The following is a 57671-nucleotide window of genomic DNA, read 5'->3' as shown; positions in this document are numbered from 1 at the left end:
TATATACGCGGCAATACTGGTGGCTATTTGCGCATCAAGCGGAAGTATTCTTTCCTTATTTCCCTTACCCAGCACTTTAACACGCTGTTGCTGAATATCTACCTGGCTTTCTTTAATATGAATGAGTTCACTCAGCCGCATACCGGTAGTATAAAGCAGTTCAAGAATCAGTCTTTCCGTACGACCTTCCCAGCCTTCTTTAAATGCAACATGGTTAAAAAGGTTTTCTGTATGTTTCTGCTCTACAAAAACCGGTAACCGCTTTGCTATTTTAGGCGATATAACGGTGGTCATTGGCGTAGTTTGGAGCAAACCGGTTCTTAAATGATATTTAAAAAAAGCCTTAAGCGTTGATATTTTCCGGTTTACGGTTTTACCGGTACGCTGGTTTTCCATCAGCGCAGCCAGCCAGGAGCGGATATGAACAGTGGATATATCCTGTAAAGGACTGAACGGGTATTCATTTTCCTCAAGAAAAGTAAAAAACTGTTCCAGGTCTTTCCTATAGGCAATAACCGTATGCTGCGAATACCTCTTTTCAAAACGGAGGTAGTCTGTGAAGGATTGTATCTGCGGGATGTGAAGTGGATCAAACATAAAAAGGTAGCTATAAAGTTACATACTCTACAGCTACCTGTTTAAAGTTATTTATAAAAAGACGACCTTACTTGGGTTCAATCTTTCCAATAGCGATATTCTGCTTGTAGACTGCTTTCAACACCTCTCCCCTGCGCCTGATAGAAGGCTTGGTGAAGGACTGGCGGCCTCTTAATTGCAGTAAGATTTTAGCTTTTTCAAACTTCTTCTTGTACTTTTTAAGCGCCTTGTCTATATTTTCGCAATCTTTGGAATCAATAATCAGCATAATGTAATATACCTCCTTTATCAGTTTTAAGGAGCGCGAAGATAATACAAGAAAACTAAAATCCAAAGCAAATTCAAAAATTCAGCAGGGTACATTAATTTGCGCTTATGTTTACAGGTATCATTGAATCGGTTGGCAGTGTTATTGCGGTACTGCATGAGGGCACCAATATGCAATTCTGGATTACATCGTCCCTGAGTGCCGGGCTTAAGCCCGACCAGAGTATTGCTCATAACGGCGTTTGCCTCACGGTTGAAGCCGTTAAGGATAATACTCACCAGGTTACCGCCGTGCAGGAAACCCTGCAAAAGACCCATATCGGCGAATGGAAGGCCGGCGACTATATCAATCTTGAACAATGCCTGACGCTGAACAGCCGCTTAGACGGGCATATTGTGCAGGGGCATGCAGATACAACCGCTACCTGCATAGCAAAAGAAGCGTTGAACGGAAGCTGGAAATACCATTTCCGTTTCCCCGAAAAATTTGCTCCCCTGATCATTGAAAAAGGCTCCGTTTGCGTAAATGGTATTAGTCTTACCGCTTTTGATGTAACTCAAAACAGCTTTGCCGTAGCCATCATACCTTATACTTATGAGCATACCAATATGCAGCAATTAAATAAAGGAGATACCGTAAACATTGAATTTGATATGATAGGGAAATATGTGGTGAGGGGGATGGAGCTGGGAAGGGGATAGAAGTAACTCATAAAACTACTCGTTATACAAACTCCTTTTTAATAACCTATTGTTGTATTGCTGGATATTGGCGCGGATTGTTCTTTCCAATGCTTCTTTTTCACCTCTATATTCCGGGTCATCTGCCAGGTTCCGTTTTAATTCGGGGTCTCCGGAATAAGAATAGAGGTATTCAACTTTTTCCAGCGGCTCATTGTATCCTAATACAAATCTATCTGTAATAACCTGGTGGATAGAATTCATTCTATTCACAACATAACGGTTCGTAAAAGTGGGATCCAATAAACTTCTGCCAAAACCTGTATATTGCCCACTATAGTTGAGCTTATCGAGTACTGTTGGAATAATATCTACCTGCCCTGCAATAATGGAATCAACCTTTCCAACAGGATTGGCAGGATCAAAAATAAAAATAGGAATTGCTGAGGAGAAAACCGGAGACCAAATTGCCCCATCATCTGGACCTAGCCAATGATCTGCACTGAAAACAAATAACGTATTTTTAAACCACGAAGTATTTTTGCATGAATCAAAAAACTGCCTGAAAGCATAATCCACATAGCTTATACTATGCTGGGCCGGCGATTGACCGGGATAATTAAATTTTAACTTATACTTTTCAGGAATGGTAAACGGAGGATGAGAAGATATTGTAAAGAATACCGAAAAAAAGGGAGTACTCCTTTTATTCAATTCCCTGATCCCAAATTGAAGAAAGGGCTCATCAAAAATACCCCAGTTGCCATCATAGTACCTGTCATCGTTAAACGCCTTTCTTCCATAGTAATGATCAATGCCAATCATTTTACAAAACTTCCCAAATCCAAAATGATCTTCACCGGCCCCCATAAAAAAGTTGGTATTATATCCCTTCTTTTTAAAAATATCTCCAATCGTTTCCATTTTGGTATTGGCATAAGTGGAATAGTAAAACGGCTCATCAATAAAGGGAGGTAATCCAGCTAAAATGGAAACAATACCCTGGTTGGAAGTGGCGCCGTTGGCAAACGCGTTCGGGTAATATGTACTACTGCTCATTAATGAATCAAAAAAAGGTGTAATTGCCCTGTATGGATTACCCGGCTGAAAATAATCGCGTGAAAAACTTTCAAGAATAAAAATAATTACATTTTTTTTGATCATCTTATTTGCTTCTCCCCCCATCACTCGATCTGTTGTTAATATTGCTGAAATCTGTTGGGGAGTGAAATAATCTTTCTTTTGCAGTTGATTTTGTGTTCTCACTATAGAATACAAAAAGTTATGAATGCTATTTTGGGCCAGGGGAAGGTTTGCGGGACTAACCTTTAACAAAGGAGTTGCGGGTATCAGCAGGCCATTATGCCATCCTCTCACCATAATAAAAAGAAAAGAAACGGTAAGCAGGCCAGAAACAAATTCTTGTTTGATATTAAGCTGATTTGTTATCAGAAATGTTTTAAAAAAGGATTTCAGCAAAAGCGCAAGCAGTATCGCAACTATCAAAAACAAAATAAAAAGCGGCCAATAAATACTTATTATACTACGTGCAGAACTTAGTGAGCCCGTAAAAACCGAAAGTAATCCTGTCGTACTTCTTTCTTTATTAAACTTAAAATAGCCAATATCAATAATGTTAAGCGCAAATCCCAGCGAGTTTATAACAATGGCCCACCAGTAAGCTATCTTCAAAAAAATAACGCGTTTTCTTCCTGGCTGCAATATTGCCCCCATCATTAAAAATATAACGATAAAATTGATAAGGATAATACTGGCGATATCTGTTTGGAAACTAAATATAAGTATATCCCAAAGATCACGCTTAACATTAAGTAAAGAAAACAGGGAACTGTTCCAAAAGAAGAAGATAACCTTTAACAAAAAATAGAAAGGCAAAAGTGCTGCAATAAAAACAAGGAATTTAAAAAAAATAAAAACATTTCGTACGCTTAACATAATTCTAAATTAATTAGCAAAGGTTTGTATGGCAATTTAAGCTGCAACCGGGAACAATGATTAGTTAATATGATAAAATCATTTTGGTACTTTTAATCTTAGAAATTTTACCTCTAAAAGATGGAAACTAACCCAACTTATTAATACAGTAATAGCAAAAGCCAGCAGTGCAATATAATAAGATGATGAAAAATACTTTGACATTACTATCCATACAGGCAAATGAAATACATATAACCCATAGGAATATTTTCCTAAAAATGTAAAGCAGCCCGCGCTCAATATTTTGTTTAAAAGCCCTGGTTTACTTAAAGCGGCAAACATAACCGAAAACCACAATAATGCATTTAAAGTATAACCAATTGTGCTTACCATACTTTCTGTAAAATGCCACCTTAGATTATAATAGAACATAAAAAAAACAATAAGCATCAGTACTGCCCAGCCTGTATATTTTATATAGCTATTCAAAAAATAAGTTTCCAAATTTGAATAGCACATATACAAAAAGGCGCCCAATGCAAATGTATCCATCCGGGAAAAGAATAATACATAGCGGTACAAGCCGGAAATATCCAACAATAAAAATGTGCTTATCCGAAAAATAAGAGCTGCTGCAATTAACCCCAGCAAAGTAAATATAAAAACCTGGGTTTTTGTATATAACCATTTAACAACAATTGGCCAAAGCAGGTAATACTGCATTTCACAGGATAGTGACCAGAAATGAACCAATGTAATATTTTTAGGCCATCCGTAAAAAGCATCAATAAAATTAACAGCAAATAACCAATACGCCCACTGATAGTAATTCAGTTCTGTGAAAGAATATGTTATTAATGAAGGCAGGGCAACAGGCATTACCCAAAAAAATAAAATCAATACCACATAATACAGGGGAATAATCCTTAAAATCCTTTTTTTATAGAACTGCCTGAAATAATCTTTATGCTTTAAAGACTCAATCAATTTTCCGGTAATTAAAAACCCCGAAAGCAAAAAAAACAGGTCAACGCCTACCCAGCCAAATGAAAAAAAGGGCAAGTAATGATATAAGATTACCAATATTATAGCCAATCCCCTGAATCCATCTAAAACTATCAAATGCCGGTCTAACTTTTGGAGCGACAACGGAAGCAACCTTTCATTCTGCATATATTATTTGTAGGTATAAACAAAAATCAATTAATTTTTTACTGTCGTAAACACCCAAATTAAAGATCAATTTAATACAGTTCTTCTTTAAGGATTTGATACTTTTTTTATCAGACAGTATCACTGGTTTCTTAAATCCGTGCCTGTTTTGGGTTCTTTAAGTTTAATGGCAAGTTGATTATAATGCGTATTCATTACAATCAGGCTATTGCCTTTGTTTATTTCGATTCCATAATAACAAAATGGTTATTTTGATACATAACTATAAAATCGGTGTAATCTGGAAAGGATAATTTACAGAAATCCGGATTTTTATTCAATGTTGTTTTAGACAAAAAAAGAAAAATCTTTGCTCTGTTACCCGAATATCGTATTGTGTTGAATTTCTGTTTCTCGGTATCAAAAACGGCCGGGTGCTTTATATCCATAGCGATATCTGCATTGCCCTCAAAAAAAAACAAAACAGGTTTATCATCAACATATAACGGAGCTTTTCTGTCAAGCTCGATTAATTTACTGTAGGTATCTTCATCCATCCGATCCTGTGTTTCAAAATTATCATAATTTCTATAAAAATAATTTACACTTGTGTAACGGTTCCCCGTCCATTTATTCTTTAAATAGATAAAAGCACCCAGGAAATAAGTTACAAAAAAGAAGATTAACAGCAAGGATGCACCTTTACCGAGCCGGTTTAGGATCATTGTTAAGAACGCCGGGATAAATAAAAAACCAAGAAGTTTGAAATGCCTTGTACTCTTATCAATATTGGTATCAAATGCATAAGCCACAATAAAAAAAACAGAAACTCCGGCGTAAAACGTAATCAGAATATATTTATAAGACACAGGATATTCATTACTGATGTAGAGCTTATAGATACATGTCAAAACCAGGAAAACCATTATTGAGAACATTACGGAAGCAAAAATAAATGCTGGAAATGAGGGATTTACTTCGGTTCCAAAAACCAGCTTCTGAAGTTTCAGTATGGCGCTTTGAACAGATAGGATACTTGACAACGGAGACGATAAAGGAATTAATAAATCTGAAAGTTCCATGTGAAAAGTATCGAGCAGGGTTGGCCTGATCCCCTTATCCAGATAAAAAATATAAATGCATCCCGCTCCTGCAATCAATGGGATAAATAGCTTAGGCGGCTTATTGTTTCTGCAAGATTCTTCCGTTATATAAACGCCAAACAAAAAGCGCTGCAAAGGCCATTCAAAAATTTTATAAACGATAGCTGCAGAACAGTATATAATAAGTGTAGTTTTTGCAGTGAAGCATAGCAAAAATAAAAGTAGTATCACCAGTAAATTGCTAAAAGTGTATTTCTCAAGTTTAAGAAGGTAATACAAGAACCACGGAAATACGCCAAAGGATAAAATTTCACCGCCCTGGTATATTATAAAAGAATTGTAGAAGGTATCGGATATGATTATAATCAAAAGAGATAAAACGATGGTAGCTGAAGGAAACTTAAAATATTTGTACAGCCTATAAAAACCAAAAAGTCCTGATAGGGAGAAAATAAAAGTAGTTAAGATGCTGGCAACTCCCAACCTCCACCCAAACAAATAATTCAACGTTCCCGGAAATATCCATTGACCCGGAGACCACCATGCTACAAAATGTTGTTGCATAGCCCCAACATTGCCTGGAGAAACATTCTGCAATACGTTGAAAGTTCCGGTTTGTACCGTACCCTTATATGCTAAAAATCCATAAATGCTGTCAATACTTATAACGTGCGGCGAGAAGCATAAATAAATGGATATGAACAGCAATAAAACAATTCCGGTTGCAGCATAAACCCATATCGCCTTATTACTCATTTTTATCTTCAAGCAGTTTTATTTCAATATTGGTTATCTTAACAAAATATCTCAACTAAATATGAAAAAAATTGGATTATTCTTAATTATTATTTTGACTGCTAACATTTTTCTACTCTTTTCCAATAATGAAAATAAAGGGTCCATTGAATTTGATTACAACTATATAAAGATAAATAAATATATGGGAATCCGGGTAAACCCCGATGCTTTCACATTTATAGGAGTTGCTATTAATCCCGGCTATTTATTTCAACCTGACTATCTCCGTCAGTCCAGACCGGCATATGCGCTAATAGGGTCAGTGGTTGGTTATTCCATATATTATGCTACCTATCCTCTGCATGCAGTTTTCAAAAGGCAAATGAAAAAAAGCCTGGACCGGCGTTAGATGGACTTAGAGGCATAGCAATCCTATCGGTAATTTTATTTCATAATTTTGAATACACAAATGCATTTTCTCTCGGATGGTTAGGTGTAGATCTTTTTTTTGATATCTCTGGTTTTTTGATAACCACCATTCTTCTGCAAACGATCAACAATCGGTATTATTTCAGGAATTTTTATATAAAACGGATATTAAGAATCTTCCCGCTTTTTTATGTAAGTCTAATTTTAATTCTTTACCTGTTGCCTCTTTTATGGAGCGAATATTCCGATAAAATTTTCTACTATAAGCACTACCAATTGTGGTTTTGGACCTTTCTTCAAAATTGGCTATTAGGACTCAACTTTCCGAATGAAAATACATCCCCCCTAATTCAACATTTCTGGTCTTTAGCAGTAGAAGAACAATTTTACCTGATATGGCCATTGTTAATATTTTGGATCAAAAATCCCAAAACCTTATGCCTGCTTATTATAACTCTATTGTTAGGGGTAAATATACTCAGGGCCTCATTGCTGCTTTTACATCTTAATACTATCCCATTTGGGACAATTTTTCCTTTTACCAGGATTGATGGTATTTGCTCAGGTAGTTTACTTGCACTCATTTTATATCTCAAACTTAAAATAAAAATCAAGCATTTTATAATAATAGCTTCAATCATTCTATCTCTGAATTTTCTATTTTACATTATCTACCCCCATTACATGCTGAATTTGATTTATTTTTCCTGCATTGGGTATACGAGTTTTTCATTACTTTTTTCTATAATAATCTATCTGTTATTAAATAAAAACAGCTATTTTATTAATATTTTTTTAGAGAACAGAATAATAAAACTCGTTGGAAAAGTATCATTCGGACTATATATCATCCACTATCCTGTTTATGTACTAATGGGCTACCGTTTACAAGAATGGGCAAGGCTAAGCGGGATGCCGAACCATTTAATACCGGCAATAACGTCTGTTATAACCACTATCATAGGAATAATATTAAGTATTTTTAGTTATTATTGTTTCGAAATACATTTTCTGAGGTTAAAGAAAAAATTTTCTTGATTCTTCATGCTGCTAATGCTTTTTCTTCATGTTTTCATTACCATTTCCTGCCTTTGGGCGGGATATTTATATTATCGGCTAATTAACGGAGCATCAAAATCAGGCAAACACTTTATAATACATGCCATCAACGGACTGATCATCTTAACCCTTTTAACGCAGTTAAGCGCACTATTCATTCCTATCGGTAACTTCTTTTCCCTATTGATACTCATGCCGCTTACGCTGTCGGCAGTTTATATGCGAAAAACCTTTGCAGGCTTATTAAGGAATCTTTTTTCTAATATTGCCCGTTTGCCGGTTGAAGGGAAGATTTGTGTCGCATGTCTATGGCTGATAATACTCATGCTTAATACCGGTCCCCTGATAATGGACGATACTGAAAGCTATCATATTCAAATGGTGCAATGGATAGAATCGTACGGATCGGTGCCGGGCATTGCCAACCTGCATGAAAGATATGGGTTCAACTCTTCCTGGTTTAGCAGTATTGCAGTTTTTCATTTTTCCTTCAGGGATCTTAATACTTTCACTGCATTAAATGGTGTGTTGTCATTATGGTTTTGCCTGTATTTTGCAGAAATGGGGTTTTATCGCTATAAAAAGGAGAATGCTTCGCTTTGTTTTGGTGCTTTGGTTACAATCCTCTTTTCTTTTGCCTCGTGGCCTGTAATAAGAGGAAATGCAGCAACTGCCAACTATGATTATATCACAATGCTTGTTATTATTGTATTATGCATAGAAACTTATTTATGTAAAGTCAACGACAAAGATTTCAGCTTACAAGCCGAATGGCTGATTTGGCCTGTTTATCTTTTTACGGTTCGAATCTTTAATTATCCCCTGCTGCTATTAAGTATTTTTGCAATAATTCACCTGCTGAAAAACAAAAAATGGTATGCTCTAGGCTGTCTTACGATTATCGCTCTTTTGCTAATACTTCCATTTATAGCCAGAAATATTATTGTTTCGGGATACCCTTTTTATCCTTCACCTTTCCTGGACTATTTTAATGTTGACTGGAAAACACCCCCGGAAGTATTGAAACATTTGCTACGATTCATTAAATACTACAATCGTGTCAGCAACGGGATTTTAGATATTGAAACAACAGCTTCACTAAATGGACTAAACTGGATACCTTTTTGGTTTAAATACATGTCGGCATACAACCAATTGATTTTTTTACCGGGAATTGCCGGTATTATAATATATGGTATATCCATTTGGAGGAACAATAATAAAAAACGACTTTCTTATTCCCGGATATTAACCCTCTCTTTAATCCTTTCCCTGATTTCATGGTTTTGCATAGCACCGGATCCAAGGTTTATTTATGGATTCCTGATTACCGGCATTTTTTTCCTGTTCAACTCCATCAACAGCTTATTGAATGCCCGCGCAATTAATAAAATGACCCATGCAGCAACAATTATACTTATGCTTTGTACAGTACCGTACATTGTATATAAACAGGTGGAAAATAAATCTTTTAAAAACTGGATAGTACCTGCCTCTTTACCCCGCCCTCCGGTAAAAGAGAAACAAATTGGAGAAATAATCGTTAGAATACCTGAAAAAATAAACGGAAACTGGAATCCCCGCTGCTATGGCACATCACTTCCTTGCCTGTATTTCATATACCCGGGTCTGGAACCCAGAGGCAAAACAATTCGTGAGGGTTTCCGGATTAATAAATTGAAGCAATGAGTATATTACATTTTAATAGTGCATTTTGAAAAAATTAAGTATCATAATTCCCTGCTTTAATGAGCAATCCTTTATTGAACAAATTATTGATAAAGTAAGGCACGTTTCATTGGACTTTTCAATGGAAAAAGAGATCATTGTAGTTGACGATGCTTCAACAGACGGAACGGTTCAGATTGTGAAAGCATACATACAAAAACATGAGTCAGTTAAATTAATCCTCCATACTAAAAACAAAGGCAAAGGCGCAGCGGTGCAAAGTGCTTTAATGGAAATAACAGGAGATATAGTAATCATTCAGGATGCGGACCTTGAATATGATCCCGCTGACTATAACAAAATGTTATCTCCCATATTTTCAGGACGCGCAGATGTGGTATATGGTTCAAGATTTATGGGCAGTGGCCCTCACCGCGTGCTTTTCTTCTGGCATACCATTGGCAACAAACTGCTCACTTTTTTTTCCAATGTTTTCACGGGAGTGAACCTCACTGACATGGAAACCGGTTATAAAATGTTTAAGACCGAAATAATAAAAAGCATTCAGATAACGGAAAAAAGGTTCGGGATTGAACCGGAGATCACCGCCAAAATATGCAGAATAAAAGATATTCGAATATATGAAGTGGGCGTTGCCTATTATGGCCGTAAATATAATGAAGGAAAAAAAATAAGTTGGCAGGATGGCTTCATCGCCATATGGTGTATATTAAAGTATAATTTATTGTGGCGGAAATGAATGCACAATTTCTATATGATAAAGACCCGCTGGGATCGAAAACATTAGAGACTATTGCCAAAGCCTCAAATTTCAACCAATGGATGTATTCGGAAATCAAACCTTTTCTAAAAGGAGAGATTTTAGAAATTGGCAGTGGAATCGGAAATATTTCACAATACGCAATTGCAGATGGCTTTAAGATCACCCTTTCCGATTTCAATGCCGGATATTATCAATGGTTGAAGGAAAAGTTTTTGAATTTTCCGGCCGTACAAAATATCGTACAAATAGATCTGCTGCATCCCGATTTTCAAAAAAAATATTCGTTCCTATATGAAAAATTTGATTCTGTTTTCCTGTTAAACGTTATAGAGCATATTGAAGATGATATTACCGCGGTAAAAAATTGTAAATTTTTAATGAAGCGAAACGGGCACCTGATCTTGCTGGCACCGGCCTATAAATGGCTCTACTGCAGATTCGACAGGGAACTGGGACATTACCGCAGGTACACACTCCATTCAATGGAACAAATCCTAAGATGCAACGGCTTGTATATTCACAGTGGGAACTATTTTAACGCAGCAGGGATACTAGGCTGGCTATTTTCTGGAAAGATGATGAGCAAAAGGATGATCGGCAATGATGAGATGTCGGTTTTTAACCACATTGTACCAATTGCAAGAATAATAGATAAGTTAACAGTAAAGAAAATCGGATTATCTGTAATTACAAAAAGCATAAAACAATAAGCCAGCCATGATCATAACCATAATTGCCTGGATATACATTACCGGCATTTGTTACGGCTGGGGTCACCTGCTTTTTAGATCTGCGGAGATGATCACTTCCGGCTATCGCCATAAAAATATCCCTTTTAGCATTGTTTGCTTTACAGGACTTGCCGCCATAGCGGGTATTGCCGGCGTGATTTCCTTATTTTTACCATTGGGAATATGGCAGCTACAGCTATTTTTTATACTGCCATGCATACCTGCTTTTTACACAATCGTAAAAAAAAGCACATCATTCAACCCATTCCTTTCCTTGCATCCACTCATTATAATACTATTGATTAGCAGCTTTATAATGGTGTTGATAATGAGCACCTGGACCATTAGCCACCCAGACAGTATGGAATATCATATCCAGGCTATACAATGGATTGAAAAATATAAAGCTATCCCCGGATTGGCACATCTAAATATACATTTAGGACTCCAGAACCTATGGTTTCCGGCTTGTGCTTTATTCAGTTTCCATTTTACCGGTATAGGACACTATTTTTTTTTAAATGCAGTAGTTGTTATCTGGTTCTTCAATTTCGTTCTTCTGCAAACAAACAACAGCCTGTATAAACGCAATGCTATCCAAAGCCTGCTCTGGCTCTCTTTGCTGGCTTTTAGTATGTGGAGCTACACGCAAACAAGACTTACAATTACTTCTGCCAGCCCGGATTTTATTGTCGTCCTTTATTTGTGGCTCATATTTTATTTACTGCAAAACACTATTCTGCTACAGCAGTCAGTTAAACCTGTACTTCTCATCATACTTAGCGGCTTTGTAATATGTATAAAACTATCGGCGCTCCCGGTAATAATTGTTGCCTTGTATGCAGCATGGAAACTAAAAAGCGCTAAAAAGATCCGCGCATTATATTTTACGGGCTGCATTGTTGTCTTAATATTTTGCTCACTTCCTGCCAGAAATATAATCACTACCGGCTACCCGCTATTTCCTTCCCCTTTTCCGGATATATCCAACCAGGACTGGAAATTGAAAAAAGCAGCAGTGATGCTCATAAAAGATTATATAACAACTTATGCCCGAACTGAATCCGGCTTTTCAAAAGATGAAATAAAAAATGCAATACAATTGACACCTGCGCAGTGGTTACCGGTATGGTGGAGCAACCGGTCAACAGCCGATAAAATTATCATGCTATTCTTCCTGGGTGCAATTGCTGTTTTGATTATGCAGCTAAAAAATATAATACGTGCATCTGAAGAATTAAAAATATTGCTGATAACAAATATTGCGGGACTCGTCTTCTGGTTTATACAGGCTCCTGATCCACGTTTTGGATTTGGATTCATTATTCCTTTTATGGGACTCGCTTACTCGCTTTTATTAAAAACCAATACAATGGCATTTTTTAATAATGGTCAGTGCAGAAGGTTAACCGGAATGGGACTGATCACAGGATGCATTATCCTTGTTACTTATATTGGTTACAGAGGCAAAAATTATTTCTCTGTAAAGCAAATTATACAGCCACTTGGAACAATAAAGTTACCTTATCATCAAATTTCTTATTCCGGAATAACATTAAACATCCCTGAAGAAGGCACAGCATGCGGCGATATTTCTGTGCCCTGCTGCGCCGAAAATCCTTCCCGGTATTTTATCCTGAGAGGTTCGGCAATTACCGATGGATTTAATTCAGTTTCTGCAGAAAAAGAATAGCAGAGGCTTTTACTACCGCATCAAGTACATTTTTCCATACCCTTTATTGAAGTATTGATCTGTATTATCTCCTTCGGATTTATACCTGTCCAAAGATTTTCCATTCAAATTGGTAATCACCCGGTATAAGTATACCCCATTTGCAAGTTTTTGACCGTATTGATCTGTCCCATCCCATTTGAAATCCGTAATATTTCTTCCAATTCTTATTGGGCCCAGCTCTTCTTTTGTAATTTCCCGAATAATTTTTCCGGTTATGGTTAAAACCTGGATACGTATATTCTGGGGAATATCACTGCCGGTTAATGTAAATACAAAGGCCGTAGAACTGGTAAAGGGATTAGGATAGTTAAACATGTTTGAGATCATTGGTTTATTAATGATCTTAAAGCTAACCGTATATTCCGTTTGCCCGGCTGTATTACCGCTTTTATCTCTGCCCGAAACAATCAGTTCATAATTTCCATCCTCAAGAAAACTGGGGTTGAAATCAATTGTAGCCGTATTATCTGTGCCACCCGATGTAAGAGATGAAGGCGTAAAACGGAGGGTATCATTATTAAATGAAAAAGCCCTTAACGTTCTATCCGGATAACTGACATGTACTTTTAACAGTGAGGTGTCATCTAAAGCCAGGAAGCGACTATCATCCTTTAATTTCATAAGAATATGCGGCTTAGCAGAAACAATATCATTATTAAGAATATGCACGCCGTCAAATGTAACGTCAAGTAAAGGATTAAGGTTATCGGGTCGGATATAAACGCTTTTATATAAAAAATTATTAAGCAAGTACTGTTCGGCCTGATCATTATCAGGATTAAAGTTCATTACTAATGTGTTTAAACCGGGATAGTCTTTGGTATTATCAATCACATACTCCACCTTCAACGTATCTCCGCTGCTAATGATTTTTCTTCTTGCGGTATCGAGTACGTGCTGAAGATTATTTTTATCAAGCAAACTGAGTTTAATTTTTAAACTGTCAAAAGCTACCGGGCTGATATTTTTAAAAGCAATTCCAAATTTTAATTTTTCACCTGCATCTATCGTATCTTTTGATTCAAAATAAATATTAGGAGCCACCGATCCTTCAGGTACCGGCACATAATTTAATCTCCAGTATTTTAACTGGTACGGAGTTGATTTTGTTGTGTCCACATTTTTCATCCTGAGTTGCAGGTATGGGTATTGTGAAGCATCAATAGCAGATAAATCAAAATCTTTATCCGTTTCATTAATACTATAAACTACATGCTCCGATTGATCCGGTTTTATAGCTACGACATCAATACCAACGTTATCAGATGAAGGATTCTCCAGTTTTATACCGTTCCAGTGCAGCGCTTTCCATTCTTTCGCCGGTCCCAGCTTTGGAGAAATAATATATCCAACCGAATCAGGAGAGGGACATTCTACACCCATTGATATTAAATCAAACTGGTTTTGGCTAAACTGTATTTTGGGAGCGAATTCAGCCTGGCTATTCTTTTTAAATACAAAACTGAATGCCCTTGGACGGTTAAATGAGTCGAGATTGGTAAACCCCTGATTAAAGAGCTTATGGTATAAAGAATTTCCACTCCCAAATAAAGTTGTATCTGCCTTCCATTGATCTGCATAGGTATTTCCAGCTACTGAAGCACTCGCGTTTGTCCGCACGATCACATAACTTCCATCCGGAATCGTGTCTAAAAAGTCCATTGCCTTTTTACGGGAATTACTGCTTGAAAGGAGGTATTGGAAATTATGAATCCGCCCTCCGCCACAGGTGGCTAAAAGGCTGTTGTATAAACCTGTTGCGCCGGAAAAGTTATTATCCCATGGCTTAAAGGTTAAAGGATCAATGATTTGAAATATCAATTCATCATAATTACATCCGGCTCCAAGTACATCCTGTCCATTAAGGGAATTAACGTAGGATGACTGGAATCCCGATGCCGTGGGATATACGCCGTTTCTTATAATTAACGAATTGGAGATCATATCAAACTTCCATTGCCGGTCATCTTTCAACTCTATCCCTTCGTCTTCGTTTTCAAGATATTGATAATAATGAGACTGGTTAAATCCTTCTGTACTGCCATCCAGATAGATAAATGAAGATTGGGTCCAGCTATATTCCTGACCTGCAGACGGTACTGCCGCAACCCTCCAATAATATACGGTACTGTCAGAAAAAGTTATCACTGGCTTAAACTCCAGCACCCCTCCTGTGCTGCTTTTTGAATCTGATTTTTTTACCGGAGAATCAAAAGATGTCGTTGTATCTATTTCCATTACATAATTCTTCATTGCAGCCAGTGGGTTAGCTGTTGAAGCATAAAACGAAATATTACTACTATTAACAATTGAAAACTTATAAGGATATATAGGAGTAGCTTCATCTTCTACAATGTAAAATATTTTAGAAACCGAATTATTGGATTCGGAGATTTCATCAATTTCATTGTCTGTATCCGCTGTTACAATAAGCTTATTTTCTCCCTTTTCCAGGGCAGGGTTAACGGGTACGACTAACCGTATGCTGTCATTAAAAAGCATACCCGGAATCCTTTTACGGGTTAATACCGTTACAGATCCATCGGGCAATTGGCGCTTTATCTCCAGCGTCAGAGAATCAGGAATAGCCTTTCCAATATTAAAGAACTTAACAGACAAAGTAAAATTCCGGTCGGCAACTGAAATGAGAGATGGAAGTTGAATAAATTGATCTTCTACCACATAATCCGGCTGAGATTGCGCATATAATTTTATAACAGGATCGCCATGTAACGTGATTTCTTCAGCATGCAGCCTGGCAAAAAAATCGGTTCCCCAAACACCCAATAGATAGCGAAAGGATTCTTCCAGCATTTCGCCAATTGGATGTCCGTATTCTTTTTTGGAAATAGCGCCGTATAAACCTGTTAAATAAGAATTAAGGTAACTTACGATACCAAAATGGGAACTTGCTATAAATCCTATTGCACCCCGCTCATTGGCCAATACAAATTTTTCTGAAAGCGTATTGGTTACATTAAGCCTGTTCTGGTCGAAACTAAAAATATCGCCCGCCAGACAACCATTTACAAAAAACATAGGATATTTACCCTGATTTTCATACGCACCGGGATCTTCAATATTAAAATCGATGTTAGTGGAAGATGAATGGCCAAAGTAATTAACTATTCCGAGACCTTCTTTAAACAAACCCCTCAAGCCTTCATTGCTCAGTTGAGAAGCAACAACAGATGTTTTGCTAAAGGTTTTGACATTGCCTCCATATAAAGTATCTGACAGTATATGCTTCAGCTGATTCATATAACCACCAATCTCAGCAGCCAGCGGTGCATTGCCGCCCCCAACGGCATGAACTGTATTCTTCATCCAGCCCCTTCCTGCCACTGTATGTGGAGCGTTGACAGCAATAGACTCATACTCTTTTACCTTATTCAGATATATCTCAATTTCAGCAGGGTTAACTACTGATAATCTCCCCACAGGAATACTGGAAATGGTTTCATTATCCCTTGCTACCAGTAAATTATCTGAATCGGGATGACCGAAGGAAGGCACCAGATTCAACCGCTCCAAAAGTGGATTACTTTGGTTAGCCCTCGCATCAATATAATTCACCCCTTTACCAATAAGAAAAACAGCCTGCGGCTTTGTTTGGAAAATATCCGATGCGTATTTTATAAAATTTTTTATTGCAAACGGGTGTCGTTTAATGCCAAAGGCAAACTGATCAGTTAACTGATCTATATCGTATACCTTTGCCATATAACTTCCACCGGCAGTTGAATTGCGGTATTGCGCATACGCTTCTACCGGGTTTCCATTGGGACCGTTATATAATAGCCGGTTGCTAATGATAAGGTAATTACCCCAATGATCCGGTTGCCCGTAATCAATAAAATTAAGGGGAGCCAACACATTAATCATAGTGATATTAGCTGCCAGCGCATTCATTAAAACCAGCTTTCTTTTCTGTACCGAAGGAGGCAGGGCAAATTTTATAACGCCTGCTTCAGCAATATCACCGGTATATCTTTTACGGTTGGAAAGGTCATAGAGTACTGGTGCAGCGCTTCCCCTGTTAAAGTTGGTAATCCTAAGAAAGTTTCCTGTACCTGTGGCCGGCAACTCAAATATAAAATTAGTACTGTTGCCAAAATTGAACTGCCGCGGGTAAGTGATCTCATACTTCGATACAACCATCCTGTCATTGGGGTTAGCGGAAGTATTGGTGATCCTTACCGCCGCAGTACCTGCGCCAATTAAACTCACCGGCAGGGTTACCTGCTGGCGCGTGTCATTAAAAACATTCATCACCACATCCACAAGCTGGGTGTTATTTACCTCAGCTCTGAAATTGCGGTTATATAACGCGTTGCCCGATGCGGCAATATAAAAGGTACCGTCCGGACCTCCCGCATACGGAAATAAATTATTAATAACAGGTTCATTTAACGGCGTGGCAGGCCGAATATCACCGCTGGTATACCCTTCTCCCTTGTCGTATGATGATGAATATACATACTCTCCTACCAGCCCCGCGTAACCCGGATTGATCCTGTTTTTAAAATACTTGCCGTAGGTATACATGAAGTAGGGTTCCGGAGCCAGTGTGTTACCTGCTACATTATTAACTTCATTAACCAACCTGAGATTACCACCTGAAGGATTAACCGTTAAAAAAAAAGAAGCCGTATCTGTTTCCAGGCTCCATTTATCTGATAACTGGTCATTGATATTACTGTATAATTTAGTATCGGGTTTGCCATCATTCATTTCTCCCCAAAATTCCAGGTACCCTGCCGCATCTAAAATGCCGGAAGCCACGGAAGTATATAATGGCACCTGCGTTCCATTACGCCACAACTGGAAATATTCCGCGGGTGTATTGTCTAACCCGGCAGCCTGTAAAGTAGATTTTGCAATCCGGTATAAGCCATCTTTTGCAACCGGAAATTTGTAATACGTTTTGCTATAGTCTATCCACTCATTGTTATACTGCCCTCTGGCCAAAAAGGAACTTAACGTAAATAGTATAAACAGTACCTGTTTCATCATACGTTATTTTGTTTTAACGTTTTTGGTCTTTTCCTTTTTCACTAAATCTAACCGTATAGAAAAGATATGCGTATATAAAGGGTTGGATTGATTGGCAAGGTTCGTAAAAGCATAATCTATGGCAATATGCTTTAGCTTAAAGCCGGCGCCCAAACCCGGCTGGTATATCCATACTTTCTTCTGATTAAGGGTGTCACCATCGGCCAGCGCCCGCTGAAAATTATAAATACCGCTTCGCACAAAAATCAGGTCTTTATACCCCAGCTCAATACCCAGCCTGGGATCAATACTTACCGGGTCGGCACTAATAATTACATTTCGTTTTCCATCAAAAGTGAGGTCTAAATTGGCTTCAGCAAGAAGATTGAAATTTTTACCTATCGCAAAATCATACGCTCCGCCCAGTACCAAGCGGGGAGCCGTAAGCTCTGTTGACTTTACCGGTATTTCATTATCTGTAAGATAGAGCACTTCTTTTTCCTCTTCCGTAAAACTAAAGCTCCAGGCATTAAACGTTGTAGTAACATCCCTGGCGGCAATACCCAGCTTCCAGCGTTTGGTTTGCATTTGCACACCGGCATCCAAACCAAAGCCCCAGGCCTTTGCAAATGTTCCTACATTACGGTGAATAACTTTGGCATTAACACCAAAGCTGAACAGCTTACTCCCTTTTTGTTTCAGACTTTGCGCGTAAGAAAAAAGAAAAGCATAATCGGCCGAAGAAAAGGAACGGATATTATTGTAGTTGATAGAACCATCGGGCTCCACAAGATATAACGTATTAGGAATATCATCTACCCCGAAACGCAGTAAGGATAACGCAATTGTCCTTTTTTTATCACTCAGGGGAATAGCTACACTGCCGTAATCGTATTTACCGATACCCGAAAAATATTCCGCATGCATAAAGTTAACAACAGGATTATCCTTTATGTGCACAAGACCTGCAGGGTTCCAATACCCCGCGTTGCCATCGCTAACTGAAGCTACCTGGGCGCCACCCATTCCAAGCCCTCTTGCCCCGGCGCCTATATTCAGGAACTCATTGGAATATTTACGAAACTGGGCATACGAATGAAGGCTACTACTTAACAGAACAATCAAAACTATTCTCAGAAGCACTTTTTTCATTCAACTTATTTACTGATAAGTAATTTCTGCTTATATACCGGCATTTTAAAACCGGTTAACAATACAAATATACACAGGAACATTTGCAGGGATAGGCATTAAAATACAAGCTTTTATAACGGATTTACACTCAAATTATTGCCTTTTGAAACGGACTTGGTAAACTAACATTATTTTTGCCCGAAACAACTTGAAAATGACGCTCATAGAAGAACTGAAATGGCGGGGTATGCTGCAGGATATGATGCCCGGAACGGAAGATCAGTTAAATAAAGAAATGACCACGGCATATATTGGCTTTGACCCTACCGCCGACAGCCTGCATATCGGGAGCCTGGTTCCCATATTGTTATTGGTACACCTGCAAAAAAAAGGTCATAAACCTATCGCGCTTGTCGGCGGCGCAACAGGTATGATCGGCGACCCCAGCGGTAAAAGTGAAGAACGTAACCTGCTGAGCGCCGAACAATTAAACATTAATGTGGTGGGGATCAGGAAGCAATTGGAGAAACACCTGAATTTTGATACTGCCCTGCCGAACAGCGCGGAACTGGTAAATAACTACGACTGGTTCAAAAATATTGGTTTTATTGAGTTTTTGAGAGATGCGGGAAAATATATAACGGTCAACTACATGATGGCCAAAGACAGTGTAAAAAAACGTATTGAAGGCGACACCGGCATCAGCTACACGGAATTTGCCTACCAACTCATGCAGGGATACGATTATTACTGGCTATACACCAATAAAAACTGCAAGCTCCAAATGGGTGGCAGTGATCAATGGGGTAATATTACTACGGGCTCGGAGCTTATACGACGTAAGGCTGGCGGCGAAACCTTCGCGTTTACCTGCCCCCTTATTACAAAAGCTGACGGCGGAAAGTTTGGTAAAACAGAAAAAGGAAACATATGGTTAAACGCGGAAAGAACTTCTCCTTACCAGTTCTATCAATTCTGGCTGAATGCTTCGGATGAAGATGCGGAAAAATGGATTAAAATTTTCACCTTTTTATCTCCGGCGGAAATCAATACCCTGCTTGCACAACATCATCAAAACCCGGCCGAACGGTTGTTACAAAAAACACTGGCCAAAGAAGTAACCATTTTCATTCATGGAGAAGAGCAGTACAGCAAAGCCGTTGAAACAACGGAAAAATTATTTGCACAGCAAAACGCGCCTGCTACAGCACTCACTGCCGAAGACCTTGAAAGTATGGAAGGCGTTGTAAAATTTGATTATTCCAAACAAAAAATAAACAGCGGTATTGACATTGTTTCCTTTCTGGCGGAAACAGGCGCTTTTTCAAGTAAAGGAGAAGCCAGAAAAATGGTTCAAAGTGGTGGGGTAAGCATCAATCGTAACAGAATAGATAATATTTCAAAGGAAATTAATACAGCCGATCTTTTACATGATAAATATGTATTAATCCAAAAAGGCAGAAAAAATTATTACTTGGTTAAAGCCAATTAAATATCCGGTAATGAAATTTGGTTTAGATGCAGCGAGTATTTACTTTTGCAGCCCTTAAACCTGCTTTTAAGGTAAGGATTGCCCGATAGTATAATGGTAGTACGACAGTTTTTGGTACTGTTTGTCTTGGTTCGAATCCAGGTCGGGCAACAAAAATTTAAAAAGCCTTGCAATATGTTCATTGTCAAGGCTTTTTTATGTTCGATTCAAAAAGCTAACTGAATGGTCTTACATTGTCATTTGCAGGAATGCACTCAATTACGGGTTCGGATACCAAAAGACTGTTAATGGCCTGGAAAAAGTAATACATACACCGGATCTGATTGAGAAGTTTTTATTTTGTAATATAGAACTCAGTATTGTACTCGGTTTCACCCAGGTAACCGTATTTGCCGAAAATAACGGTCTTGCTTTCTTCGTTATTATCATCACTGCGGCGGTTATTAAGCAATAATTTTTCACCTGCATATACCGCTTTAATGGTATATTTTCCAATGGGTACATCTTTCACCATAAAGATGCCGGCTACATCCTCTACCGGTCTTTCAAATGAAGTGGCTATGGTTCCATCAATTATACTGGTTTCTCCCGGAAAAGGGATAAATAATAGTTTGACTCACCAGGGATATTCATGCAACTTTCGGGAAATGCGCTTTCTGTTCCGGCATCCTATCAGACACGCTATCGTTGGGTAAGAGAACCTGGATTGCCAAAATATATTTGAAGTAGTACGCTACAACGAGCGCAGCAGGAATGCTGATGGATAGCCAGGTGGCCATATCCCTCGCAATTCCCGGTAAATCCTTATAGTAAAGCTGATAAGCGCCCAGTCCGACAATAATACCCGCTACTGCTGCAAGAAAATATCCGAGGATGCATTGCCATACCCATTTCGTTGGAAATTTAACTATTGGTTTTAATTGTATAGCATTGATAATGCCAATTGACAGGAACATGAACAATATATCGAAGGGAACGAACAGGGTATAATAGCCGAGCCAGAACACCCAGGGCGTAAAGAATAAAAACGGCCAGAGCCCGGCAGCGGTTTTCTGCTTCCCCGCCATTTGAAACGTTCTTTGCTGCGTTCTTACAAGTAAGAACATAAAAACAAACAGAGACAGGGTATGCGTAATAAATTGCGGGGTTGTTAACAATTTATCATGATCGCCGGTAAGCCCGTGCGCAATGAGCGGGTGCAAACAACCTAATGCACCGGAGTAAACAGCTACGTTGCCTGTTACCCATTTTTTTAAAAACTTTTTTTTAACTGATTCCATAAATTTGTTTTTGATACTGCAAAGTACCAGCGTTACACAAGTAGGGAAAAGGGTATTTTCTGCCTAAAATGATATATTTTACGCCATGGCTTTACAGGGAATGGTCATCCGCACTATTTTTCAAACGGCAAGTTCATTTGGAGCAGCTTTCGATATCCTTTGCCAGATGTCGGGCATCAGTCCCGAAGAAATGGGTGACTCTGAAAATATGGTTGAATGGGAGAAAGCAGCGCTTATTTGGGTGCCGCTCTTAAAGTTGTCGAACGATCCATTGATTGGCTTGCATGTAGGCATGGGCGTAGACAAACTGCTTCACGGAATGATTGGCTTTTTAATCCAAAGCAGCAAAGACATTGACCAAAGTATGCAGATGTTGTGCCGGTATGGCCACATGACATCGCCGATGGTTGAATACCGGTACACTGTTAATGATGTGGCGATTATAGAGATTGCACAAAATAAAATGTGGCTGATGAAATATCCGGAACCGGCAAGGCATGCCAATGATTTTTTATTTGCCGCAGTCATCAATACATGCCGCACCCTGTCGGGAAAACGCATTGTTCCGCTGCGAATTGAACTGACCTATCAAATGCGGGAAATTTCGGAGTACAGGAAATCCTTTGGCTGTGAAGTGCTTTTCAATAAGGATGCCAACCGCATTATTCTGAGTAAAGAAGCCATCGCAACTCCCCTGCTTACCAGCGATCAATCCATGTTTCAGCTATTCAGTTCCATTATGGCCGAAAAGCAGGTGTTACTGACCTCCCGCAGTACGGTAGAAAGTTTAAAGCAGGTATTATTCATGCAGTTTAAGGGAAGAATACCTACCATTGAAGAAGCAGCCGCTGCATTGAATATGACACCCCGCCATTTGCAACGCAGGCTGCAACTGGAGCAAACAACTTTCCGCGATATCGCAGGCGCCATAAGAAAAGAAATTGCTTTCCAGTTAATGCAAAACCCGGCCATAAAAATATCTGAGGTTTCGGATATTTTAGGTTACTCCGATCTGACTGCATTTAGAAAGGCTTTTAAATCCTGGACGAACTCAACTCCGAGAGCCGTAAGGAAAGAACAGATGTAAAAATATTTACCATTCGTCCGGATCAGACAGCCCATGTTTACTGGTCTTGGCGTTAGGGGTATTTATCAGTATTTCAATTCTTGCAGGTTTTCCACGGCAAATTGTAACGCACCATAAAAAATGCGCGGAGAAAACGCTACACAAGAAAATTGAAAAATCTATATATTCGACTTTAATAGTGTACAATATCGTAAAAAGCCGCCAGGTCTGGTATCCGGCGGCTTTTGAATAACATCTTACTAATGCAATTATTTATTTAGCGGTAAGAACAAAGGTGTTAACTATTACTTTTTCGTATCCGGTGATGATTTCATTGCCTGTTCCATCGTCCTCATATACCGGTTCTAAAGAGACTTCCTGCACCTTTAACCTGGTAGCGCTTAGCTCCAATATCTTGAAATAATGATTATTATTTGCCTCATCCTGCCCTGCGGCATAAGTCATAATAGCATCGGGCTCTTCCGGATGCCACTTCCAGTTTACAGATTGAGTGTAATTATCAGGGTATTGCTGCACAAAACTTCCCGCAGCCGAAATAATCATATGGAAATTGCCATTTATCTCATTTTCCTCATAAAAGGCGGCGCCATCTTCTTCAGAGGTCAGCTTCCATCTGTTCAGCAATGCTTTCTTATTTTCGCTTACCTCTATATTGGCCCTCTTCGCTGCTTTTACAGTCATCGGAATATCATGATAAGTGAACGAAAAACTTAAAGAATCGCCAAATACACGGATATTCGTCAAAGCTCCCAGCCCTTCCATGTTAAAAGTAATACTATCGGAAACAGAGATAGCATGAACCAGTCCGTAATAATAATTCAATGTTATGATGCATGTACTGTCGCTGAAAAACTCTACAGATGTTACTGCACCTATATCCAGATTTTCCTGGTTTTTAAAAGATGCATACGATGACTTTTCCTGCTTCCTGCCCATAAAAGGTACATCAACATCCCATCTTCCCTGTACCCGCTCAAACAGCGTTGGCGGAGGGGGCGGAGGAGGAGTGGACGCAGGATTGTCATCCTTTTTACAGGAAAAAAATAAAACCAGGGATAAAAATGCGGCCAGGTGCCAAAGCGTAAAATGGTTTCTCATCAGAATTAAGAGTTTAGTTAAAAATGAAGATATTAAAATGAAAATTTCACTGCTAAAACGAAACTTTTCCTGAAGAATTGCAGTATGGTTTTATTTTCGTTTATACAATACAGTTAGTAAGCACAAACACATAGCCGGCACTACTGGTAATTCCAGCATGGAGGTTTCCGGCTATTCTTTAACGTGAGTTTTGGATGCTACCGAACCCCAAAGAAACACAGGAGGAATATAGCGCATACAGGCAACACGTTACGACCCTTTTCCGGTGCGCTCTATGTTTATGCAGCAAGCGTTCAAAAAATACAAATCATAACTAACCGGTTTTCATAAATCAATAGCAAGGTTATGTATTATACTGCAATATTAACCCGGTCATCATTTGTTGAATGACATGATTGCCTATTATTAATTTATAGGGAAAAGGTACAATTGGGAAGATTTGCTACTTTGCGTTTTGAATGAAGTGTAAATTTACAGTGGTATGCTGCAAAAACAGTGTGCGAATAATTCGCTTATTTAGACACCTGGAATTTACCCGATTCAATGATTCTTCCATTCCTGTCGCGCAGTTGAAAAATGTATACGCCCCGTGTAAAATCGGAAAGATTTACCTGGTTGGTAAGGCTTATATTGGCAAGCTCAAAAACTTTCTTTCCCAAAAAATTATATATCACCAGGTTATATGATCTGTCATAATCTTTCTGAAAATCGAAATGGATGAAAGTAGTAGCAGGGTTAGGATAAAATTTTAAGATCTTTACGGCGGGCGCTGTAGCTGCAAGGAGATACTTTTCCTGGCCAAAGCCGGAAAAATGCAACATCACTCCCATTAAAAATATCAGCGTAAAGGTCTTCACTCTATAAAATTAGGATTTTATCTGTAAAAGATAACGCAAATTTTGTCTTTCAAAGTATGAAGGAGAAATTGAAAAATGGTAATTTGAATTAATGTGGAAATGCCTGCTCGACTGTATAGGCGGGTGAGAATGTGGAAATATGGAAATGAAATTTCATAAGTGCTGAAGCGACAGTCCTTAGCGTGCCTAATACGAAAACATGACAACAATCAGAACCGCGGACAGCGTAATACACCTTTGGTGCTGCCATTGGTGTTGAGGAAGCCGATATAACTCAGCGAAATTTCAAATCCTCCTCTTCCCTGACTTGATGTGCGAAGCTGGGATATATTCATATCATAGCTGAAGGCTACTGAAAAAGGATGATAGTCTAATTTTACTACCGGTATAATCGCGTCTTCCCACCGCAAATAGCCCCCTATATGTACAATATAGTCCGGCGCTTCCTCATCTCCTATTTTCCGGGAATACATTGCTCCCCCAATCAGTTCCTTAAAAGGTCCCTGCACGCTTATATCGGCGTTAATAGTAATGTAGGAAAGATCACCCATTGTAGTTCTTAAGCCGCCAGAAGCTACCCACCTGGGCAGGTGCTGCAGCTTTTGATAAAAAGAATTAGCGGGTTTATTAAAATGATGATATGCCAGCCCCACAAAAAAATTATTGTCTTTATTATCGCCTAATGAGGAATTGTAGCTCATGCCCACACCAGCATCAAAATAAGAGTAGTTAGACGCGAAGGTTTCCCCATCGGGCAGCGAGCCATTATAGCCAAAGCCGTCATACTGGTTGTTAGTAGTTACTTTTGAACGGTCTAAGCTCCGGGAAACCAATCCCCCTATAAAGCCAATGGAAACATACCTGTTTTTATCGGCGTTCATAGATTTATGATAATTCACCACGGGCAGCAAATGCGTAGTGTTAAGCGCTACCGAACCCGCCTTATCCCATAACACCTGCAAACCGGCAGTCATAAAATCATCTCCCCGGCCTATGGCAAACTTATACTCCCCGTTGAGCGATCCTGTTTGATAGGGCGTGGTTACACTCCCCCACTGATTGCGGTATACCAACTGCGCCCTTACATCGCCTTCAAATAAACCGGCAAGCGCGGGGTTACGCACCAGCGGCGCTTCATAAAATTGTGAAAAATGAAGATCCTGCGCTTTCGGGGCTACAGCCAGCAATATTAAAAACACTAAAAAGCACCACCTCACCGGCATGCCAAATAATGGGCAGTATGTGTTTTTTTTATAGAGCATTCATTTATCGTATTAAGGTTACATTTCCCTTTATGGGTACAATTTGCGCATTTTCGCAAATAAATTCTACCATATACACGTACACATCGGGAGGCACAGCCTGGTTACCTATTTTTCCATCCCATCCTTTAGTGGGATCGTTCGCTGAAAAGTTTCGCCTGTCGAAAACCAGTTGTCCCCAGCGGTTGTATATTTTCATAGATTGTACACTTGCCAGCCCCTTGCCCCGCGGGTAAAACACATCGTTCATCCCATCGCCGTTGGGCGAAAAGGTATTGGGCACAAAATAATTTTCCGTTTTGCAAACCACATCCACTATTATATCCGCGGCATTGGAGCAGGTATTGCTGTCCGTTACCTGTATATGATAAGTGGTAGTTAGTTTGGGTTTAGCCAAAGGCGCCGGGCAGTTGGTGCAGCTTAATCCGTCCGGGGGCGTCCAGCTATAGCGGCTGATGCCACTGCTATAGCTCACCGGTATCACTATTTCGCCCCCAACCGGTATAATTACATTTTTTGCTGTAATAACAGGCAGGGGCGCTACCGTTAAAGCATCTGTTGCCACATCTTTACAACCAAAATTATTGGCGGCGGTAAGGGTTACGTTATAATTTCCGGGAGCATCATAGCTAATGGTATTGTTTCTTTCGGTGGATGTTCTTCCATCACCAAAATTCCAGTTCCACAGGATAGCCGTATCGGGAGGTTGTGCAAGCGAACCATTGAAAGCAATGGCACGGCTTATACAGGTAATATCATCCACCGCTATTACAGGGCGGGGTGTACGATACACCCGCACCGTATCGGTAAATGTTTTTTGGCAGCCGCTCTGCGTGGTAGCGGTAAGTGAGACCGGGTATAAGTTGGCCTGCGGAAAAATATGGGCAGGAGGATTTTTATCAGTTGACGTTTGCCCATCACCAAAATCCCAAAGCTGTGAAACAATGGGGTCTCCACTCCTGCTTATGGAATAATTGGTAACAAATATGGTTCCCGAATCACAAAATTGCTTATTATCAACATTAAAAACAGGAATAGCGCCATTTACATTGATCACTTTTGGGCCGGGTACATTTACCCTGCAATCCTGCGAATCAACGAGTAACACAGTAGGCTGATAGGGATTCGGACTATTGTACAGATGATTCAATGTGGTTTGTCCTGATGAATCTATTTTACCATCACCAAAGGCAAACTGGAATTTGGTACCTGACGGTATAACGATATCAAATTCTATTGGTACCTCATTACAGATGGGAGAAGGAGGAACATTATAATTAATCTTAGTATTTCTAACGTCTGAAGGATTATACACATTCACCTGCCCAACAGCAGAATCCACGCATCCGCCATAACCGGTTACATAAAGCTTTATAACATAATTTCCGTACACATCATAAAAATGCTTCGGCTCCTGCAGTGTAGAGTTGGTGCTGTCACCAAAATCCCAGTAAAAGGATTCGTAATTTTCTGACCTGTTAAAAAATTTAGCTTCCAGCAACTGGCAGATAGAGGAAGTATCCCTGGCATCAAAAGCGGCTATGGGCGTTCTAACATCTATATAATCTGTTCTTGTTAAAGAATCACTGCAGCCCAAATTATCGGTAACCACTAATTTCACATTATACTTTCCCTCAGCGTATATATTAGATGGATTTTGCCCTGTTGCCGTTTTACCATCGCCAAAATCCCATGCATAAGTAAGCCCTGCACCCCGGGATGAATCATTAAATGTTAATGGCATGCCCGGACAGAACAATGTTTGCGCGGCGCCAAAATATGCTTTGGGGGCGGCCACTTTTATGGGGCTGGCAAGCGCAAAAGTATCTGTACAGCCATCCGCATCTTTTACAGTAAGCTTTACCCTATAGGTTCCGGTATCGGCATACTGATGGGTAAACGGCGGTGCAGAAAACGTTTGGGTTACATTATCGCCAAAATCCCATAACCATTCCGCAATGGAGGTTCCGGAAGTGGATTGATCCGTGAAGCTCACCGCATCACTTCCGCAGTTTGCCGTGGCAGATGAGGTGAATTGCGCCGTGGGACCTTTAATTTTTATATTTTCAACAGCGGTTGTAAAGCAACCATTTTTATCGGTGATCTTTAATTCCACCCGGTGATCTCCTGCCACACTAAAAAGCGTATCGAAAGATTGTTCATTACGAACTACCGCCCCATCAACCGACCATTGATAACCGCTCACCTTTGAAGTATCTTCTACTGATGTAAAAAGAAGATAACCATTTTTACATAATGGATCCGCAGGCAAAGTAAAATCAGCGTTCACAGAAGAAAGATCTACTTGCCTTGCATACACGGCGGTACAACTTCCGTTATGTACTGTAAGTTTAATATTGTAGCTGCCATTGCTACCATAGGAGTGCGCCGGCGGGTTTTTCTCTGCAGATGTTTCCCCATCTCCAAAATCCCAGGCATAAGAAAGCGGACTAAGCAAAGGATCAACAATGGAACTGTCGGTAAAAGTTACCAACAAACGGTTGGCACAATCTACTTCAAAATTAAAATTAGCCACCGGTGGATGCTTATGAAATAAATTAACTTTTGTTGTTGCCGGTCCCCTGCAGCCATTATTAAGCGGTATAAGCGTTACCGCTACTTTGCCGGTATCCCTGTACAAATGGCTGGGGTTTTGTTCTGCAGATGTTTCGCCATCTCCAAAATCCCAGAGCCACTCATTGGCGCCTGCGATGGTAGTTACCTCAAATTTTACCGTATCGGAAACACAGTCGCCAGCGCTATTATCAAAAGTAAAATCTGCTATTGGAGGTGGTGTTCCAACCCGCACCATGTGGGGAGTGGAGGTAACGGTGCAGCCATCAACAGTGGTAATCCTAACCGTCATCGGAAAAACACCCGTACTGCTATACGTGTAGGTAGGGTTTTGTAGTGTAGAAGTAGTTCCATCACCAAAATCCCACAGGTAGGAAGCTATAGCATCAACTGTTCTAACCTGTGCTGTGGGATTAACAGTGGTAAAATTTACACAGCCCGAATCAACAGCAGTGATAATTTTAACGGTTGTGGGTATAACCCGAACAAACCTGCTTTTGGTAATGGTATTGCCGCAACCATTGGCGGTAGCTACCGTAAGCGTAACATCATAAGACGCAATGCCGGTATACGTGTGGGTAGGATTTTGTACCGTAGCAGTAGTTCCATCACCAAAATCCCAGAGCCAGCTTATGGCGCCAGGTGTAATGTCTTGAAACTGCACGTCAAGTGGGGTGCCACAGCCTAAGTTATTGGTTGCAGTAAAATTAACCGGGGCCTTAGGCGTTATTTTAATGGTTTTACTTACAGAATCGCTGCAATGCGCGTAATTACTGATGAGCTTTACGGTATAGCTTCCCGCCGCTCCATAGGTTTTTACCGGGTTAAGTTCTGAAGATTGCGTGCCATCGCCAAAATCCCATAGTAAAGAGGCGCCGCCAGCCGCGGAAGTATTTTCAAAATTAACGGGTTCAACCAAACAACTGCTGTCGGGGCTGTTGAAGCCTGCCGCATAAGTAGCAACCGTAACCGTTTTTTGAACCGTATCCTTACAACCATAATTACTTTGAGCGATCAGTTGAACCGAATAACCACCATCCGTGGCAAAATTTACCACAGGATTGGCAGAATCTGCCGTACTGCCGTTTCCAAAATTCCATGCATAGGTAAGCCTGCCCGGCCCGCTGGACTCATTGGTGAAAGCTATGCCAAACGGCGGCTTACATTCCGCGGAAGGCGTATTTACAAAGTCGGCAACAATACCCGATACCATACGGATATACCTCCCCCTGCTCGTGCGCCGGGTGCAACCATTGCTGCTGGTTACGGTGAGCGCCACATTGTAATACCCGGTTTCGGTATAGGTATGCTGCGGGCTTTGCTGGCTTGATGTTGCCCCATCGCCAAAATCCCAGGACCAATCACTAATTGTTCCCACCGTAGTAGAAGCCGTTCCGGTAAACTGGATGGGTGCCGGTAAACAGGCCGTAGTAATATCAGCCAGTAAAGCAACGGAAGGTGAAGGGTATACCGTGATATATTCCGTTTTGGTTACCGCATTTGCACCACTTGCATTACGCACTACCAGGGTTACCGTATAGGTACCCGGCTGTGAATAAGTGGTAGTTGGGTTTTGAATATTCGATAGCAGGTTATTGCCCAAATCCCAATCCCAGTATTTAGGATCGCCGGTAGACAAATCTTTAAAATTTACGCGGAGTGGCGCGCAACCCGACAATACAGACCCTGAAAAATCCGCTACAGGAGTTTGCGCATTCGCGGTTAAAGCAAGCAACAATATGAATATGCTATTAAATATTCCTTTTTTCAAACCGCAATATATTTATACAGGGGGTCAGATTTTTAATCAGTAATACTACTTGCCCGCCGGCAAATTTGGCCAAAACTATCGTATTTTTTATATAGTTCAGGCCGGTGCGCAATAACTTTTCAGGGGTTGACGTCAAAGGACAGGATACCAACCAGATATACGCCGGATTATACCGTAAAGTTGGGTTACACAGGTAAGGTTAACTCTTTTTAATCAGTTTCAGATAGGCTGTACGACTGCTAGTAAAAGGTTTGGCTTCAACAAGTTTCGTGGTGTTGTTCGTAATTTTCCAGGTATCATTAAGTTTTGACAGTGGTTCTCCTGCCGCCGGAAAGTTTGAAAATATGGTGAGATCATTTACATTACCCTCCCATGCACCCACAACCAGTTCTGCGGTTGCTGCTTTTATGGCAAATACCTTACCATCTTCCTTGAATTGGAACTCGTAGCCACTGAAATCGGCGGTAATATCAGTATTTCCATCTGTAAACGCCTGCACAATCCACAGCCCGTTTGTCATAGCGCTGATAATGAACTTTTTACCAAGGTCTTCCTTCACTTTCTTGCAGTGAAGTCCGCTCAGTGAAAAAATAAGTAAAAACAATAAGCCATACCAAACACCTGTACTTTTCATGAAAACACGATTTAATCAAAAATGGTACACAGCCCTGTACTTACTGGTAAGATACTGTATAAAATACTTTAATTGCAACGGTTCACCGGTTATTTTATTGCACAACGCACTGCTGGTATACGCTCTTCCGTATTGATATACATGTGTTTGCAGCCATTGATGAATTGGGGTATAACGTCCCGCAGCAACCTGGCTTAATAAGCCCGGATCCTGCTTTTGCATGAAGGCAAAAAACTGTGCCGCGTAAAGGCTCCCCAAACTGTAGGTTGGAAAATAACCAAAGCTCCCGTGGCTCCAGTGAATATCCTGCAGGCAACCGTTTTTATCATCCGGTACATCAACGCCCAGTAAGGCTTTGTACGATTCGTTCCAGAACGAAGGAATGTCTTTTACATCCAGGCTTCCCTCCATCAGCTTTTTCTCTAAGCCATAGCGGATCATTACATGAAAATGATAGGTGAGCTCATCCGCTTCCGTGCGGATAAGGGAAGGTTTTACCTTATTTACGGCAGCAAATAATTGTTGCGGTCCGGCCTGGTTTAGCTGCGGGAAATATTGACGGATCAGGGGAATATTATATTCTATAAAAGATTTATTCCTGCCAATACAGTTTTCCCAGAGCCGGCTTTGCGATTCATGGATGCCCAAAGAACAATATTCGCCAAGTGGTAACCCGTATTGCTCCGCCGGTAATCCCTGTTCATACAGCGCATGGCCACCTTCGTGCAAACAGCTCCATGTCATTGAAGTAAAATCATTTTCATCAATACGGGTGGTAACGCGTACATCGCAGGCATTAAAACTGGTGGTAAACGGGTGTTCTGAAATATCCTGCCGGCCCGCTTCAAAATCGTATCCCATCCGCTTTAGCATATCCAGCCCAAAACGCCATTGCGCGTCCTTATCAAAATGCTGGCGCAAAAAGCCATCGTCCGGTTGCGGCCTTTGCATAACGGTTGAAAGCAGCTTCTGTAAAGGCTGCTGCAATTCATCGAATAAGGTATCCAGCCATGCAACCGTAGCGCCTTTTTCAAATTCATTCAACAGCGCATCATAAGGATGCTGCTCAAACCCCAATACCTGCGTTTCTTCTTTTTTAAGCCGGATAAGTTCACCAAGACTTTTTTCAAAAACACGGAAATCATTTTGTTTCCGCGCTTCTATCCATGCATGGTAGCTCCTGCTGGTAGATTCGGAAAGTTCACGTACAAATGCTGAAGTATACTTTTTGTTCTTCTTATAATCTTCCAGTGTTAATGTCACATTGCGTTGCTGCGTGTCAGTAAGTCCATCCGCCGCCGACAATTCATTTAGCAATATGCCTAACTTCTGATCCGCAAAAAGCTGGTGCGCTATTTCGCTGAGCGTGGCCATTTGCTGCCCCCGGAGTGATGCTCCTTTGGCAGGCAAATAGGTTTCCTGGTCCCATTGTAAAACAGCCAGCGCATATTTTACATCCGCTATTTTACGCATTTGAGCGGTGTACTGTTCATATAGTTGTTGAGATGTCATACAATTTTCAAATTTCATTATTTCACGCAAAGCCCGCAGCGAAGCAAAGACGCAGCGTTAAACTGTTATTGCCTCCACATTTCCGCATTCCTAAAACGTGTTAGGACTGCTATACACCGAAGCAGCCTCACCTCCTTCTCCTCTCCTTGCGGAGCAGAGCGGTACTTCGGTGCAATCCAAACATTCATTCTTCCATTGCCGGGTTAAAATATATCCTGACTATTTGATCCAACTTAATCCTAAATTCATTAGAATTTACCGTTTGTAGCTAATCTTTGGGATATACCCATTTCCACATTTCCACATTTATTACTTCACCACAAAAGTTTCCCACCCCTCATATTTTCCAAAATAATGCAATGCCAGCTCCCACAGGTATAAGCTTACTTTATCAATGCTGTTATAATCCACCTTATCCGTTCTTGAAATATGCAAACTGTAAGGCCGGTCTTTCACACCTATCTCTTTACCTGCATTTTCTACCGCAAAACCGCTGTCCTGTACCACCCCGGCAAACTTTTTCCTGTCGGCCGCTGTTTTAAAAAATAAAAAATGATCCACTTTACGGGGCGCGGTCAGTTGATCTCCCTTTGTTTGCAGGGCATCTACCATACGCCTGTTTTGTATACGTTCCATTTCTTTTTGGGTAGGATACAATACATTAAGGTAGTTGCTGAGATCATCATCGCGGTTTACCAGAACAGTCCAGGTATAGGTAGAAAAATGTTGTAAAACGGTTGCAACCCAATGTATACAATTTGATGTATCGTTGCTGTAAAAATAAAAATCTCTCTTTCCACCCTGGGTGTAACGCCCCGTATACTGCGCGTTTAAAGCACTGTTTAAACCATTCACCAGTCCGTTTTCTATACTGTCTAACGTTTTTATTTCATTTCGTACAGGCATTCCGTCAGGCTGCACCCGCTTCATATTAAGCTGCACAATAATTACATTCTTTTTTTCCTTAGCTTCAGGAGAAGTACCAAAGTCGAGGTCAACAACAACGGATACCGGTTTATGATTGATTTGCACCACATAAGCATCCCAGTTACCTTTATACTGCTGGGCTTTCATTTGTAACAGCGCAGTGCAGCTAAATACGAGCAGCAATATTTTTTTCATGATCATATGACAGTGAAGCCACTGAAAACAATTTAGCAGCAAAGTAATGGCTATTTTTATATTACTTTTTGAAGAGTTATGAAAATTAAGGACATCATTAACGTTTTGGAAAACACAGCGCCTCCCGCGCTGCAGGAACCATATGACAATGCCGGCTTAATTACCGGCAATGAACAGCAGCACTGTTCAGGGGTACTTTGTTCCTTAGATGCAACAGAAGCCGTAGTTGATGAAGCAATTAAACGCAAATGCAACCTGATCGTGGCGCATCACCCGGTTGTTTTTAAAGGACTGAAACGCATTACCGGCAAAACCTACGTAGAACGTACGATTATTAAAGCCATTAAAAATGATATTGCTATTTATGCCATTCACACCAACCTCGACAATATTATTACCGGTGTAAACGGAAGGATGGCCGACAGGCTGGGTCTTATTAACCGGACCATATTACTGCCAAAAGCATCCACCCTTAAAAAGCTATATACTTTTGTACCCATTGCACAGGCGGAAAACCTCCGAACCGCCTTATTTCATGCCGGGGCGGGTTATATTGGCAACTACAGCCAATGCAGCTTCAACAGTGAAGGAACAGGCACTTTTAAAGGAGAAGCGGGTACGCACCCTTTTGCCGGCGCTACGGGCGAGCTTCATTTTGAAAAGGAAGTAAAAATAGAAGTTATCTTTCCCGCATGGATAGAGCAAAAGCTGGTACAGGCGCTTAAAGCCGCCCATCCTTATGAAGAGGCTGCCTATGATGTGGTGCAGTTGGAAAACACCCACCGGCATACAGGAGCCGGGCTTACCGGATTGCTACCCCAACCTATGAAAGAAATGGATTTTTTGGCCTTTTTAAAAGAAATTTTTCAACTCCGGCTTGTACGCCATACCCGGCTTACCGGGAGAGCGATACAAAAAATAGCCCTCTGCGGAGGGGCAGGCAGCTTTTTGATTTCCAACGCATTACACGCTAACGTCGATATTTTCATAAGTGCTGATATTAAATATCATGAATTTTTTGATGCCGACAGCCGGATGGTAATAGCAGACATAGGTCATTTTGAGAGCGAGCAATATACGGTTGACTTATTGCATGATATTTTGCTGGAAAAATTTCCTACCTTTGCCGTCCTAAAAACAGCGGTAAATACCAACCCGGTATTTTATTACGCTTAATTCATAAATCGTATAGATCATATGGCCAACGTAAAAGAATTCTCCGTAGAAGAAAAACTTTCTTCACTCGTTTCTTTGCAAAAAGCAGATTCCAAATTAGATGAGATTAAAATACTGAAGGGAGAACTTCCTATGGAAGTGCATGACCTTGAAGATGAAATACACGGACTGCATGCCCGGCAAACGCGTGTAGAAGAAGAAATTAACGGCATCCAGGAATTTATTGAGCAAAAGAAAAACATCATTAAGGATGCGCAGGCGCTGGTAAAAAAGTACGAAAAGCAAAGTGAAAATGTAAAAAACAACCGCGAGTTTGAGGCCATTAACAAGGAAATGGAACTCCAGAACCTGGAGATCAAATTGGCCGAAAAGCATATTAAAGACGCTAACGAAGAAATTGGCGATAAGGCGCGTTTGTTAGAAAGCGCTAAAAAAGCCGTGGCCTCGAAAGAGGGTGTTTTAAAACACAAAAAAGGAGAACTTGAAAAAATAATAGGCGATACAGAAAAAGAAGAGAACGAATTTCACAAAATATCTGCTGAAGCCCGCGAAAAAGTGGAACCCCGCCTGCTGGCATCCTATGAAAGGATCCGTAACAGCTATCGTAACGGGCTGGCTATTGTGTCGGTTCACAGAGACGCATGTGGCGGCTGTTTTAATGCTATTCCGCCTCAAAGGCAAAGTGAGATACGCCAGCACAAAAAAATTATTGTGTGTGAGAATTGTGGTCGCATTCTCATTGATGAAGAACTTTACCATAGTACGGAAGTGCAATAAAGCAGTTGGGCGTAATTTTAGTGACCTCTCTCTCTATGCAAAATAATTCACTAAATAACAGCAACCCATGGATAGAGATTCCAATAGACGATTATGAACAACATATGTAACATAGTTCTGTTGGACAATTAAGTTTACTTAATTCATTGACAAAAAAGTACCTGACAAAAATTAAGCCTGCGATTTGTCTTTTTATAGGTATTGCCGGCGAAAACGGACTTGAACACATCGACAACGACATCTCAAAGAATGTAATTGGTATTGACATTAACCAGAAATACCTTGATGTTTGCTTTAAAAGGTATCACCACAAAGAGTTGCCACTCTACAACTTTTAGAATAGGATATCACAAAAAATACGAATCAGATCTGTAGTGCTGATTTTATTTGGCGGCATTGGTTTTGGAATATGCAGGCATCGACAAATGTTTAGAATTTTCTAAGAATAATATTTTGCCTGGTGGACATTTCATTGCTACAATACAGTCAAACAATAATTTGCAATCTGTTAGCCCAACGGGTATTGAAAGTGTGAAAAAGCCGGGCTAATTTTTAAGGTTATAGAACCAGAGACAATGTTGGCAAAAGTACAAGAAATAGGATTTACACTCTTAGACAGCGAAGAAAACCATCTTCCAAATGGAAAGACATTGTTAATATTTGACTTTAAAATTTGAATTTTATCCGGTTCTTGTGATTTGTTTCTTGGTTCTTTGTATTTCCTTCGGATTTTGGGTTTTTGGCTTCGGATTTAATTAATCCTTTCTTATTTCAACCCCAGCGCACTCAACCCCTGCTCAAAAACAATATCTACAGGTATTCCTCTTTGCTGTAATGCATCCAGATCAGATTGCAGATCGGCCTTAATAAGGCTTTTCTCTTTTTGCAGCGCTTCCACACCTGCTTTATCGCCATTTCCCTGTAATGTTAGGATCAGCGCTCCCAGGGCATTCATTGCCGTTCCAAACTTTTCATAGTTCACTTTATAACGTCCTTTACTTGTCTTTTCAAAAGCGCCTTTTTCCTGGAAGAAATTAAAATTGAGCATATTGGCCTTACCGTGAGCGCTGGCGGCGCCAAAACGCACAGAACGCAGTATACCTGCCATATAGGTGGTATAATAGCTTTCGATATCCCCTTCCAGTTCTCCTTTTTCTACCAGTTTTGTTACCATGTATAAACCCAGTATATCCGCTTTCGCTTCCTCAAGCCATGACTGCTGTTCCTGCAAAGCAGCCCTTACCGTTCCCTTGCCATTTACAGTTGTTTTAATGCCTAAGCCATGCGCCACTTCATGAAACATCACATTGGAGAAAAAAGCATCGAAGGTTATCCTGGATAATTGAGAGGCATCAATGAGTTGATCAGCAATAGGCATCAATATTTTATCGAATTTGGCCCGCATGGCATTTTTAAGCTGCGAGCGGCGGGTTCCTTTGGTTTGTTGTATGGTTTCATCGTTGGGCAGGTTAACGGCAATGGTTTTGGAGCCGGCATTACAATCGCCTGCATAATAAATTACATCGTATGCATTCAGCTCCGAGTCGGCGCCGGGCTTTTCCGATTTGTATTTCTTTTCTACCGGAAGCCCTTCCTGCAGTTCGGGCAACATGGCAACATACTTTGCCAGTCGCCTGCTCCATTCCTTATCTTTTACCAGCAGGTAAGCTTCAAAGGATGCACGGTAATTGAACAGCTTATCTTCGTAATTTTCAATAGGACCTATAATAAAATCAATACCATTTGTTTTCATATCCATCCAGGCCATATCGCTGGCGGTATATTTACTGGTAACAAGCGCTTCAGCGCGCAATTGCAAATATTTCTTTAAACCCGCATCTTCTGCAAGCGCTGCTGCCGCTTTCAGCAGCGAAGCTGCTTTTTCAAGCTGCGTTTTATATGCTTTGTGATAAGGCACTGAATACAGTTTGCCCGCAGCATCACGTTTAACAACAGAATACAATCCCTGTTTATCTTTTATATCGGTCTTTTCAAATTCTTCTTTGGTCATATCCTTAGGATAAAAATTAGCGCCCGGCGGTTTAACACCTGCCCCTGCAACAAACGCTGTATCATTCTTCAGCCTGTCCCACGGGCCATAATTGATGCTTATAAATTGCTTTGTTGCTTCATCAGCAGTGGCATTCAGCAAACTGTCCTTATTGCCGTAAGCCTGAAGCCAGAACAAGTCGTCCATAACACGGGCGGCTTCAATGAGCAACGGTAGCATTTCTTTTTCCCCGGCCGTAAGCTGACTTAGATTGGTTGTTAGCTTTACCTTTTCATAGGAGGCCAGCCTTTGCTGTATATAGTTCATAACAGAATCCTTTGCTTGTTCATTTGTTGCAGTGGCATTATTATTACCATTGCAGGATAATACTATACCTGCCGCGGCGCTTAATATGAGAAAGACGTATTGTTTCATGGTGATTTTATTTAAGAAGGTCAAATGTAGGAATTAAGATTGGACGGGAATGGTGAATAGTCAGTAGTCAATAAAACCTCGCCATTTCAAATCTCAAATCTTAATTACATTTGCACAAATAACTGTTATGGCAGATCAGCAACCCAACCAGCTCAACATAGAAATTTCTGAAGAAATTGCGGAAGGCGTATATGCCAACCTTGCTATTATTACGCACAGCCATGCCGAATTTGTGGTGGATTTTGTGAATGTGATGCCGGGCACCCCCAAAAGCAAAGTAAAATCAAGAATTATTCTTACGCCGCAGCATGCCAAACGCTTTATGAAAGCCCTGGTGGATAATGTAAAACGCTTTGAAACGGCCAACGGGCCTATACAGGATATTGAAGAAATACAAATACCCATGAATTTTGGGGGACCTACCGCACAGGCGTAGAGGTGAGTAGTAAGTAGTAAGTGGTAAGTGGTGGGTGTCAATCACAAAACAACCAATCAATTCCACAGCTACACCAGATTCTTATACACTTCCAACGCTTTTTCTAAGCAATCCATTGCTTTATGAATAGCATCTACATTCAGCACATAAGCCAATCGCACTTCCTGCTTACCAAGCCCGGCGGTTCCGTAAAAGCCGGTTGCCGGCGCCATCATTACCGTATGTTCTTTATAAGAAAAGGATTCTAATATCCATTGGCAAAAACGGTCGGAATCATCTACCGGAAGCTGGGCCATAGCATAAAAAGCCCCCCCGGGATTGGGACAAAATACGCCCGGGATTTTATTGAGCCGGCTAACCAGGGTATCTCTTCTTAACTGATATTCAGCTTTTGTGGCGCTAAAATAATCGTGTGGCAGGTCTAACGCGGCTTCACCGGCAATTTGCCCGAAAGAAGGCGGGCTAAGCCTGGCCTGCGCGAATTTCATACCCGTTTCCACTACCTGCTTATTTTTGGTAATTAAAGCACCAATTCTTGCGCCGCAGGAGCTATACCGTTTTGAAATGGTGTCGAGCAATATTACATTGTCATCTACACCCTCCAGTTGCATGGCGCTGAAATGTGTACCCGTATAACAAAATTCCCGGTATGCCTCATCAGAAAAAAGATACAAGTCATGCTTTTTAACTATGTTCTTCAGTGTTCCCAGCTCCTCTCTGCTATACAGGTACCCCGTTGGATTATTAGGGTTACAAATAAGAATGGCTTTTGTTTGGCTGGTTATTTTTTCTTCCAGGGCAGCAATGGGCGGCAGGGCAAATCCATCTTTAATATAAGAAGTTACCGGTACTACCTTTATACCCGCGGCAACAGCAAATCCATTATAGTTGGCATAAAAAGGTTCGGGAATAATTACTTCATCCCCCACATCAAGACAACTCATCATGGTAAATAAAATGGCTTCCGACCCGCCGGTAGTAATAAGGATCTGCGTATGATCAATATGAATGCCGCCATCCTTATAATAATTCACCAGCTTACGGCGGTAGCTTTCATTACCGGCGCTATGACTATATTCCAATATCTTAAAATCTGAATGACGAACCGCATCCAGCATAAGCTTGGGCGTTTCAATATCGGGCTGCCCGATATTGAGATGATATACCGTGATACCTCTTTGCTTAGCCGCTTCGGCATAAGGAACCAATTTCCGGATGGGCGATGCCGGCATCAACTGCCCACGGGTGCTGATGGATAACATGCAACAAAGATAGAGAACACATGAGAGCTAATAAAAATAAGAAGCGGTGTTTTTTAGCCGGTTATTCATTTAAATGATAGTATCCGGCTGATTTCGCTTTTGCCTTTTCAATTTTCACCTCTACCTTTGCGCCATGCAAATATTAGATGGCAAGCTGGTAGCACAGGCTGTAAAAAATGACTTAAAGCTAAAAGTAGACGCCCTCAAAGAAAAAGGGAAAAAAACACCTCATCTTGCGGCCGTTTTAGTGGGTAGTAACGGTGCCAGTGAAACCTATGTTGCTTCCAAAGTAAAAACCTGCGGGGAAATAGGATATCAATCCACGCTAATCCGCTTTGAAGCAGATGTTGCAGAGCATGTTTTGCTTCAAAAAATACAGGAACTGAACGCAGATGATAATATTGACGGAATACTGGTTCAGTTACCGCTGCCCAAACAAATTGCCGAAGAAAAGGTGATCAACACTATTGCTGCGGAAAAGGATGTGGATGGTTTTCACCCTGCCAACATGGGTAAAATGATACAGGGGCAACCTGCTTATATCCCGGCTACACCTTATGGCATCCTGTTGTTACTGGAACATTATAAAATTGAAACGAAGGGTAAACATGCAGTGGTAATAGGGCGAAGCAATATTGTAGGCCGCCCCATAAGTATTCTCCTCAGTCAAAATACGCCTACGGGAAACTGTACCGTAACACTCTGCCATTCGCATACCCGTAACCTGAAGGCCATTTGCCGGCAGGCGGATATTATTGTAGCAGCTTTAGGCAAACCGGAATTTCTTACCGCAGATATGGTGAAAGATGGAGCTATAGTAATTGACGTGGGCATAACGCGGGTAGAAGATCAAACCAAAAAGAAGGGATATGCCATTAAGGGAGATGTACACTTTGAAACTGTGGCTCCCAAATGCAGCTATATCACCCCCGTGCCCGGCGGAGTGGGCGCAATGACCATAGCGGCACTTATGCAGAATACTTACCTTGCCGCTACGCAAAAACAATAGTGGAAAGTTTATGGTTCGTGGTTTTGAAGTTTGTAAGACTGAAGTACTGTAAATTTTATATTAGATTTTGAAAGAAACAATACACATTTCTGCAACAACGCTTCCTGTTATGGAGTCATTTTATACACTCCAGGGAGAAGGCGCGCACCAGGGAAAAGCTGCCTGGTTTATTCGCCTTGGCGGATGCGATGTGGGCTGCGTTTGGTGCGATGTAAAGGAAAGCTGGGACGCAGACGCGCATCCGCAAAAATCAATTGATACTATTGTAAATACTGCGCTGCAGGCTATTCCGGTCAGTCATCAACTACCGGGTAACAATACAATTATTGCTGTAATTACAGGAGGGGAACCTCTGCTCTACGATCTTAAATTACTGACTACAGCTTTACAAACTGCCGGGTTTCGTACACATATTGAAACTTCGGGTAGCAGTAAAATGAGCGGTGTGTGGGACTGGGTATGTCTTTCTCCTAAAAAATTCAAAGCGCCACTGCCTGAAATAATTCCATTGGCCAATGAACTGAAAATAATCATCTATAATAAATCAGATTTTGCCTGGGGTGAAAAGTTCGCGGCGCAGGCAAATAAAGATTGTAAACTATACCTTCAGCCCGAATGGAGCAAAGCCGCTGCCGTTACGCCAATGATCATTGATTATATTAAGGCAAATCCTCAATGGCAACTGAGCCTGCAGGTACATAAGTATATTAACATTCCGTAAAAAGATTTGAAACAGGAGGGATTTGGAGTTTATCGTTTGTAGTTGCATTTCCCTTCGAATTTCTGGTTTCCAGCTTCGGATTTGATATTTGAATTTTATTTGGTTCTTGTCCTTGTCATTTGGAATTCCTGTTATTTCCTTCCATTTCCTTTTTCAAAATATCTTTCATAATCATCGTAGCATGTACTCTTGAATTTTCAATAAACCAGCTATGCGTATCCATGCCACCACATACTACACCGGCCAGGTAAATATTTTGTTTATTGGTTTCCATGGTTTCAGGGTTATAGTCGGGACGTAGTTTTTCATCATCCGATAAATGAATTCCTGTTTTGCGCAGAAAATCAAACTGGGGCTGGTAACCCGTAGTAGCAATTACATAATCGTTGGGTATAGTAATTATTCCGTCCGGAGTTTGTATAGCTACCCTGTCTTCATCAATAGCGGCTAAAGTGGAATTAAAAAAAGCTTTGATACTTCCTTCGGCAATACGATTTTCTATATCCGGCTTCACCCAATATTTCACCCGCCGGCCTATTTCGCTGCCCCTGATCACCATGGTTACTTCGGCGCCCTTGCGGAAGGTTTCCAGCGCCGCATCAACAGCAGAGTTATTGGCGCCAACCACTACCACTTTCTGCATGGCATAAAAATGCGGCTCTTTGTAATAGTGCGTTACTTTGGGCAAGTCTTCACCCGGTATGTTCATTAACACCGGCTTATCATAAAAGCCGGTGGCCAGCACAATGTATTTGGTATGGTAGGTTGTTTTTGTGGTAATTACCTCATAGTTACCATCCCTGCTGTTAACAGATTGCACTTCTTCCTGCAGGTGTATATTCAGGCGGTTGGAAAGCGTTGCACGGCGATAATATTCCAGCGCTTCATTCCGGGTAGGCTTAACCGATATGGATACAAAAGGGATCCCTCCTATTTCCAACCGCTCTGAAGTGGAAAAGAAAGTCATATTATACGGATAATTATACAGGGAATTAACCAAACAACCTTTTTCCAGGATGCAATACTGTAAGCCGGCTTTTTGGGCTTCCAGCGCACAGGCAAGTCCTATAGGACCGCCACCAACTATAATGATATCTAACATGCAGATGAAAAGATTTTATAAACACTAAAAGGCAGGTAAACGATAAGCAAAGGTATGGACTGATTATGAGATTGGCTTTCCCGAAGATGTGCAACAAGCCCAAAAACACGCTATCCATGCTTCCCTTCGCTTATGCAGATCAACGCAAAAACAGCGTAATTGATAATATCATAATAGTTGGCATCAATGCCTTCGCTGATCAGGGTTTGTCCCTTGTTGGCCAAAATTTGTTTGATGCGCAGCAGTTTGGATAAAATAAGATCGGTAAAGCTTTCCTGGCTCATCTCCCGCCACGCTTCCCCGTAATCGTGGTTTTTATTTTCCATCAATGCCTTTGCATTACCCATTACCCTGTCGTATAAATGCTGTACGGTATGCACATCCAGCTCTTCCGCCTCTTCTGCTTTGAGCTCCATTTGCATAAGCCCTACTACCCCGTAATTCAGGATACCCTTAAATTCCGATGTTATATCATCATCAATTTTCTGCGATCCGGTTTCCTGTATGGTGCGGATACGTTTTGCCTTAATATAGATCTGGTCAACAATGGAAATGGTTCTTAAAACCCGCCACGAAGTACCATAATCCGTGGTTTTCTTTAAAAAAATATCCCTGCATTGTTTTACTGCGGTATCATACTGCTGAGTAGTAGTCATTATATAGCTGCTCATTTAATATGGGATAAACTATTTTTGTTCTTTAACTGAAGTTTCAAAAATAAGCCGAAAACAAATAATGTACACTTTAAACTGCAACGGGCGTTTGCTGGTGATGGATCAGCCCTGGATTATGGGTATCATTAACGCCACACCCGATTCTTTTTATAAAGAAAGCCGTAAGCAACACGTTGATGAGATTGCGCAGCTTGCCGGCAAAATGATAAAGGAAGGCGCCGCTATTATAGATATTGGCGGACAAAGCACCCGGCCCGGCAGTGAAAGCATAAGCGTGCAGGAGGAAACAGACAGAACAGCTCCCGCCATTGAACGCATTATACAGCATTTCCCGGATGCCATCATTTCGATAGATACTTATTCTTCCCGGGTAGCCAAAAACGCAGTGCAGGCGGGCGCTTCTATAATAAACGATATTAGCGGCGGCGATATGGACGAAGCTATGCTTCCCGCGGTTGCGGCGCTACACACGCCCTATATTTGTATGCATATGCAGGGAACGCCCCGTACCATGCAAAAAAATCCCCAGTATGAAAATGTTTCTACAACTGTACTTGATTATCTCGCCGGAAAAGTTGATCAATGCAGGAAAGCGGGCATTGATGATATTATTATTGACCCGGGGTTCGGCTTTGGAAAAACCATAGCACATAATTTTGCGCTGCTCAAATCCCTGCCTGCCCTGCAGATCATTAAACGGCCTTTAATGGTTGGACTTTCACGCAAATCAACCATCTATAAAACATTACACACAACGGCTGAAAACGCTTTAAACGGCACTACGGTTTTACATACCATTGCCCTGATGAATGGCGCCCATATATTGCGGGTGCATGATGTAAAGGCGGCTAAGGAGGCCATTGATCTGTTTATGGCTTACAAAAAGGCGTAGGAACAAGACAATTAGTTTTCACATCTCATGTGTTGCCAAAAGAAATGTTCCGGGGGTGACCACACTAACAACCGAATGTTTATAAAACTTTAGCTTCCTGAGGCCTGTATTTAATGAGAAAATAAGTAATGTTGGTAAAAGACATCGAAGAGGTCTACATGCTGTACCCCGGCTTTGAGCATCTGTTTAAAACGCTTTCCGAATCCGTTGCTAACCCTTCCCGGTTTAACAGAACATCCAAAAAAATATTAGTATCAATGAAAACAATCATTAACCGGTTTTAAGCTTTTCTTCCCTGATCATTCCTAATATAGTTTTATAATCCAATGCACGTAGTTCCTGAATGGGAGAGGAAGGTTTGAGTAAGGTGCCCAAACCATGTTCATCAATACCAATTTTTTCTTTCTCCGAGGCTGAACGCACAAATTCCCTTATAAGGCCTGAAACAGTCATTTTTCTTTTCCGGGCCAGTGCTTTAATAGACCGCTCCGTAAAAGCATCCATACTCATTGTAATTTTAACAGCCTATTATGTAAATCGTTTTCAGTTTACGTATTTATTTTTTATTCTCTGTTTTTTACCATCAATATATTTTAAATACAAAACGGACAGGCTACGGGGGTAACCTGTCCGTTTGAACATTATTTAGTGAGTAGTCAGTGGTGAGTAGTCAGTAGTCAGGTGAGAGTTAGTGCATACAGCACTCCATCATCTACCCCCTATGTTTACTCATCAATACCACCCCATTTTTTCTTTTGCCTTTCCTTTTTCACTACTTTTTAGGAGGCACAGCAGGCCGTACAGGTAACTGCTGGGGCGGAGCCGGCGCGTCTTTTACATCCAACACCTCTATCTCAAACATGAGGTTGGTATTGGGCTTTATTTTGCCGGAACCCTGTGAGCCATAACCCAGCACTGAAGGAATGAATAGCCTGCCCTTCGCTCCTTTTCCAAGCAGCCTCAGTCCATCATCAAACCCTTTTATGGAACCGCCGGTACCCAATGTAAACGTATAGGGCTCGGTATGATGAAAAGAAGAATCCACATTGCTGTCGAAGGCGGCGCCATCGAGGAATTTGCCGGTATATTTAACGGATACAGACTGACCGTCTTTACCCGGCTCTCCGCCAGCCTGCTGAATTTCAACATAAGTGCCTTCTTCCGTTTTGGTAGCTTTTATATTGTTGGCGGCAATATAATCCTGTAAAATTTTATCATCTTTTGTTTTCTGCGCAATGGCATGAATAGAATCCTGTTCACGGAACTTCTGCACTTCTCCGGCAAAATCTGCCTGTGCACTATCCGCTTTCAAAATATCTAATATTTTAAAAGTAGTTAACAGGTATTCTCCCTTTTTAAATTCAGGGGGCATTGCAGTCATTCCGCCTTTAAACACGCTATCGGTAAGAATGCGGGTAATAATACTGTCTCCTTTTCTTACTTCTTTAAATATGCCATAATACTCGGGCGGCAATTGCGTACTGTCTATAGGCTGGTATTGCGGAGGCTGACTGTAGGTATCCTTCATTGTAGAGTCCTTGTATTTTTGCGCAAAATGAAATTTCATTACTTCGCCATAAGCAATGGGGGACCCTTTGCCGTTGCTTATAATTTTATATTCCATTCCGCTTGCTGTTTTTTTATACGGTCCGCTTCCGCTGCTGCAGGAACTCAAACCAAAAGCTACTGCCACTATGGATCCTATCCATGTTATTTTTTTCATACTTTGTGATTATTGTAATTGTGATGCGTTTTCTTTTATTGCTTTTTTAAATAATTGCACTGTAGTTTGAAGCGAATCGGCGCTTCTGCCGCCGGAAGCATTAAAGTGACCACCTCCGTTAAAATACTTTCGCGCAAAGGTATTTACATCAATATCGCCCTTGCTCCTGAACGACCATTTTCTTTCTTCATCCCTGTCTATAACTAATCCTGCCAGCCTGATACCCTGTATGGTTAATGGATAATTCACCAGTCCTTCCGTATCTCCTGTTCTTACATTAAACTTAATAAGATCACTTTTTGGTATAGCAATGAGCGCCGCATTATACTCGTAAAATATTTCCATCCGGTGCAATAATACATGCCCTATAAATCTTAACCTGTCTTCCAGGAAATTGTCGTACAGGTGTTCGTGAATGATGGAATGCTTTAATCCTTTACGTTTTAAATCAGCTACCATTTCATGCACGCTGGAAGTAGTAGCGGGGAAACGAAAAGAACCTGTATCCCCGATTATACCGGCATACAGGCAGTCGGCAATATCTTCATTAATTAATCTATCATTGCCCGAAGCTTTAATAAAGTCATATACCATCTCCGAAGTAGAGCTTTTTGATGTGAGGCTAATGCCATAATCAAAGGCCTGCGTTTCCGGCTGTTCGTGATGGTCAATCAAAATTTTAACGCATTTCAGTTCCGCAAGCTTTGCTGCCATGTTTTTTGTACGGGACAATGCATTAAAGTCAAGACAAAACACCCATTCTGCCACTTCTAAAGCGGCAATGCCCTTTTCCCTGGCAGCTTCAAAATCAATCACTTTTTTTGAACCGGGCATCCATTTCAAAAAATCGGGCCAATTGGTAGGCGAAATAACCGTAACCTCATGCCCCAACCGGGACAATACCCCGGCAAGCGCTAAAGAGGAGCCCATAGCATCCGGGTCAGGCTTCTGATGCATGGTAACAACTACTTTGCGCGGCGTATGTAATAATGGATAAATCTCCTGGATGGGTTTCATACAAAGCCGCAAAAATGAATTATAATATGCATTCAGTCAAATCTTTTTTGGGCTAAACCATTACCTTTGCTGCCCAAAAGAAAAAATATGAGCAATATTACGTTTACGATGATCAAGCCGGATGCCTTTGCAAACGGACACACAGGAGCTATTTTGGACAAAATCATTAAAGCCGGTTTTCGCATTGTGGCTTTAAAGCTTACATCCCTTTCCGGTGAAAAAGCCGGGGAATTTTATGCCATTCATAAGGAACGTCCATTTTATGGTGAGCTGGTTGCCTTTATGAGCAGCGGTCCGCTCGTTGCCGCTATTCTTGAAAAAGATAATGCTGTAGAAGATTTCCGTAAGCTAATTGGCGCAACTGATCCTGCCAAGGCTGATGCCGGCACTATCCGCCGGCTTTTTGCCGAAAATGTAGGCAGAAACGCCATTCACGGAAGCGATAGCAATGAAAATGCGCAAATAGAGGGTAGCTTTTTCTTTAGTAGTCTTGAAAAATACTAAGTGTAACAACTTACCGGCTGGTTTTATTTGCTAAATAATTAAAAAATATTCCCTCCTTTGAGGAGTTTGGCATAATCTTAGATATATCAATTACATCTTTCTCAAGGGTTTAGGGTTGAAACTAAAGGGGGCTCATTTCCATGAGCCTCAATTTTTTTATACCTGATCCAACCAGTTTATTTTTTATAAGCCTTCCACCACTGCCCCGCTCCCGTACATCTGACTTTTATACTGCAATGAAGGAGAAGAAAGAAATCCGCCTATACCTAACGCTTCCCATTTTTTGTCAACAGCTTCTATAGTAGCATCGTCTGCAACAATAATATTGGGCCAATCCCGGTCAAAACCATCCCACTCTTTGGTTTTTCGTGTACCATCAAGTCCTAAACAGGCAACCTTTTTTCCAGGCTGACCGGCAGCGGCCTGCTCAAAAAGTATATGATCTCTTTTGGGATCCAGGTTATTGCAAAACCGCCATAGCGCTACCGGCAAATTACCCGGATCAACACTGTATTCTACATATAAGATCATCTTAATGTTTTCTATACCGGGTATGGTGGTGCAAATCTGCTTGTGCAGCTCTTTTATGTGCGCTGCTTTATTTTTTTTAACCGCAATAATCAGGCAGGGGATATCCAGCCCCGGTAAATCCATATTTACGCCTGTTATTTCAGGAAAGTTATCAAGAAAATTGTTTTGCTGAAGTTTTTGCGCAGACAATTGCAATTGGTATTGTTCATTCGTTTCCTCCTCAAATTTGCGGGTACCATCTATACACATTTTTCCTCCAAAACCCATTTTGCTGCAACTATGATCCAGCACATCCATAGGACCTGTAGCAAAAAAAACATCTGAGGACACATTCAGGTTTTTGAATACCTGCTGTGCCAGGCGCCTGTAATCCTGTATGTTAACAAGCTCATCGGCTATCACCAATATTTTATTGAACATCATTTGTCCTGCACCCCACATGGCATACATTACTTTTTGTCCCTGCCCTGCAAACTCCTTTTTGATTTTGGCAATAACGAGGTTGTGAAAAACGCCTTCTACCGGCATTTCCATATCTATGATCTCGGGCACCATGGTCATTTTAATGGGCGCCAGGAAAATTCTTTCGGTGGCCTTACCCAGCCACGCGTCTTCCTGGGGCGGTATGCCTACTATAGTAGCGGGGTATACCGGATTTTTTTTATGGGTGATGCAGGTAACATGAAAACGGGGATACCAGTCGGGAAGCGAATAATAGCCCGTATGATCGCCAAAGGGGCCTTCCCATATTAATTCATCGTTGGGATCAACATAACCTTCAATTATAAAATCCGCATCGGCAGGCACTTCCAGTTCGGGTTGGGTAATACACTTTACCAGCTCCACTTTTTTCTTCCTTAAAAAACCCGCCAGCATATATTCATCTACATTTTCAGGCAGCGGAGCGGTAGCAGAATAAGCATATACCGGGTCTCCGCCCAGGGCAACGGCAACGGGCATACGTTTTCCGGCTTCCCTGTAGCCATTGTAATGCCTTGCCGACACTTTATGCTTATGCCAGTGCATACCGGTAAGGGTTGGACCAAAAACCTGCATACGGTACATGCCAACATTGCGGATGCCTGTTTGTAAATCTTTGGTATGAATAACGGGTAATGTAACAAATGGGCCGCCATCTTCAGGCCAACAGGTAATAACGGGCAATTTTCCAAGGTCGGGGTTTTGCATTACTACTTCCTGGCAGGCACCCCTCCCGCTTTTTACCCTGGGCATCCAGGATGCAAACTGGCTGAGCTTGGGCAGCAGGTTGAGTTTATCTATTATACTTTCTTTGGGTTTGGTAAGCAGCTTAAAAAGATTTTCAATTTCCTTAGCAATATCATCAAGGCGGTTTACCCCCAGGGCCATGCACATCCTTTTTTCACTGCCGTACGCATTCATCAGCACCGGGAAATCATAACCCGTATTTTCAAACAGCAAAGCTTTACCGCCATCCCCGCTTTTACTGACGCGGTCTGTAATTTCCGCCATTTCCAGCTTTGGATCTACATACGCATTTATTCTTAACAGTTCCCCCGCCTTTTCTAATGCATCAATAAATTCCTGCTGATTTTTATACGCCATGTTGCTGATTATTTTCCTTCAAAGATAGCGTATGTACAGGCATCCCCGGTTTATTCAGCAACTTCAAATTAATCCTAAAAAAAATCCCACCGGGAACAGCGGGATCTAAAACCAAAACAAGAGAAACTAAACATTTAATGATTTGAGATTTCAAATTTCAAATCCCATTAATTCGCCTGCCCAGCCCTGTTGATCTCATCCGATACACCTGTTGCTCTTTTGCGGGATGGCGCGATGGTATTTTTTCCAAAACGCCAGGTAAAGCTTGCCGTAACCTGGCGGGTATCCCAGCGGTTTTTTACAGTTACATCCACATCGCCGTACTTCATGTAGCCGCCAAACTTTTGCCAGCCGAAAGGATCGCGGATATTGAGGCGCAATGTTGACTTCCCTTCCATAATGTTTTTTTGCAGGCCTATGCTCATCTGGTACATTTCGTTCATCACCAGTAAACCATTGAGTCCTTCAGACCGGTAAAAACCACTCAACTCCGCCGAAAATCCCCTGGCAAAAGTGAAGCTATGGGTAAGGTTTACCATATATGCTGTATTAGAGGCATCAATAGGCGACCCGTTATATATTCCTTTGTACTGATTGTTATACAGGTTTAAAAATATACTGGTATTAAACCACGGCGTCCATTTAAAGGGTGCGGTAACAGCCAGCCCGATATTGCGGAATTCAGATACATTTTCTGTAGTTTGAAATGTTGTCTTCTCATCCGTATTTTGCCGTAATATCTGTGATATCACATCCGTTGTTTTGCTGTAATTAAGCGTAGTGATGAATTTCCCTCTAAAAGAATGACTTAGCTCCATATTATGGCTAAACTGCGGCAGCAGGTAGGGATTGCCTTTTTGATAAGTTAAGGAATCAAGAAAATAAATGAAAGGATTCAAATCCTGGTAATTCGGCCGGTTTACCCTGCGGCTATACGACAGGGTTAGCTGATTGTTTTTATTGATCGCGTAGCTTACGAATGCCGTTGGAAATAAATTGGTATAATGTCTTTTAAAGGCGGAATCATTCGTTACCTGGTACCCTTTTGTATTGGTATTTTCTGCCCTCAGCCCTGCCTGGGCGTTCCACCTTTCACTGAGCTTTTTATTAATATTGATGTATGCCGCATTAATATTTTCTTCGTAAATAAAGTGATTGGAACGAAAATCATTTGCCCATTCTTCACCATCATAGCGTGTGTAATTAACAATATTGTTGTTCTTCACGTAGTTGACTTTTATGCCGGCTTCTATCTTGAAATCCTTTTTAAACGGATGTACATAATCCGATTTAAAAGAATAGATGTCAATATTGGAAGGAAGATGTCCCTTCAGCAGTATGGGGTCGCCCAGGGTGTTGCCCAATTTATCTGTAGCGTTTGTGGTGAGCAGCATCTCCGAAACATTATCATACTTCACATAGTCCACATCTATGGTAAATTCTCTGCCCAAACTGTCGAAGCTGTGTTTGTAGTTGATATTGCCTGTGTAGTTCCTGAACTTGATATTATTATCTGTAGCAGAATGCAGCCCCGATTGCAGGCTACCATCGGGGTTATAAATATTGGATATGGTAGAAGGTGCAAAATCGCCAAAAAAGCCAAACCCCGTAAATACCACACCCAGTACGTTTTTATTATTGATATAATAGTCGGCGCCCAGCTTAGCGCTATGATTATCACCTTTGCCGTTAAAAGCAGTATTCAATGCCGCTGAAGCGTTTAAGGTTCCGTCTTCATTATAAAATTTTCGCAAAATGGTTAATTCATTTTTGCGTTTATTGAAATTGGGATTATAATTACCAAATATGTTGATTTTATTTTTCCTGTAATTGAAATTGAGGCTGTGCTGTAATTTGGGCTGTACATACAGGACGTCATTTTTTGAAAAAAAACCAGCGGAGGCGCCTAACATTATACTTCCGTTCAAACCTGTCTTTAAGCTTTTCTTCGTCTTAATATTGATGATGCCCGAGTTACCGGCGGCATCATATTTCGAAGAGGGATTGCTCATGATTTCTATCTGGTTAATAGCGGAGGCAGGTGTATTTTTAAGCAAATTAGCCAGGTCGGCCGCGGAAAGATAAGTGGGCTTGCCATCCATCATTACAATTACACCGGCTTTTCCTTTCAGGCTAATGTTTCCATCATTATCTACTGTTATGCCCGGCGATTTTTCGAGTACTTCCATTGCGGTTGCACCGGCATTAGTGGGAGCCGCATCTACATTTACCACCAGTTTGTCTATTTTTTGTTCAATCAGCGGCTTTTTTACGGTTATCACCACGGCCTTCATATCCCTGCTTTGTATTGCAATATCTGTAGTACCGGTTTGAATGGTTTGACTTGCCGAAGAAACAGTAAAAGGAGCAGTATATTTATTTTCAAATCCAACTGCGCTTATAAGCAACAAAAACCTGCCTTCTCCTGAAGAGAGGAGTTCAAATTTTCCATTTTTATCTGTTACTTCAATTTTAATAACAGCAGAGTCTTTAGCCATTAAAAGTGTTACGGTAGCAGCTTCAATAGCTTTTTCACCGCTTTTTACCGTGCCTGTTATTCTTGACATATGCTGAGCCTGGAGCAGCAACATGCTGAAACAGCTTACAGCTAATGTTATACATATTTTTTTCATTGCAGTTTTTATTTTGTCTTTCAAATAATTGCAGGACAAACCTATGGTACTTTGCAATGCATAGTACATAGTTTTGCAATGAAAGGCTTAAATCAATGATATTTGGTAATGCATAGTACTACCAAGATAAGTTGGCAGGAAGACACTACAGAAAAAATACAGGCTATGCTTTTAAGGGTGCTGAAACTGCGTTCTTTTTTGACCAGAAGAATAGCGCAATACCTGTTATAATCAATAATGAAGATATAATTTCTGCCTGGGTAGGATGAAATCCAAAAAGATCGTATTTCGTGTTTACACGGATCTTTTCAATAAAAAAACGTTCTAACCCGTTCAATACCAAGTAAATGGCAAACATTTGACCGGGGATGGTTATTTTTTTCCTTAACGCCAGCAGTACCAGGAATAAAATCAGGCAGGTAATGATCTCATAAAATGGAGTGGGAAAAACAGGTACAGGCAGGGCATTGCAATGGTCGCCTGTACAGTCTGCCATTTGAAAGCCCTGTTCATTTACATTATGCGGGTAAGCGTAGGCTACCGTCCATTTTGGAAGAAAGGACGGCGCTTTTACAGGCATGCGTGGTATACTGTCTGTTCCAAATTCGCTTAAATAAATTGTTTTATGGGTTTCAAGCGCTTTTTCAAAATCGCCCGGCCCCGCTTCTATTGCTTTACCTGATACACTGGTAACATAAGCGCTGTTTAAAATACCCCAGTCGCCGTCTCCGCTCACCTGGCATCCAATTCTTCCCAGGGCGTAGGCCAACATTAAAGTGGGAGCGGCGGCATCTACCAGGTGCCGGATGCTGATCTTTTTTTTGCGGGCATACCACAAAATAGCAATGGTAGCACAAATTAAACCGCCGTAAAAAGTAAGTCCGCTGGGAGATAATAAATTGTCAATAGGATTTTGTATAAACCTGTCCCAGTTTTCGAAGTTATCAAATAGCTTAGCCCCAATAAAGCCAAAAATAGCAGCGTAAATAGTAATGTCACCCACTCTTTCGTGCGGCCATATCCGTATTTTTCGTTTCTCGGGTTTTGCAAGCTTCTGTTTTCCTTTTTCGCGGTACTTTAACCCGGCAAAAACCAATGCCAGTATAATACCTCCACCCCAACTTCCCTTACCCGAAAAAATATATTCCTGCGGAGGAATCTGATCACTGTTAAGAAAAATACCCAACGCCTTGTAACCCACTAAAAAACCTAACAAGGCATTAACCAGCAATTCCGTCAGGGAGGCAGGTTTACCTATAATAATAGTTTCTTCCACCGGAAACAACAGCCCTTCCCTTTCTTTTCGCTTAAGTTCCGAAGCCAGCACCATAGCGGAAAGAATAAAAGCAATGGCAACAAAAAAACCGAAAGCATTTACAAATTTCGTCCACGCCCACGGCTCCATTCCAAAAGTATCTTTAAGAAAAAAATATAGGTTGGGATACATGTTTAACCATTAGTTGTAAGGCACAATGTTACTTTAAAAATATGGATTGAAATAAAAAATCCCGTTCTTTCGGAACGGGATAGTACAAGTAAATGAAATAATTTAATTGCAGTATTCTTCAAAAGCCGCAATAAGATTACTGGCAATCAACTGAGCAGGTCTGCCTTCTATTTGATGACGTTCAATAAAGTGTACCAGTTGACCATCTTTAAAAAGCGCTATGGCAGGAGAAGATGGCGGATAAGGCAACAGATGCTCTCTTAAAGTGTTAACCGCGTCAATATCAAAACCTGCAAAACTGGTGGTAAGCTGGTCGGGTTTTTTAGCTGCATTAGTCACAGCCATCAATACACCCGGTCTTGCACTGCCTGCAGAACAGCCACACACCGAATTGATCATTACTAAAGTGGTGCCTTTCTGCTGCAAAGCACTCTCTACTTCCTGGGGAGTTAACAATTCATTGAAGCCATTATCAGTCAACTCTTCCTTCATTGGTATTACAATTTCTTCGGGATACATTGCTTGAATATTTTAGTTTGATTAATTTTCGATACGGCAAAGTTAGGCAAATCTTTTCTCATTAATAATAGCGTCACATTGTCACCAAATATAATAAAAACAGGACACAATGTCCTGCTTATTTCATTTTAAGCAGCATTTCCTGCAAATAGTTCATTTTTTTACGGGTGGAACACTGTTTGATAATTCCCTGTTGTACAAACAACATTAATAACGATTAAAAATAACAAACTATGACACTCGTAAAAGTAAACGGATCCCCGGTAAAAAAAGCATATGGCAGCTTCTTAGATGAATGGCTTAATGAATGGACAAACCTGGGTAAAGACGATGATGCGGTTCAATACAGCAGCGCACCCGTAAATATTCATGAAACCAAGGAAGCCTATCACCTTGAACTCAGCGCACCCGGTTTAAAAAAGGAAGACATCAAAATTAAAGTGGAAAATGGCTTACTGACCGTTTCTTATGAACAAAAAGAAGAAACCAGAAGTGATGACTACAAAACGGTACGCAGGGAATTCAGGTATAACAGCTTTAAACGGAGTTTTACCTTAAGTGAAAAAATTGATGCAGACAATATCCAGGGTAAATATGAAGATGGGATATTAAAAGTATACCTGCCTAAGAAAGCGGAAGCACAGGCTGTTGCTAAACAAATAGACATTCAGTAAACTACAGTTACAGGTTTTTTGTACAGGCGAATTACAGGTTGATTTTGAAGCAGGCTGGCTCTTAAAAGCCAGCCTTTTTTTGAAAACATTAACGATCATACTATTTAGTTAATACAACATCGTGCCGGATTATGCATGATAGTTTGAGTGATGTATGAAATAAAGCATTAAATTTGTGCTACTTAATTTTTTAACCCACTAAAAGACCAGCAAATTGATCACTAATAAGTTTGCTTTCATCCTGGTTTTATTTATAGGTTTTGCTCTCCCGTCATTTTCACAGGTTATAGATTCGCTGAAAACAGACACGGCTAAATCCGATACTATTTTTCGCACTATTCCCCAGGAAGATTCGATACTGAGAATAAGAAACCTAAACCCTTACATTACGCTGCATGTGGATTCCACGCTGGAATATAAGCTGGATATAAACAAAGATCAGTCTAAATATTACTGGTTTCTGAAAAACTCTCCGGTTGGACTGAAGATTGAACGGAACAGCGGACTTTTGACTTTTAAAGCCGAAAAGGCCTTCTTCCTTTCCGGCAGACTGAAATATGATCTTGATTACAAAGTAGATTTAGGTGTGCAGAACTTAGATGATCCCAAAGATAAAATTGACACTTCCTTTACTTTGCTTTTTTTTAATACAGAGATCATTCCTTCCAGAATAAAGCCTGGCGTTAATAATATATTATATGTTGATGAGGGAGACAGCGTTAGTTTTAAAGTACAATGTGAAGACGGGAATTTTCCTATCCAGAATATCACCATGACCAGTAATTATCCGCTTAAAACCATTGGAACAGTAACCAAATGCGGAGATGATTTTAAATGGTCGCCACCGTTTGGCTTTGTCAAATCATCCGACAAGGATAAGCAAAGGGAAGTAATTGTTAATTTTGTGGGCGCTAACAAATTTAGCGTGAGGGATACGGCAACCATCCGGATTGTAGTAAAAGAAAATATCAATTACCCGCAAAAGGTACTTGAATACAATGAGGTAGTAAGAAATATCCAGACCTATTCCAACCGGCTGAAAGCCACTTTTATGGAACTGGATAAAAAGGTAAAATCCACACGCGGAACCCGCACTACCTTTGATCTTACCTCGGCGGCTTCTTCGCTGGGGGGTACTGTATTTTCATCCCTGCCAACAGACGGGCAAAAAACAGCAGGAAAAATATTACCCAGTGTTGGTGTGGCTATGGTACCTGTAAAAGAATCTGTAGCTCCTAATAAAACGGCGGAACAAAATTCGGCTACCCTTGTACGTAATAGTATTAAGCGCTTGGATTACCTGCTCCAGAATAACGTGCTGGTAGGTGAAAAAGACCCTGAGCTGATTAATAAAACGCAAAAATTAAGGGATGAGCTAAAGCAGATCCAATTGCAACTAATAGAAGTTCCTGTTGTTGAATTTGGCGATTCACCCGATGAGCTGGATAAATATTTCAATAATCCGAAAGTGGCTAAAAAATACCGCATGAGAAAATCATAAAATAACATTTTATGATTGGGGCCTCCCTTCTTTCTGATTACTGATTTACGGTTTCGGATTTTGTGTTTTAATTTTATCCCTGCGTTCTTTCATTTCCCGCCAGGTAGTTAAAACAATACCTTCCTTTTCAATAAATTTTTTCAATGCCGGATCTATCATGGCCAAGTAATCGCCTCTGCGGGTTGGTCCGGAATCAGATATATGCTCAAATACTTCCGTGGTATTGGTACAATGCATAATGATCATGGTAATACCGGGTTGAAGCGATTTCAGCACGTCCATATATTTACCGGTTTTATACGCCTGTAATTTTTTATCGTTTGCATATATATCCGGAGTGGGCTTCCAGCTATAGCTGTCGTTATACAAATCATCCAGCACCGGCAAACCGGCATCCCATAATTTTTTACCAATGACACGTGCCATTTGCATATCGGCAGAGGTGTTTTTCAGTTCCTGTGCAATTAAAGTATTATGTCCACCCGGAAACATCACCGGAATCTGGTATTCAATGCCCACTTTAATATAACGCTCTATAAAAGCAGGGGTGGCAAACAGGGTACCCATATGCGAGTCGAGATGTGTAGGTTCAAAACCCATGGTTTTTGCCCTGTCAACCTGTGCTCTTATTTCTGTTTCCACCTCATCGGCGCTGGCATGCCTCACTACATCGGCTACACCACGCCACATAGCGCCTTCAGCATCGGTTAAGCCGGGTGTTTGAGGCTTGCCGCTCAAGGATCCCCAGCGGTAATCCTTCCATTCGGATGTTAAGGTAAGATGCAGTCCCGCATCCAATCCGGGATGTTCTTTCATATAATGAACAAAGCCTGGTACCCACGGACAGGGCATCATAACACTGCAGGAATTGGCAACCCCTTTTGTCATGGCTTCTATACCGCCAAGATTTGAATCGTAAGACATACCCATATCATCTATATGCAAAATGATAATTTTAGCGCCTTTCGGGTATCCTAATTTTTCGGCAAATGTGGGGCTGTTCTGTGCTGTTAAAATTTGCACCTGCAATGCCAGGAGAAAAAGGGAAACAATACATTTCATGGTTACCTGTTTAGATCATGGAAGATAAGCCATATAGAGACGCCAAATGATCAGGCATACTCACAAGGCTGTGATCCAAATGGGTGTTTCCTTATTTAAAAACGCCTGATACCTCCTCCTCTACTTCTTCAAATATTTTCAGTTCCTTATTTTCCCTTCTTCCACCCATTACAGCATATTGCTCAACGCCTGTTGCGCGTAGATTCGATTTTGGCTCCGGTAATCCAGTCTATATATTCTCTTTGCTTTTATCAGTGGCAGGCATATCCAATGATTGAAGCAGGATCACATTTTATGGAAGC

General features: G+C 40.8%; 44 protein-coding genes and 1 tRNA gene (1 of these 45 only partly in view). 18 read left to right on the top strand and 27 right to left on the bottom strand.

Translation table 11 applies throughout. The annotated features are described in order from the left end of the window. Both VL121_RS12295 and rpsU read right to left on the bottom strand, forming a co-directional pair. Positions 1–597: the 5' portion of a tyrosine-type recombinase/integrase gene (locus VL121_RS12295; protein ID WP_325405681.1), read on the bottom strand. Its footprint begins 312 nt before the window's first position; only the first 597 of its 909 coding nucleotides appear in the window; its start codon is at positions 595–597; its stop codon lies off the left edge, out of view. Between the two features lie 67 nt (positions 598–664). Then, positions 665–865: a 30S ribosomal protein S21 gene (gene rpsU / locus VL121_RS12290; RefSeq protein WP_324559215.1), complete on the bottom strand. Its 201-nt coding sequence runs from the start codon at positions 863–865 to the stop codon at positions 665–667. Between the two features lie 107 nt (positions 866–972). On the opposite strand from rpsU, the gene VL121_RS12285 reads away from it, so the two are divergent. After that, the gene (locus VL121_RS12285) at positions 973–1566 is read left to right on the top strand and encodes a riboflavin synthase (protein ID WP_325405679.1); all 594 of its coding nucleotides are present in this window, start codon (positions 973–975) and stop codon (positions 1564–1566) included. A 15-nt stretch (positions 1567–1581) separates the two neighbouring features. On the opposite strand, the gene VL121_RS12280 is transcribed toward VL121_RS12285, so the two are convergent. Further along, the gene (locus tag VL121_RS12280; RefSeq protein WP_325405677.1) at positions 1582–3501 is read right to left on the bottom strand and encodes an LTA synthase family protein; all 1920 of its coding nucleotides are present in this window, start codon (positions 3499–3501) and stop codon (positions 1582–1584) included. A 78-nt stretch (positions 3502–3579) separates the two neighbouring features. Further along, positions 3580–4656 (bottom strand): acyltransferase family protein, encoded by a 1077-nt coding sequence (locus tag VL121_RS12275; protein WP_325405675.1) that lies wholly within the window; start codon positions 4654–4656, stop codon positions 3580–3582. A 2123-nt stretch (positions 4657–6779) separates the two neighbouring features. On the opposite strand from VL121_RS12275, the gene VL121_RS21705 reads away from it, so the two are divergent. The 5 genes from VL121_RS21705 to VL121_RS12255 are packed head-to-tail and all read left to right on the top strand — an operon-like array spanning position 6780 to position 12840. Beyond that, a complete protein-coding gene (locus tag VL121_RS21705; RefSeq protein WP_414635416.1) occupies positions 6780–7943 on the top strand; it encodes an acyltransferase family protein in 1164 nt (387 codons plus the stop codon). Positions 7944–7949: 6 nt separating this feature from the next. After that, positions 7950–9653 carry a DUF8201 family protein gene (locus VL121_RS12270; RefSeq protein WP_325405673.1) on the top strand — a complete coding sequence of 568 codons (1704 nt, stop codon included), beginning with the start codon at positions 7950–7952 and terminating at the stop codon, positions 9651–9653. A gap of 25 nt (positions 9654–9678) precedes the next feature. After that, on the top strand, positions 9679–10392 hold the full coding sequence (locus VL121_RS12265; RefSeq protein ID WP_325405671.1) for a glycosyltransferase family 2 protein: 714 nt from the start codon (positions 9679–9681) through the stop codon (positions 10390–10392). Then, positions 10389–11126 (top strand): class I SAM-dependent methyltransferase, encoded by a 738-nt coding sequence (locus VL121_RS12260; RefSeq protein ID WP_325405669.1) that lies wholly within the window; start codon positions 10389–10391, stop codon positions 11124–11126. The genes VL121_RS12265 and VL121_RS12260 overlap by 4 nt, the downstream gene beginning before the upstream one ends. Before the next feature lie 7 nt (positions 11127–11133). Then, a complete protein-coding gene (locus VL121_RS12255) occupies positions 11134–12840 on the top strand; it encodes an LIC_10190 family membrane protein (RefSeq protein ID WP_325405667.1) in 1707 nt (568 codons plus the stop codon). A 12-nt stretch (positions 12841–12852) separates the two neighbouring features. Here VL121_RS12255 and porU2 read toward each other — a convergent pair whose 3' ends face one another. Both porU2 and VL121_RS12245 read right to left on the bottom strand, forming a co-directional pair. Then, positions 12853–17898, bottom strand: coding sequence for a putative type IX secretion system sortase PorU2 (porU2, locus tag VL121_RS12250; protein WP_325405665.1), 5046 nt, complete (start codon positions 17896–17898; stop codon positions 12853–12855). A gap of 3 nt (positions 17899–17901) precedes the next feature. Continuing rightward, entirely contained in the window at positions 17902–19029 is a 1128-nt protein-coding gene (locus VL121_RS12245; protein ID WP_325405663.1) for a putative type IX sorting system protein PorV2, read from the bottom strand. 196 nt (positions 19030–19225) lie between these two features. Here VL121_RS12245 and tyrS point away from each other — a divergent pair, with 196 nt between their 5' ends. Together tyrS and VL121_RS12235 are read left to right on the top strand one after the other, a co-directional pair. Then, a complete protein-coding gene (gene tyrS / locus VL121_RS12240; RefSeq protein WP_325405661.1) occupies positions 19226–20503 on the top strand; it encodes a tyrosine--tRNA ligase in 1278 nt (425 codons plus the stop codon). A 79-nt stretch (positions 20504–20582) separates the two neighbouring features. After that, positions 20583–20653, top strand: a tRNA-Gln gene (locus VL121_RS12235). Positions 20654–20837: 184 nt separating this feature from the next. Here VL121_RS12235 and VL121_RS12230 read toward each other — a convergent pair. Further along, positions 20838–21017 (bottom strand): hypothetical protein, encoded by a 180-nt coding sequence (locus tag VL121_RS12230; protein ID WP_325405659.1) that lies wholly within the window; start codon positions 21015–21017, stop codon positions 20838–20840. 115 nt (positions 21018–21132) lie between these two features. After that, positions 21133–21783 (bottom strand): hypothetical protein, encoded by a 651-nt coding sequence (locus VL121_RS12225; RefSeq protein WP_325405657.1) that lies wholly within the window; start codon positions 21781–21783, stop codon positions 21133–21135. 85 nt (positions 21784–21868) lie between these two features. On the opposite strand from VL121_RS12225, the gene VL121_RS12220 reads away from it, so the two are divergent. Then, positions 21869–22870, top strand: coding sequence for an AraC family transcriptional regulator (locus tag VL121_RS12220; RefSeq protein WP_325405655.1), 1002 nt, complete (start codon positions 21869–21871; stop codon positions 22868–22870). A 252-nt stretch (positions 22871–23122) separates the two neighbouring features. Here VL121_RS12220 and VL121_RS12215 read toward each other — a convergent pair whose 3' ends face one another. The 7 genes from VL121_RS12215 to VL121_RS12185 form a co-directional block, all read right to left on the bottom strand. Beyond that, positions 23123–23968 (bottom strand): hypothetical protein, encoded by an 846-nt coding sequence (locus VL121_RS12215; protein ID WP_325405653.1) that lies wholly within the window; start codon positions 23966–23968, stop codon positions 23123–23125. A gap of 512 nt (positions 23969–24480) precedes the next feature. Further along, on the bottom strand, positions 24481–24825 hold the full coding sequence (locus tag VL121_RS12210) for a T9SS type A sorting domain-containing protein (protein ID WP_325405651.1): 345 nt from the start codon (positions 24823–24825) through the stop codon (positions 24481–24483). Between the two features lie 209 nt (positions 24826–25034). Further along, on the bottom strand, positions 25035–26087 hold the full coding sequence (locus tag VL121_RS12205) for a PorP/SprF family type IX secretion system membrane protein (protein ID WP_325405649.1): 1053 nt from the start codon (positions 26085–26087) through the stop codon (positions 25035–25037). Positions 26088–26091: 4 nt separating this feature from the next. Continuing rightward, entirely contained in the window at positions 26092–30432 is a 4341-nt protein-coding gene (locus tag VL121_RS12200) for a PKD domain-containing protein (protein WP_325405647.1), read from the bottom strand. Positions 30433–30631: 199 nt separating this feature from the next. Next, entirely contained in the window at positions 30632–31066 is a 435-nt protein-coding gene (locus VL121_RS12195) for a hypothetical protein (RefSeq protein ID WP_325405645.1), read from the bottom strand. A gap of 15 nt (positions 31067–31081) precedes the next feature. Beyond that, positions 31082–32578: a carboxypeptidase M32 gene (locus VL121_RS12190; RefSeq protein WP_325405643.1), complete on the bottom strand. Its 1497-nt coding sequence runs from the start codon at positions 32576–32578 to the stop codon at positions 31082–31084. A gap of 309 nt (positions 32579–32887) precedes the next feature. Continuing rightward, positions 32888–33700: a DUF695 domain-containing protein gene (locus VL121_RS12185; RefSeq protein ID WP_325405641.1), complete on the bottom strand. Its 813-nt coding sequence runs from the start codon at positions 33698–33700 to the stop codon at positions 32888–32890. A gap of 78 nt (positions 33701–33778) precedes the next feature. Here VL121_RS12185 and VL121_RS12180 point away from each other — a divergent pair, with 78 nt between their 5' ends. Then, on the top strand, positions 33779–34876 hold the full coding sequence (locus VL121_RS12180; RefSeq protein ID WP_325405639.1) for a Nif3-like dinuclear metal center hexameric protein: 1098 nt from the start codon (positions 33779–33781) through the stop codon (positions 34874–34876). Positions 34877–34897: 21 nt separating this feature from the next. Continuing rightward, positions 34898–35653: a zinc ribbon domain-containing protein gene (locus VL121_RS12175; protein WP_325405637.1), complete on the top strand. Its 756-nt coding sequence runs from the start codon at positions 34898–34900 to the stop codon at positions 35651–35653. Between the two features lie 766 nt (positions 35654–36419). On the opposite strand, the gene VL121_RS12170 is transcribed toward VL121_RS12175, so the two are convergent. After that, on the bottom strand, positions 36420–38078 hold the full coding sequence (locus VL121_RS12170) for a dipeptidyl-peptidase 3 family protein (protein ID WP_325405635.1): 1659 nt from the start codon (positions 38076–38078) through the stop codon (positions 36420–36422). A 127-nt stretch (positions 38079–38205) separates the two neighbouring features. Between VL121_RS12170 and VL121_RS12165 the strand changes: the two genes are divergently transcribed. After that, positions 38206–38514: a DUF3467 domain-containing protein gene (locus VL121_RS12165; RefSeq protein ID WP_325405633.1), complete on the top strand. Its 309-nt coding sequence runs from the start codon at positions 38206–38208 to the stop codon at positions 38512–38514. 68 nt (positions 38515–38582) lie between these two features. On the opposite strand, the gene VL121_RS12160 is transcribed toward VL121_RS12165, so the two are convergent. After that, positions 38583–39776, bottom strand: a complete 1194-nt coding sequence (locus VL121_RS12160) for a pyridoxal phosphate-dependent aminotransferase (protein ID WP_325405631.1) — start codon at positions 39774–39776, stop codon at positions 38583–38585. 133 nt (positions 39777–39909) lie between these two features. Between VL121_RS12160 and VL121_RS12155 the strand changes: the two genes are divergently transcribed. Then, positions 39910–40785, top strand: coding sequence for a bifunctional 5,10-methylenetetrahydrofolate dehydrogenase/5,10-methenyltetrahydrofolate cyclohydrolase (locus VL121_RS12155; protein ID WP_325405629.1), 876 nt, complete (start codon positions 39910–39912; stop codon positions 40783–40785). A gap of 67 nt (positions 40786–40852) precedes the next feature. Beyond that, positions 40853–41506, top strand: coding sequence for a 7-carboxy-7-deazaguanine synthase QueE (locus VL121_RS12150; protein ID WP_325405628.1), 654 nt, complete (start codon positions 40853–40855; stop codon positions 41504–41506). Between the two features lie 115 nt (positions 41507–41621). On the opposite strand, the gene VL121_RS12145 is transcribed toward VL121_RS12150, so the two are convergent. Both VL121_RS12145 and VL121_RS12140 read right to left on the bottom strand, forming a co-directional pair. Then, positions 41622–42608 carry a YpdA family putative bacillithiol disulfide reductase gene (locus VL121_RS12145; RefSeq protein WP_325405626.1) on the bottom strand — a complete coding sequence of 329 codons (987 nt, stop codon included), beginning with the start codon at positions 42606–42608 and terminating at the stop codon, positions 41622–41624. A 110-nt stretch (positions 42609–42718) separates the two neighbouring features. Continuing rightward, positions 42719–43279 carry a DUF1599 domain-containing protein gene (locus VL121_RS12140; RefSeq protein WP_325405624.1) on the bottom strand — a complete coding sequence of 187 codons (561 nt, stop codon included), beginning with the start codon at positions 43277–43279 and terminating at the stop codon, positions 42719–42721. 64 nt (positions 43280–43343) lie between these two features. Here VL121_RS12140 and folP point away from each other — a divergent pair, with 64 nt between their 5' ends. Next, entirely contained in the window at positions 43344–44174 is an 831-nt protein-coding gene (gene folP / locus VL121_RS12135; RefSeq protein ID WP_325405622.1) for a dihydropteroate synthase, read from the top strand. Between the two features lie 270 nt (positions 44175–44444). On the opposite strand, the gene VL121_RS12130 is transcribed toward folP, so the two are convergent. The 3 genes from VL121_RS12130 to VL121_RS12120 form a co-directional block, all read right to left on the bottom strand. Next, a complete protein-coding gene (locus VL121_RS12130; RefSeq protein ID WP_325405620.1) occupies positions 44445–44678 on the bottom strand; it encodes a hypothetical protein in 234 nt (77 codons plus the stop codon). Positions 44679–44946: 268 nt separating this feature from the next. Continuing rightward, positions 44947–45897: an FKBP-type peptidyl-prolyl cis-trans isomerase gene (locus tag VL121_RS12125; RefSeq protein ID WP_325405618.1), complete on the bottom strand. Its 951-nt coding sequence runs from the start codon at positions 45895–45897 to the stop codon at positions 44947–44949. 9 nt (positions 45898–45906) lie between these two features. Further along, positions 45907–46914 (bottom strand): DHH family phosphoesterase, encoded by a 1008-nt coding sequence (locus VL121_RS12120; RefSeq protein ID WP_325405616.1) that lies wholly within the window; start codon positions 46912–46914, stop codon positions 45907–45909. An 87-nt stretch (positions 46915–47001) separates the two neighbouring features. On the opposite strand from VL121_RS12120, the gene VL121_RS12115 reads away from it, so the two are divergent. After that, positions 47002–47418: a nucleoside-diphosphate kinase gene (locus VL121_RS12115; RefSeq protein WP_325405614.1), complete on the top strand. Its 417-nt coding sequence runs from the start codon at positions 47002–47004 to the stop codon at positions 47416–47418. 183 nt (positions 47419–47601) lie between these two features. Here VL121_RS12115 and VL121_RS12110 read toward each other — a convergent pair whose 3' ends face one another. From VL121_RS12110 to VL121_RS12095, 4 genes are all read right to left on the bottom strand, one after another. Next, the gene (locus tag VL121_RS12110; RefSeq protein WP_325405613.1) at positions 47602–49533 is read right to left on the bottom strand and encodes a menaquinone biosynthesis decarboxylase; all 1932 of its coding nucleotides are present in this window, start codon (positions 49531–49533) and stop codon (positions 47602–47604) included. A gap of 167 nt (positions 49534–49700) precedes the next feature. Then, positions 49701–52166, bottom strand: a complete 2466-nt coding sequence (locus VL121_RS12105; RefSeq protein ID WP_325405611.1) for a TonB-dependent receptor domain-containing protein — start codon at positions 52164–52166, stop codon at positions 49701–49703. A gap of 163 nt (positions 52167–52329) precedes the next feature. Then, complete coding sequence (locus tag VL121_RS12100) at positions 52330–53613, bottom strand: prolipoprotein diacylglyceryl transferase (RefSeq protein WP_325405609.1); 1284 nt, start codon at positions 53611–53613, stop codon at positions 52330–52332. 102 nt (positions 53614–53715) lie between these two features. Then, the gene (locus VL121_RS12095; protein WP_325405607.1) at positions 53716–54132 is read right to left on the bottom strand and encodes a BrxA/BrxB family bacilliredoxin; all 417 of its coding nucleotides are present in this window, start codon (positions 54130–54132) and stop codon (positions 53716–53718) included. A 233-nt stretch (positions 54133–54365) separates the two neighbouring features. Here VL121_RS12095 and VL121_RS12090 point away from each other — a divergent pair, with 233 nt between their 5' ends. Both VL121_RS12090 and VL121_RS12085 read left to right on the top strand, forming a co-directional pair. Beyond that, a complete protein-coding gene (locus tag VL121_RS12090; protein ID WP_325405605.1) occupies positions 54366–54806 on the top strand; it encodes an Hsp20/alpha crystallin family protein in 441 nt (146 codons plus the stop codon). A 214-nt stretch (positions 54807–55020) separates the two neighbouring features. Continuing rightward, complete coding sequence (locus tag VL121_RS12085) at positions 55021–56307, top strand: hypothetical protein (RefSeq protein ID WP_325405603.1); 1287 nt, start codon at positions 55021–55023, stop codon at positions 56305–56307. Positions 56308–56352: 45 nt separating this feature from the next. Here VL121_RS12085 and VL121_RS12080 read toward each other — a convergent pair whose 3' ends face one another. After that, positions 56353–57369, bottom strand: a complete 1017-nt coding sequence (locus VL121_RS12080) for a polysaccharide deacetylase family protein (protein WP_325405601.1) — start codon at positions 57367–57369, stop codon at positions 56353–56355. Between the last annotated feature and the right edge of the window lie 302 nt (positions 57370–57671).

Origin of the sequence: Agriterribacter sp. (assembly GCF_035497235.1) — a bacterium.
Taxonomy (GTDB): Bacteria; Bacteroidota; Bacteroidia; order Chitinophagales; family Chitinophagaceae; genus Agriterribacter.
The sequence above is the reverse complement of the archived record's forward strand: the minus strand, read 5'-3'. Positions and strand labels throughout refer to the sequence as shown.

Coding starts and splice junctions, on each gene's coding strand:
- rpsU (WP_324559215.1), bottom strand. CDS start 865: ATGCTGATTATTGATTCCAAAGATTGCGAAAATATAGACAAGGCGCTT.
- VL121_RS12285 (WP_325405679.1), top strand. CDS start 973: ATGTTTACAGGTATCATTGAATCGGTTGGCAGTGTTATTGCGGTACTG.
- VL121_RS12280 (WP_325405677.1), bottom strand. CDS start 3,501: ATGTTAAGCGTACGAAATGTTTTTATTTTTTTTAAATTCCTTGTTTTT.
- VL121_RS12275 (WP_325405675.1), bottom strand. CDS start 4,656: ATGCAGAATGAAAGGTTGCTTCCGTTGTCGCTCCAAAAGTTAGACCGG.
- VL121_RS12270 (WP_325405673.1), top strand. CDS start 7,950: ATGCTGCTAATGCTTTTTCTTCATGTTTTCATTACCATTTCCTGCCTT.
- VL121_RS12260 (WP_325405669.1), top strand. CDS start 10,389: ATGAATGCACAATTTCTATATGATAAAGACCCGCTGGGATCGAAAACA.
- VL121_RS12255 (WP_325405667.1), top strand. CDS start 11,134: ATGATCATAACCATAATTGCCTGGATATACATTACCGGCATTTGTTAC.
- porU2 (WP_325405665.1), bottom strand. CDS start 17,898: ATGATGAAACAGGTACTGTTTATACTATTTACGTTAAGTTCCTTTTTG.
- VL121_RS12245 (WP_325405663.1), bottom strand. CDS start 19,029: ATGAAAAAAGTGCTTCTGAGAATAGTTTTGATTGTTCTGTTAAGTAGT.
- tyrS (WP_325405661.1), top strand. CDS start 19,226: ATGACGCTCATAGAAGAACTGAAATGGCGGGGTATGCTGCAGGATATG.
- VL121_RS12230 (WP_325405659.1), bottom strand. CDS start 21,017: ATGGTGAAAGATGTACCCATTGGAAAATATACCATTAAAGCGGTATAT.
- VL121_RS12225 (WP_325405657.1), bottom strand. CDS start 21,783: ATGGAATCAGTTAAAAAAAAGTTTTTAAAAAAATGGGTAACAGGCAAC.
- VL121_RS12220 (WP_325405655.1), top strand. CDS start 21,869: ATGGCTTTACAGGGAATGGTCATCCGCACTATTTTTCAAACGGCAAGT.
- VL121_RS12215 (WP_325405653.1), bottom strand. CDS start 23,968: ATGAGAAACCATTTTACGCTTTGGCACCTGGCCGCATTTTTATCCCTG.
- VL121_RS12205 (WP_325405649.1), bottom strand. CDS start 26,087: ATGCTCTATAAAAAAAACACATACTGCCCATTATTTGGCATGCCGGTG.
- VL121_RS12195 (WP_325405645.1), bottom strand. CDS start 31,066: ATGAAAAGTACAGGTGTTTGGTATGGCTTATTGTTTTTACTTATTTTT.
- VL121_RS12190 (WP_325405643.1), bottom strand. CDS start 32,578: ATGACATCTCAACAACTATATGAACAGTACACCGCTCAAATGCGTAAA.
- VL121_RS12185 (WP_325405641.1), bottom strand. CDS start 33,700: ATGAAAAAAATATTGCTGCTCGTATTTAGCTGCACTGCGCTGTTACAA.
- VL121_RS12180 (WP_325405639.1), top strand. CDS start 33,779: ATGAAAATTAAGGACATCATTAACGTTTTGGAAAACACAGCGCCTCCC.
- VL121_RS12175 (WP_325405637.1), top strand. CDS start 34,898: ATGGCCAACGTAAAAGAATTCTCCGTAGAAGAAAAACTTTCTTCACTC.
- VL121_RS12170 (WP_325405635.1), bottom strand. CDS start 38,078: ATGAAACAATACGTCTTTCTCATATTAAGCGCCGCGGCAGGTATAGTA.
- VL121_RS12165 (WP_325405633.1), top strand. CDS start 38,206: ATGGCAGATCAGCAACCCAACCAGCTCAACATAGAAATTTCTGAAGAA.
- VL121_RS12160 (WP_325405631.1), bottom strand. CDS start 39,776: ATGTTATCCATCAGCACCCGTGGGCAGTTGATGCCGGCATCGCCCATC.
- VL121_RS12155 (WP_325405629.1), top strand. CDS start 39,910: ATGCAAATATTAGATGGCAAGCTGGTAGCACAGGCTGTAAAAAATGAC.
- VL121_RS12145 (WP_325405626.1), bottom strand. CDS start 42,608: ATGTTAGATATCATTATAGTTGGTGGCGGTCCTATAGGACTTGCCTGT.
- VL121_RS12140 (WP_325405624.1), bottom strand. CDS start 43,279: ATGAGCAGCTATATAATGACTACTACTCAGCAGTATGATACCGCAGTA.
- folP (WP_325405622.1), top strand. CDS start 43,344: ATGTACACTTTAAACTGCAACGGGCGTTTGCTGGTGATGGATCAGCCC.
- VL121_RS12130 (WP_325405620.1), bottom strand. CDS start 44,678: ATGGATGCTTTTACGGAGCGGTCTATTAAAGCACTGGCCCGGAAAAGA.
- VL121_RS12125 (WP_325405618.1), bottom strand. CDS start 45,897: ATGAAAAAAATAACATGGATAGGATCCATAGTGGCAGTAGCTTTTGGT.
- VL121_RS12120 (WP_325405616.1), bottom strand. CDS start 46,914: ATGAAACCCATCCAGGAGATTTATCCATTATTACATACGCCGCGCAAA.
- VL121_RS12115 (WP_325405614.1), top strand. CDS start 47,002: ATGAGCAATATTACGTTTACGATGATCAAGCCGGATGCCTTTGCAAAC.
- VL121_RS12110 (WP_325405613.1), bottom strand. CDS start 49,533: ATGGCGTATAAAAATCAGCAGGAATTTATTGATGCATTAGAAAAGGCG.
- VL121_RS12105 (WP_325405611.1), bottom strand. CDS start 52,166: ATGAAAAAAATATGTATAACATTAGCTGTAAGCTGTTTCAGCATGTTG.
- VL121_RS12100 (WP_325405609.1), bottom strand. CDS start 53,613: ATGTATCCCAACCTATATTTTTTTCTTAAAGATACTTTTGGAATGGAG.
- VL121_RS12095 (WP_325405607.1), bottom strand. CDS start 54,132: ATGTATCCCGAAGAAATTGTAATACCAATGAAGGAAGAGTTGACTGAT.
- VL121_RS12090 (WP_325405605.1), top strand. CDS start 54,366: ATGACACTCGTAAAAGTAAACGGATCCCCGGTAAAAAAAGCATATGGC.
- VL121_RS12080 (WP_325405601.1), bottom strand. CDS start 57,369: ATGAAATGTATTGTTTCCCTTTTTCTCCTGGCATTGCAGGTGCAAATT.